Annotated in this window: 39 protein-coding genes and 2 pseudogenes (1 of these 41 only partly in view); 21 read left to right on the top strand and 20 right to left on the bottom strand. The window is 70.7% G+C overall.

The genetic code is table 11. The features are described from left to right. Positions 1-366: 366 nt before the first annotated feature. Entirely contained in the window at positions 367-732 is a 366-nt protein-coding gene (locus tag AB0D34_RS32075; RefSeq protein ID WP_362667853.1) for a hypothetical protein, read from the bottom strand. Positions 733-929: 197 nt separating this feature from the next. Between AB0D34_RS32075 and AB0D34_RS32070 the strand changes: the two genes are divergently transcribed. From AB0D34_RS32070 to rbsD, 5 genes are read left to right on the top strand one after another with little or no spacing between them, the layout of a single operon-like run. Beyond that, positions 930-1949 (top strand): LacI family DNA-binding transcriptional regulator, encoded by a 1020-nt coding sequence (locus AB0D34_RS32070; protein WP_362667850.1) that lies wholly within the window; start codon positions 930-932, stop codon positions 1947-1949. Then, the gene (locus AB0D34_RS32065; RefSeq protein WP_362667848.1) at positions 1946-3472 is read left to right on the top strand and encodes a sugar ABC transporter ATP-binding protein; all 1527 of its coding nucleotides are present in this window, start codon (positions 1946-1948) and stop codon (positions 3470-3472) included. Before AB0D34_RS32070 ends, AB0D34_RS32065 begins: the two co-directional genes overlap by 4 nt. Further along, positions 3462-5402: a substrate-binding domain-containing protein gene (locus tag AB0D34_RS32060; protein ID WP_362667845.1), complete on the top strand. Its 1941-nt coding sequence runs from the start codon at positions 3462-3464 to the stop codon at positions 5400-5402. The genes AB0D34_RS32065 and AB0D34_RS32060 overlap by 11 nt, the downstream gene beginning before the upstream one ends. Before the next feature lie 32 nt (positions 5403-5434). Then, on the top strand, positions 5435-6340 hold the full coding sequence (locus AB0D34_RS32055) for a ribokinase (RefSeq protein WP_362667842.1): 906 nt from the start codon (positions 5435-5437) through the stop codon (positions 6338-6340). Next, a complete protein-coding gene (gene rbsD, locus AB0D34_RS32050; protein WP_362667839.1) occupies positions 6337-6726 on the top strand; it encodes a D-ribose pyranase in 390 nt (129 codons plus the stop codon). The genes AB0D34_RS32055 and rbsD overlap by 4 nt, the downstream gene beginning before the upstream one ends. Before the next feature lie 20 nt (positions 6727-6746). Here the strand turns inward: rbsD and AB0D34_RS32045 are convergent, their stop codons facing one another. After that, positions 6747-6935 (bottom strand): hypothetical protein, encoded by a 189-nt coding sequence (locus tag AB0D34_RS32045; protein ID WP_362667836.1) that lies wholly within the window; start codon positions 6933-6935, stop codon positions 6747-6749. Between the two features lie 901 nt (positions 6936-7836). Here AB0D34_RS32045 and AB0D34_RS32040 point away from each other — a divergent pair. From AB0D34_RS32040 to AB0D34_RS32010, 7 genes are all read left to right on the top strand, one after another. Beyond that, positions 7837-8892 (top strand): LacI family DNA-binding transcriptional regulator, encoded by a 1056-nt coding sequence (locus AB0D34_RS32040; protein WP_362667834.1) that lies wholly within the window; start codon positions 7837-7839, stop codon positions 8890-8892. 163 nt (positions 8893-9055) lie between these two features. Continuing rightward, positions 9056-10300: an extracellular solute-binding protein gene (locus tag AB0D34_RS32035; protein WP_362667832.1), complete on the top strand. Its 1245-nt coding sequence runs from the start codon at positions 9056-9058 to the stop codon at positions 10298-10300. 20 nt (positions 10301-10320) lie between these two features. After that, entirely contained in the window at positions 10321-11304 is a 984-nt protein-coding gene (locus AB0D34_RS32030) for a sugar ABC transporter permease (protein ID WP_362667830.1), read from the top strand. Continuing rightward, a complete protein-coding gene (locus tag AB0D34_RS32025; protein ID WP_362667827.1) occupies positions 11301-12110 on the top strand; it encodes a carbohydrate ABC transporter permease in 810 nt (269 codons plus the stop codon). The genes AB0D34_RS32030 and AB0D34_RS32025 overlap by 4 nt, the downstream gene beginning before the upstream one ends. A 68-nt stretch (positions 12111-12178) precedes the next feature. After that, complete coding sequence (locus tag AB0D34_RS32020; RefSeq protein ID WP_362667825.1) at positions 12179-13939, top strand: glycogen debranching protein; 1761 nt, start codon at positions 12179-12181, stop codon at positions 13937-13939. Positions 13940-14024: 85 nt separating this feature from the next. After that, complete coding sequence (locus tag AB0D34_RS32015) at positions 14025-17216, top strand: RICIN domain-containing protein (protein ID WP_362667823.1); 3192 nt, start codon at positions 14025-14027, stop codon at positions 17214-17216. Positions 17217-17422: 206 nt separating this feature from the next. After that, positions 17423-18289 carry a DUF1963 domain-containing protein gene (locus AB0D34_RS32010; protein WP_362667820.1) on the top strand — a complete coding sequence of 289 codons (867 nt, stop codon included), beginning with the start codon at positions 17423-17425 and terminating at the stop codon, positions 18287-18289. Positions 18290-18340: 51 nt separating this feature from the next. Here the strand turns inward: AB0D34_RS32010 and AB0D34_RS32005 are convergent, their stop codons facing one another. The 3 genes from AB0D34_RS32005 to AB0D34_RS31995 are packed head-to-tail and all read right to left on the bottom strand — an operon-like array spanning position 18341 to position 21476. Further along, positions 18341-19171: a sugar phosphate isomerase/epimerase family protein gene (locus AB0D34_RS32005; protein ID WP_362667818.1), complete on the bottom strand. Its 831-nt coding sequence runs from the start codon at positions 19169-19171 to the stop codon at positions 18341-18343. Beyond that, positions 19168-20322, bottom strand: coding sequence for a dihydrodipicolinate synthase family protein (locus tag AB0D34_RS32000; RefSeq protein ID WP_362667816.1), 1155 nt, complete (start codon positions 20320-20322; stop codon positions 19168-19170). Before AB0D34_RS32000 ends, AB0D34_RS32005 begins: the two co-directional genes overlap by 4 nt. Continuing rightward, the gene (locus AB0D34_RS31995) at positions 20319-21476 is read right to left on the bottom strand and encodes a Gfo/Idh/MocA family oxidoreductase (RefSeq protein ID WP_362667813.1); all 1158 of its coding nucleotides are present in this window, start codon (positions 21474-21476) and stop codon (positions 20319-20321) included. The genes AB0D34_RS32000 and AB0D34_RS31995 overlap by 4 nt, the downstream gene beginning before the upstream one ends. Before the next feature lie 265 nt (positions 21477-21741). Here AB0D34_RS31995 and AB0D34_RS31990 point away from each other — a divergent pair, with 265 nt between their 5' ends. Further along, positions 21742-22788, top strand: coding sequence for a LacI family DNA-binding transcriptional regulator (locus AB0D34_RS31990; RefSeq protein ID WP_362667811.1), 1047 nt, complete (start codon positions 21742-21744; stop codon positions 22786-22788). Positions 22789-22896: 108 nt separating this feature from the next. On the opposite strand, the gene AB0D34_RS31985 is transcribed toward AB0D34_RS31990, so the two are convergent. After that, positions 22897-23484 carry a DinB family protein gene (locus AB0D34_RS31985; RefSeq protein WP_362667808.1) on the bottom strand — a complete coding sequence of 196 codons (588 nt, stop codon included), beginning with the start codon at positions 23482-23484 and terminating at the stop codon, positions 22897-22899. Between the two features lie 41 nt (positions 23485-23525). Continuing rightward, positions 23526-24197, bottom strand: coding sequence for a methyltransferase domain-containing protein (locus AB0D34_RS31980; RefSeq protein WP_362667805.1), 672 nt, complete (start codon positions 24195-24197; stop codon positions 23526-23528). Between the two features lie 93 nt (positions 24198-24290). On the opposite strand from AB0D34_RS31980, the gene AB0D34_RS31975 reads away from it, so the two are divergent. The 3 genes and pseudogenes from AB0D34_RS31975 to AB0D34_RS31965 all read left to right on the top strand — a co-directional run bounded on the left by AB0D34_RS31975 (position 24291) and on the right by AB0D34_RS31965 (position 26489). Beyond that, positions 24291-25088, top strand: a complete 798-nt coding sequence (locus AB0D34_RS31975) for a DUF4253 domain-containing protein (protein ID WP_362667803.1) — start codon at positions 24291-24293, stop codon at positions 25086-25088. Positions 25089-25149: 61 nt separating this feature from the next. Next, positions 25150-25479: pseudogene (locus AB0D34_RS31970) on the top strand (dihydrofolate reductase family protein); the annotation flags it as partial. A 77-nt stretch (positions 25480-25556) separates the two neighbouring features. Next, on the top strand, positions 25557-26489 hold the full coding sequence (locus AB0D34_RS31965) for a helix-turn-helix domain-containing GNAT family N-acetyltransferase (protein ID WP_362667801.1): 933 nt from the start codon (positions 25557-25559) through the stop codon (positions 26487-26489). Positions 26490-27476: 987 nt separating this feature from the next. Here the strand turns inward: AB0D34_RS31965 and AB0D34_RS31960 are convergent. From AB0D34_RS31960 to AB0D34_RS31910, 11 genes and pseudogenes are all read right to left on the bottom strand, one after another. Next, positions 27477-28460 carry a quinone oxidoreductase gene (locus tag AB0D34_RS31960; RefSeq protein WP_362667799.1) on the bottom strand — a complete coding sequence of 328 codons (984 nt, stop codon included), beginning with the start codon at positions 28458-28460 and terminating at the stop codon, positions 27477-27479. A gap of 49 nt (positions 28461-28509) precedes the next feature. Then, positions 28510-29931 (bottom strand): MFS transporter, encoded by a 1422-nt coding sequence (locus AB0D34_RS31955; protein ID WP_362667796.1) that lies wholly within the window; start codon positions 29929-29931, stop codon positions 28510-28512. Between the two features lie 92 nt (positions 29932-30023). Then, on the bottom strand, positions 30024-30617 hold the full coding sequence (locus AB0D34_RS31950) for a TetR/AcrR family transcriptional regulator (RefSeq protein ID WP_362667793.1): 594 nt from the start codon (positions 30615-30617) through the stop codon (positions 30024-30026). A gap of 83 nt (positions 30618-30700) precedes the next feature. Next, positions 30701-32239 (bottom strand): class I adenylate-forming enzyme family protein, encoded by a 1539-nt coding sequence (locus tag AB0D34_RS31945; protein WP_362667791.1) that lies wholly within the window; start codon positions 32237-32239, stop codon positions 30701-30703. A gap of 22 nt (positions 32240-32261) precedes the next feature. After that, complete coding sequence (locus tag AB0D34_RS31940; protein ID WP_362667788.1) at positions 32262-34259, bottom strand: FAD/NAD(P)-binding protein; 1998 nt, start codon at positions 34257-34259, stop codon at positions 32262-32264. After that, a complete protein-coding gene (locus tag AB0D34_RS31935; protein WP_362667786.1) occupies positions 34256-35194 on the bottom strand; it encodes a 2-oxoacid:ferredoxin oxidoreductase subunit beta in 939 nt (312 codons plus the stop codon). Before AB0D34_RS31935 ends, AB0D34_RS31940 begins: the two co-directional genes overlap by 4 nt. Continuing rightward, a pseudogene (locus tag AB0D34_RS31930) lies at positions 35184-37031 on the bottom strand (2-oxoacid:acceptor oxidoreductase subunit alpha); the annotation flags it as partial. The gene AB0D34_RS31935 and the pseudogene AB0D34_RS31930, both read right to left, overlap by 11 nt. A gap of 65 nt (positions 37032-37096) precedes the next feature. Continuing rightward, on the bottom strand, positions 37097-38542 hold the full coding sequence (locus AB0D34_RS31925; protein WP_362667784.1) for a methylaspartate mutase: 1446 nt from the start codon (positions 38540-38542) through the stop codon (positions 37097-37099). After that, the gene (locus AB0D34_RS31920; RefSeq protein WP_362667781.1) at positions 38539-39003 is read right to left on the bottom strand and encodes a cobalamin-dependent protein; all 465 of its coding nucleotides are present in this window, start codon (positions 39001-39003) and stop codon (positions 38539-38541) included. Before AB0D34_RS31920 ends, AB0D34_RS31925 begins: the two co-directional genes overlap by 4 nt. Before the next feature lie 29 nt (positions 39004-39032). Then, positions 39033-40262 (bottom strand): stearoyl-CoA 9-desaturase, encoded by a 1230-nt coding sequence (locus AB0D34_RS31915; RefSeq protein ID WP_362667778.1) that lies wholly within the window; start codon positions 40260-40262, stop codon positions 39033-39035. 106 nt (positions 40263-40368) lie between these two features. Beyond that, a complete protein-coding gene (locus AB0D34_RS31910; protein WP_362667777.1) occupies positions 40369-40668 on the bottom strand; it encodes a helix-turn-helix transcriptional regulator in 300 nt (99 codons plus the stop codon). 294 nt (positions 40669-40962) lie between these two features. Here AB0D34_RS31910 and AB0D34_RS31905 point away from each other — a divergent pair, with 294 nt between their 5' ends. From AB0D34_RS31905 to AB0D34_RS31895, 3 genes are all read left to right on the top strand, one after another. After that, entirely contained in the window at positions 40963-45000 is a 4038-nt protein-coding gene (locus AB0D34_RS31905; protein WP_362667775.1) for a beta-ketoacyl synthase N-terminal-like domain-containing protein, read from the top strand. A gap of 312 nt (positions 45001-45312) precedes the next feature. After that, entirely contained in the window at positions 45313-45951 is a 639-nt protein-coding gene (locus tag AB0D34_RS31900; protein WP_362667773.1) for a helix-turn-helix domain-containing protein, read from the top strand. 337 nt (positions 45952-46288) lie between these two features. Beyond that, a complete protein-coding gene (locus AB0D34_RS31895; protein WP_362667771.1) occupies positions 46289-47089 on the top strand; it encodes a sugar phosphate isomerase/epimerase family protein in 801 nt (266 codons plus the stop codon). Here AB0D34_RS31895 and AB0D34_RS31890 read toward each other — a convergent pair. Beyond that, positions 47073-47315, bottom strand: coding sequence for a hypothetical protein (locus tag AB0D34_RS31890; protein ID WP_362667769.1), 243 nt, complete (start codon positions 47313-47315; stop codon positions 47073-47075). The genes AB0D34_RS31895 and AB0D34_RS31890 overlap by 17 nt on opposite strands. Before the next feature lie 77 nt (positions 47316-47392). Here AB0D34_RS31890 and AB0D34_RS31885 point away from each other — a divergent pair, with 77 nt between their 5' ends. Continuing rightward, positions 47393-48802 carry a PLP-dependent aminotransferase family protein gene (locus tag AB0D34_RS31885; protein WP_362667767.1) on the top strand — a complete coding sequence of 470 codons (1410 nt, stop codon included), beginning with the start codon at positions 47393-47395 and terminating at the stop codon, positions 48800-48802. 75 nt (positions 48803-48877) lie between these two features. Next, a complete protein-coding gene (locus tag AB0D34_RS31880; protein WP_362667764.1) occupies positions 48878-50125 on the top strand; it encodes an MFS transporter in 1248 nt (415 codons plus the stop codon). On the opposite strand, the gene AB0D34_RS31875 is transcribed toward AB0D34_RS31880, so the two are convergent. Further along, positions 50100-50155, bottom strand: partial view of an alpha/beta hydrolase gene (locus AB0D34_RS31875; protein ID WP_362667761.1) — the 3' portion only. Its footprint extends 532 nt past the window's final position; the window shows 56 of its 588 coding nt (coding positions 533-588); its start codon lies off the right edge, out of view — the gene reads right to left on this strand; the stop codon is at positions 50100-50102. The genes AB0D34_RS31880 and AB0D34_RS31875 overlap by 26 nt on opposite strands.

The following is a 50155-nucleotide window of genomic DNA, read 5'->3' as shown; positions in this document are numbered from 1 at the left end:
GCGACCCGGGAGCCATGTCCCATGGCGTGGCCGACGCGCGGTTACCGGAACTCGTCGAGCAAGGTCGCTTACACCACGAAGAGGGACACGACCCGAGTCTCAGCAGCCCACGGTCTGGGCAAGTGCGTCGGCGTCGATGCGGGCGCAGTCCACGTACGGCCGTTCCCACGGGTACCGCTTCGGGCCCAGCGGTCCGTCCGCACGCCGAGGAGTTCGAGCAGCAGGGGGTGGGCTGTCGATGATCCACTCGCCGACCGCCAGGAGGTCGGGGTGACCTCGACTCCGCTCTGGCCATAGGCCACGACCTGCTCGCCCCGAGCCCGCCCCTCGGCTCCGTCCGTGTCGTGCGGCAGCTCGACGCACCCTTCAGCCGGCCTGTGACGTCACGTGGTCGATCACCTTCTTGAAGTCCTCGGTCGGGGAGAACTCCACGAGCTCGCAGTCCTCCAGGGCCACCGGGACGTGGCCGGGCGACCAGTAGTAGGCCTGACCTGCCTCGTACTGTTCCTCGCCGCTGCCCGTGAGCATCTTCAGCCGGCCCTTGAGCAGATAGCCCCAGTGCGGGCACTGGCAGGCGTCTCCGTCGAGGCCCTTGAGGGCCGGGCCCATGTCCGTGCCCTCCGGCAGGCTGATCCAGCCCACCGACATGCCGCCTCCGATGGGCTTCGTGCGCAGTTCCACGCCGTCGCCTTCGAGCGCAACGGGTATGTCGTTGCGAGCCGCCGCTGTCATGACTCCTCCGCTCCGGCCCGTCAGGGCCTTAGGAAACGACCCCCCGCTCCTTCCAGCCTGATCCACTCCCGCGCGGCCCGCGACATCACGATCGGGTATCGAGATCCGGCCAAGGGCTTGATTCCACCCCGTGTAATCGATTCCAATCCTCCTGCACGAAGTCGTGTAATCGATTCCACGAGGAGGTGGGAGCGGCGATGGCGAGCATCAAGGACGTCGCTGCCGAGGCGGGAGTGTCCGTCGCCACGGTGTCGCGGGTCCTGAACGACCATCCGTCGGTCAGCGCGGACGCACGCACGCGTGTGCTGGCCGCCGTCGAGGCGCTGGGCTACCGCCCGAACGCCGTCGCCCGATCCCTGCGCACCGACCAGACCCACACCCTCGGCCTGGTCATCAGCGACGTGATGAACCCCTACTTCACCGAGCTGGCCCGCTCCGTCGAGGAGGAGGCCCGCGCGCTGGGCTACAGCGTGATCATCGGCAACGCCGACGAGCGGCCCGACCTCCAGGACCACCACGTACGGAACCTCCTGGACCGCCGTATCGACGGGCTCCTGGTCTCCCCCACCGACGGCGGCTCCCCGCTGATGCTGGACGCCGTGCGCGCGGGGACGCCGATGGTCTTCGTGGACCGGTGGATCCCGGGTGTGGACGTGCCGGTGGTCCGGGCCGACGGGCGGGCCGCGGTGCGCGATCTCGTCGCGCATCTGCACGGGCTCGGGCATCGCAGGCTCGCCATCATCGCGGGCCCGGCGGCCACCACGACCGGCCAGGAGCGGGTGGATGCCTTCAGGGAGGCCCTTCAGGTGTACGGCCTCGATCTACCCGACGCCTACATCGGGCAGGGCGACTTCCAGGCCGAGAGCGGGCGGCGGGTCACCGAGGGCTTCCTCGACCTGCCCGAGCCGCCCGAGGTCGTCTTCGCGGCCGACAACCTGATGGCGCTCGGCGCCCTGGACGCCGTACGCGCGCGTGGCCTGCGCGTGCCCGACGACCTCGCGCTCGCCGCGTTCGACGACATCCCGTGGTTCGTGCACACCGATCCGCCGATCACCGCGATCGCCCAGCCCACGGGCGAGCTGGGGCGGGCCGCCGTACGCGCGCTCGTCGACCGCATCGAGGGGCGGCCACCCGAGACCGTCACCCTCTCCGCCCGTCTCGTCGTCCGCCGATCGTGCGGCGAGGACCCCACCCCTGTGCAAAGGAGCACGTCGTGAGCAACGAGGACGAGTTGCTGCGCATCGAGGGCATCCGCAAGACCTTCCCCGGCGTGGTCGCGCTCGACGGCGTCGACTTCGACCTGCGCCGGGGCGAGGTGCACGTGCTGCTCGGCGAGAACGGCGCCGGCAAGAGCACGCTGATCAAGATGCTGTCGGGCGCCTACCACCCCGACGAGGGCCGGGTTCTGGTGGACGGTGAGGAGGTGCACATCCGCGGGGCGCAGGACGCCGAGCGGCTGGGCATCGCCACCATCTACCAGGAGTTCAACCTCGTCCCCGACCTGACGGTCGCCGAGAACATCTTCCTGGGCCGCCAGCCGCGCCGCCTCGGGATGATCGACCGCAAGACCATGGAGGCCGACGCCGAGGTGCTGCTGAAGCGCGTCGGCGTCAATGTCTCGCCACGCGCGCGTGTGCGGGAACTCGGTATCGCCCGGCTCCAGATGGTCGAGATCGCCAAGGCGCTCAGCCTGAACGCCCGTGTCCTGATCATGGACGAGCCGACCGCCGTGCTCACCTCCGAGGAGGTCGACAAGCTCTTCGCGATCGTGCGCACCCTGCGCGAGGACGGCGTGGGCATCGTCTTCATCACGCACCACCTGGAGGAGATCGCGGCCCTGGGCGACCGGGTCACGGTCATCCGGGACGGGAAGTCCGTCGGACAGGTGCCCGCCGCCACGCCCGAGGACGAGCTCGTACGGCTGATGGTGGGGCGGTCGATCGAGCAGCAGTACCCGCGGGAGCGCGGCGACACCGGAGCGGCCCTGCTGAAGGTCGAAGGGCTCACCCGCGACGGCGTCTTCCACGACATCACCTTCGAGGTGCACGCCGGAGAGGTGGTCGGCATCGCCGGCCTTGTCGGAGCCGGCCGTACCGAGGTGGTGCGGGCCGTGTTCGGCGCGGACCCGTACGACAAGGGGGCCGTGAAGGTCGCCGGGGCCCCTCTCAAGGGGCATGACGTGGGCGCCGCCATGGCCGCCGGGATCGGGCTGATCCCCGAGGACCGCAAGGGCCAGGGACTGGTGCTCGACCAGTCGGTCGAGGAGAACCTCGGCCTGGTGACCATGCGGGCCGCCACGCGCGCGGGGCTCGTCGACCTCAAGGGGCAGCGGGAGGCGGCCGCGCGGATCGCCGAGCAGCTCGGCGTGCGGATGGCGGGCCTGCACCAGCACGTCCGCACGCTCTCCGGCGGCAACCAGCAGAAGGTCGTCATCGGCAAGTGGCTGCTCGCCGACACCAAGGTGCTGATCCTCGACGAGCCCACGCGCGGGATCGACGTCGGCGCCAAGGTCGAGATCTACCAGCTCGTCAACGAGCTGACCTCCCAAGGCGCCGCCGTCCTCATGATCTCCAGCGATCTGCCCGAGGTGCTCGGCATGAGCGACCGGGTGCTGGTGATGGCCCAGGGCCGGATCGCCGGCGAACTCGACGCCGACGAGGACACGCAGGACTCCGTGATGGCACTCGCCGTCAGCACGAACACCGTCAAGACCGAGAAGGAGGCCCCTCGTGGCCACTGACACGCTCAGGAGCGGGGCGGGCGCGGGTGGTCTGCGCCGTCTCCTGCTCGACAACGGCGCGCTCACCGCGCTGATCGTCCTCGTCGTCGCCATGTCGGCGCTGTCCGGCGACTTCCTCACCACCGACAACCTGCTCAACGTCGGTGTCCAGGCGGCCGTGACCGCCATCCTCGCCTTCGGTGTGACCTTCGTGATCGTCTCGGCGGGCATCGACCTGTCGGTCGGCTCGGTGGCGGCCCTGTCGGCCACCGTCCTCGCCTGGAGCGCGACCTCGCACGGCGTGCCGGTCTTCCTGGCCGTGATCCTGGCGGTCGTCACCGGCATAGCGGCCGGACTCGTCAACGGCTTCCTCATCGCGTACGGCAAACTCCCGCCGTTCATCGCCACGCTGGCGATGCTGTCGGTGGCCCGCGGTCTGTCGCTGGTGATCTCCGAGGGCTCCCCGATCGCCTTCCCCGACTCGGTCTCGCACCTCGGTGACACGCTCGGCGGCTGGCTGCCGGTGCCCGTGCTCGTCATGGTCGTCATGGGGCTCCTCGCGGCCTTCGTGCTGGGACGGACGTACATCGGCCGCTCCATGTACGCGATCGGCGGCAACGAGGAGGCGGCCCGCCTCTCCGGTCTGCGCGTGAAGAAGCAGAAGCTCGCCATCTACGCGCTCTCCGGCGTCTTCGCCGCCGTCGCGGGTGTCGTGCTGGCCTCCCGGCTGTCCTCCGCGCAGCCGCAGGCCGCCGACGGCTACGAGCTGGACGCGATCGCCGCCGTCGTCATCGGCGGTGCCTCGCTGGCCGGTGGCACCGGCAAGGCGTCCGGGACGCTGATCGGCGCGCTGATCCTGGCGGTGCTCAGGAACGGCCTCAACCTGCTGAACGTGTCCGCGTTCTGGCAGCAGGTCGTCATCGGTGTGGTCATCGCGCTGGCGGTGCTGCTGGACACCGTGCGCCGCAAGGCGGGGGCGACCCCGGTGACTTCGGGGTCCGCACCGGGCGGCAAGGGACGCCAGACGGCGACGTACGGTCTCGCGGCCGTCGTCACCGTGGCGATCGTCGGCGCGACCTCCTTCCTGCACGACGACACGTCCTCGACGGCCAACCCCAAGGTCGGCCTGTCGCTGTCGACCCTCAACAACCCCTTCTTCGTGCAGATCCGGGCGGGGGCCCAGGCCGAGGCGAAGAAGCTGGGCGTGGACCTGACCGTCACGGACGCCCAGAACGACGCCTCCCAGCAGGCCAACCAGCTGCAGAACTTCACCAGTTCGAGCCTCGGCGCGATCATCGTCAACCCGGTGGACTCGGACGCGGCGAGCAACTCCGTGAAGGCCGCCGACAAGGCGAAGATCCCGGTCATCGCGGTGGACCGGGGCGTCAACAAGGCCTCGGTGGACGCGCTGGTCGCCTCCGACAACGTCGCCGGCGGTGAGCTCGCCGCCAAGACCATCGGCGAGAAGCTCGGCGGCAAGGGCAAGATCGTGATCCTCCAGGGCCAGGCGGGCACGTCGGCCGCCCGGGAACGCGCGCAGGGTTTCGCCAACGGCCTCAAGGCGTACCCGGGCATCCAGGTCGTCGCGCAGCAACCCGCCGACTTCGACCGCACCAAGGGCCTCGACGTGATGTCGAACCTGCTCCAGGCCCACCCGGACGTCCAGGGTGTCATCGCCGCCAACGACGAGATGGCGCTCGGCGCGATCAAGGCGCTGGGTTCCAAGGCCGGCAAGTCGGTCTCGGTGGTCGGCTTCGACGGCACGCCGGACGGCCTGAACGCGGTGAAGAACGGCACGCTGTACGCGTCTGTGGCACAGCAGCCCTCCCAGTTGGGCAGGATCGCCGTGGACAACGCGCTGAAGGCCCTTGAGGGCAAGACGGTCGAGGAGACCATCAAGGTGCCGGTGAAGGTGGTCACGAAGGAGAACGTGGCCGGGTTCACCGGCTGACGGTCCAACTCACCCCACAGGGAGTCAACTTCATGTACGACTACGACCTGCTGGTCGTGGGATCCGCCAACGCCGACCTCGTGGTCGGCGTCGAGCGGCGGCCCGGTCCCGGCGAGACGGTGCTCGGCTCCGACCTGGCCGTCCATCCGGGCGGCAAGGGCGCCAACCAGGCGGTCGCGGCCGCCCGGCTGGGCGCGCGTACGGCGTTGCTGGCCCGCGTCGGTGACGACGGCCACGGCAGGCTGCTGCTCGACTCGCAGCGCACGGCCGGGGTCGACACGGTGGGCGTGCTGGTGGGCGGGGCGCCGACCGGGGTCGCGCTGATCACCGTGGACCCGTCGGGGGACAACAGCATCGTGGTGTCGCCGGGCGCGAACGGGCGGCTGACACCGGGGGACGTGCGGGCCGCGGCCAGCCTGTTCCACGCCTCCCGGGTGGTGTCGACCCAGCTGGAGATCCCGCTGGAGACGGTCGTGGAGGTCGTACGGAATCTTGCTCCCGGGAGCCGATTCGTGCTGAACCCCTCGCCGCCGCGGCCGTTGCCCACCGAGGTTCTGGCCGCCTGCGACCCGCTGATCGTCAACGAGCACGAGGCCAAGGTGATCCTCGGGGACGCGTGTGTGAGTGACGTGCCGGAGGACTGGGCGCGGCTGCTGCTCGCGAAGGGGCCGAGGTCGGTGGTCGTGACGCTGGGCGCGGAGGGATCGCTGGTGGCGTCCTCCCCCGGGGACGTGACCCGGGTGGCGTCGGTGAAGGTGGACGCGGTGGACACGACCGGGGCGGGTGACGCCTTCACGGCGGCGCTGGCGTTCCGGCTGGGGGCCGGCGCGTCCCTGGCGGAGGCGGCTTCGTACGCGTCCCGGGTCGGGGCGGTCGCGGTGACCCGGCAGGGTGCGCAGGACTCCTTCCCGACCGCGGAGGAGGTCGAGTCCCTGTGAAGAGGGCCGGGATACTGAACCGTCAGCTGTCCGGCGCGATCGCCGAGCTGGGCCACGGGGACGGGGTGCTTGTGTGTGACGCCGGCATGCCGATTCCCGACGGGCCGCGCGTGGTGGACCTGGCGTTCCGGGCCGGGGTGCCGTCGTTCGCGGAGGTCCTCGACGGGCTGCTCGCCGAGCTGGTCGTGGAGGGAGCGACGGCGGCGACGGAGGTACGGTCCTCGAACGCGGAGGCCTCGTCGCTGCTGGACGCCCGCTTCCCCGAGCTGGACCTGGTCTCCCACGACAAGCTCAAGGAGCTGTCGGCGGGCGCGCGGCTCGTCGTCCGCACGGGCGAGGCACGGCCGTATGCGAACGTGCTGCTCAGGTGCGGGGTGTTCTTCTAGGGCAGGCCGATCGCCGCTGTTCACGGCGCGGGGAAGACCATGCGCGGGTTGTGGCGCTTCTCCGCGCGGCGCAGCGCCGGGAGGGGGGTCGTGCGCAGTTCGCGGAACCTCGGCCGCCTGGTCGGTGAGCAAGCCCGTGCGCAGGCCAGCCGGACGGGTTCGCGGACGGCCGCCACCGGGCGCATGCCGTCGATGTGGACACGACCCAACTCCCTTTCCCTACCTGGGAGATCAAGAGGGTGGCACGGCCCTCACGGGTCTGGGTCACGGCCCCGGAGGTCTGTTCATCGCGGTCCTTGATGCCGTTGCCCGACCAGGCAGTCGTGCAGGTCCCGCAGGGCGTCGACCGTGCTGGATGCTTCGCGCGGGGAGGCGGGTTCGGAGAACCAGCGGCCCCGGAGCTCGGCGCGGTCCGGGGATCTCGGCGCTCGCTCCGGTGACGACGGCTGCCACCGCGGCTCCGACTGCCATCGTTGCCCTTCGTTGTCGCGCTGAGGCCTCCCTGCGTCCCGTGGCGTCCCGGCCGCTGGATCCGACTCCGATCCCTATGCGATCCGTCGCGTACGTACAGGGTCCGTCCGTGGCGTGCCGGATCAGCGATGCAGCCGCCGCCAGGTCCGAGCGCGACGGTCACTCGGTGGCAGCCTGCCGCCCGGAGGGGGGAGCTCCGGGCGGCAGATGCACACGGCGTAGGGGGCAAGGGGCCCCGCAACGCTCCGCAGAGGTGCGTCTCGAAGGCGGTCGTTCCCCCACGACAATTCATCGAACCGGTTCGATCACGCTAGCAGCAGGAAGCGGCCGGTAATACCCCCCGGCACGGATCTCCTCGGCCGCACGGCCGACCGTCAGGGCAGGGCCACGATGTCCACCGTCCACAGGTTCCGGCCTCCACCCCGTCGGTAAACGGGTTTGCACCCAGGCAAACCGGACAACGAACTCGGCACATCGACGTTTCCGGGCCGTTACGAGAATTTCGACAAGAGGCGTTGACACCCGCCCGGGTTACTCCTACCTTCACTTCACGCGAACCGGTTCGACGATCGGCATCTGGCTGATTTCGCACCCCAGAATCCTCGAACCGGTTCGACCCATGTCGGCAAGGGAGCCCCCGTGAACATCGGTGAGATCGCCAAGCAGGCCGGTGTCTCGCGGAGCACCGTGTCGTACGCCCTGAGCGGGAAGCGGCCCGTGTCCGAGGAGACCCGCGACAAGATCCAGCGGGTCATCGACGAGCTGGGCTACCAGCCCAACGCGAGTGCGCGGGCCCTGGCCAACGGCCGGACCAACACCATCGGTCTGGTCTTCCCGCCGGCCGGGAACCACTACACCGGCATGCAGCTGGACTTCATCGGCAGCGTCACCGAGGCCGCCGCGGCCTACGACTACGACGTGCTGCTCTCTCCCAGCGGTGTGGACAGCGACCGCTCGTTCCAGCGGCTGCTGGGCGAGCGGCGGGTCGACGGCGCGATCCTGATGGAGATCCGGCTGGAGGACGACCGCCTCGACCACCTCACCGCGGTGGATTTCCCCTCGGTCGCCATCGGACGCACCGCCCACCCGGAGGGCAGCTGGTGGGTGGGACTGGATCACACGGCGCTCGCGGCGGCCTGCGTCCATCACCTCGCGGACCTCGGCCACCGCCGAGTCGCCTTCGTCAACCGGCCCGAACAACTCCTGAGGGCGGGCTACGAGTCGGCCCACCGAGGTCTGGACGGCTTCACCAAGGCCGCGGCAGAACGCGGGCTCACCGTCCGGACGTACTGCTGCGGGGACGACGCCGCCTCGGGCCTCGCCTGTCTGGAGCGGATCCTGCACGACGACCCGGCCACCACGGCCCTGGTCACGCTGAACGAGGCCGCGCTCGGCGGTCTCTACCGCGGCCTGGCCCAGGCCGGTCGCCATGTGCCGCGCGACTTCTCCGTCACCGGGGTGGTGGCCGGCCGGTGGGCGGAGACGGTGACCCCGCAACTCACCGCTGCGGACGTGCCGGCGGAACAGATGGGCCGCCTCGCCGTCGACCTGTTGGTCAAGCGTCTCGACGACCCCGACGCACCGGCCCGGCACCACCTGCTCGCACCGCCGATCTCCTTGCGAGCGAGCACCGCACCTGCCGGCACCACGCCGGCCGACCCCGCTCCTGGCTTCGGCACCCCCATCCGCCCCTGACCATCGCCCGCGCCCACCACTTCACCCTCCGCACCCCATACCGGCCGGCTGAGCAACTCGCCGCCCGGGTTCGGCGAGCCCAGCGGCCCGCATTCACCCCTCCCAGGGCACACCTGTGCCGATCCCAGGGCACACCTGTGCCAGAACCCATGAGGAAGACACCATGAACCGATCTGCCAGACGGCGTCTGACCGCCGCAGTCCTGACCGTCGTCGCCGTCACCGCCGGCGCCACCGCCTGTTCGTCGAGTTCCGGCAGTTCCTCGGCGAAGGGCGCGGACAGCAAGACGTACACCGTCTGGGACCCGTACCCGCAGTTCGCCAAGGGCTCGGCCTGGACGAACCTGCTGGACAAGTGCGGCACCGAGGCGGGCGTGAAGATCAAGCGGACCGGCTTCGACACCAGCGACCTGACGAACAAGGCGCTGCTGGCGGCGCAGCAGGGCAACTCCGCGGACGTCCTCATCGTCGACAACCCGGTCGTCTCGACCCTGGCCGAGGCGGGCGTGCTGACCACGACCGACGACAACAAGCTGGACACCTCCAAGGTGGATCCCAACCTCCTCGCGGCCGGCCAGTCGGGCGGGAAGACCTACGGCACGCCGATCGGCGCGAACACCCTCGCCCTCTACTACAACAAGGCGGTCCTGAAGAAGGCCGGGGTGGACATCGCCTCGGTGAAGGACTGGACGTCGCTGACCGCGGCGCTGGAGAAGGTCAAGAAGGCGGGCAAGAAGGGCATCACCTTCTCCGCGATCGGCACCGAGGAGGGCAGCTTCCAGTTCCTGCCCTGGTACTGGGGCTCGGGCGCCCAGCTGACCGCACTCGACTCCGGCCAGGCGGTCTCCGCTCTGTCGCTGTGGAAGAACTGGCTGGACAAGGGCTACGCCCCGAACTCGGTGATCAACAACACCCAGACGACCAGCTGGCAGGAGTTCGCGAGCGGCGACTACGCCTTCGCGGAGAACGGCACCTGGCAGCTGGCCAACGCCAAGAAGGCGGGCTTCGAGTACGGCGTGCTCCCGATACCCGGCGCCTCGGGAGGCAGCGCGGCCGCCCCGACGGGCGGTGAGTTCGTCACCCTCCCGGTGCAGGACGACACCGGCCGCTACGCCACCTCGCAGAAGCTCGTGTCCTGCCTGACCAACAGCCAGAACCTGCTCGACACCGACACCACGCTGTCCTACGTGGCCCCCACCAGCGAGGTCCAGGACAAGCAGGTGGCCGCGAACGCCGAGCTGAAGCCGTGGGTCGACGCGGTGAAGGCCGCCAAGGGGCGCACCAGTGACGACCTGGGCACCAAGTACCCCAAGATCTCCGAGCAGTTGTGGAAGGCGGTCCAGTCCGCGCTGAGCGGGTCCCAGTCGCCGAAGGACGCGCTCACGGCCGCCCAGTCCTCCGTCAAGTAACCAGTGCCAGAGGCCCGTTGATGAACCGCACGACACGAGCGCCGGATGCGCTGCCGGTCCGCGCCGGGAACGGGGCGGCGACCGCCGCCCCGCCCCCGGCCCGCACCACGGCCCGGCGTCGTCCCGCCTCCCCGCAGTGGGCTGCCTGGGCCTTCCTCGCCCCGGTGACCCTCTACCTCGCCCTCTTCTACGCCTATCCGCTCTACCGCAACCTCGACCTGAGCCTGCGCAACTACACCGTGCGCTCCTTCGTCCAGGGCAACGCCCCCTTCGCGGGCCTGGCGAACTACCGGAGGGTCTTCGAGGACCCGACCTTCACCCCCGCCCTGGTCCACACCGTGGTGTTCACCGCAGTGTGCCTGCTCTTCCAGTACGCCATCGGGCTGGCCCTCGCGGTCTTCTTCCACCAGAACTTCCGGCTCTCGGCCACCCTGCGGGCCCTGTTCCTGGTGCCCTGGCTGCTGCCGCTGATCGTGTCCGCGTCCACCTGGTCCTGGATGCTCAACAGCGACTCCGGCATCGTCAACGCCCTCCTGCACGCGGTCGGCGTCGGCCCGGTGAACTGGCTGACCTCACCGTCCTGGTCACTGACCTCGGTGATCATCGCGAACATCTGGATCGGCGTCCCCTTCAACCTGGTCGTCCTCTACAGCGGCCTGCAGTCCATCCCGACCTCGCTGTACGAGGCGGCCGCCCTGGACGGCGCGAACGCCTGGCGGCGCTTTTGGAGCGTCACCTTCCCGCTGCTGCGCCCGGTCTCCGCGATCACCCTGCTCCTCGGCCTCGTCTACACCCTCAAGGTCTTCGACATCATCTGGATCATGACCAAGGGCGGTCCGGCGGACTCCTCCACCACCTTCGCCACCTGGTCCTACCAGCTCGGCTTCGGCAACCTGCTGCCCGCCTTCGGCCCCGGCGCCGCCGTCGGCAACCTGCTGGTGGTCGCCGCCCTCGTCTTCGGCCTGATCTACCTGAAGGTCCAGCGAAAGCAGGCGCTGTCATGAGCAAAGGTCTGAAGACCGCCCTGGGTCTGCTGCTGACCGGGATCATGCTCTTCCCGGTCTACTGGATGATCAACGTGTCCTTCACCCGCGACCAGGACATGCGCAAGTCCCCGCCCGATCTGTTCCCCGCCCACGGCACCCTGGAGGGCTACCGGGCTGTCCTGGACCAGCAGCTGCCCTACCTCGGCACCAGCCTCGTCATCGGCCTCGGCACCGTCGTGCTGACCGTGGCCCTGGCCGCCCCGGCCGGCTACGCGCTGGCCAAACTGCGCCCGCGCGGCGGAGGCGTGCTCAGCTTCCTCCTGCTGGTCGCCCAGATGATCCCCGGCATCATCATGGCGATGGGCTTCTACGCCATCTACCTCCAGCTCGGCCTGCTCCAGTCCGTCCCCGGCCTGATCGTCGCCGACTCCACCCTGGCCGTGCCGTTCGCCGTCCTCATCTTCACCGCGTTCATGTCCGGCATCCCCGGCGAACTGCTCCAGGCCGCGCAGATGGACGGGGCACGGGCCCTGCGCACCTTCTGGTCCATCGTCCTGCCGATGAGCCGCAACTCGATCGTCACCGTGTCCCTGTTCGCGTTCCTGTGGTCCTGGTCCGACTTCATCTTCGCCAGCACCCTCGCGGGCGGCGGCGCCCACGAGCCGATCACCCTCGGCATCTACCACTACATCGGCAACAACAACCAGCAGTGGAACGCCATCATGGCCACCGCCGTCGTGGCCTCCCTGCCCGCCACGGTCATCCTCGTCCTCGCCCAGCGCTACGTCGCCGCCGGCGTGACCGCCGGCGCCGTCAAGGACTGACGTCCGCGGCGCGGCCCTTCCCCTGAAGATCTCCGACGATCCCCGCTCAAGAAACGAGTACCGCCACCATGACCGCCGCCCCGTCCGGCCCGGCCTTCTCCGTCCACGACATACCCTTCAGCACCCACGGGTCCTGGTTCGGCATCTCCCCCGTGGTGGCGGAGAAGACGTACGCGGAGGACCTCCACCTCGTCTCGCACCAGAACGGCATGCACGCCGTCCTGAGCCTGGTCCCCCTCGACGCGGCGACGGGCGACCGTGCCGAGACCCGCGTCAAGGCCACACCGGGCCTGCTGACGTGGACCGGCGCGGCCGGACGGGTCGACCTCGCCTACGAGACGCCGGACACCGTACGACTGCGCGGTGCGGATCTGTCGCTGCGCGTTTCCGCCGCGGCACCGGCGCTGACCCCGTTCAGCGGCACCTACTTCTACCGCGACCCGGTTGACGGAGCCCACACCTTCACCTCCTACGAGACCGGACGCCGCTACCGGATCACCGTGCTGTCCGGCACGGTCGCCGAGGTGTCCGGCTCCGAGGCCCTGGGCGCCGGGGACCGCGGTCTCACGGTCGCCGGCGAGGCCGACGGATCGTGGGAGGTCGCGGTCGAGGAGCTCGACAGTGCGCGTCGGCCCTACCGCACCTCGGCGTCGTTCGGCGAGGTCATGGAGGCCGCGCGGCGATCGTTCGCCGAGTTCGCCGACACGGTCGCCCCCTGGCGCTCGGACGACACTCCGGCGGCCGAACTCGCCGCCTACGTGGTGTGGTCGGCGACCGTGCGCCCGGCCGGCCTGGTCACCCGGCCCGGCGTGCTGATGTCCAAGCACTGGATGGACAAGGTCTGGAGCTGGGACCACTGCTTCAACGCCCTCGCGCTGGCCCCGGGAGTACCCGGCCTGGCCTGGGACCAGTTCTCGCTGCCCTTCGACCACCAGGACGAGAGCGGAGCCCTGCCCGACTCGGTCACGCACTCCGAGGTCCTCTACAACTTCGTCAAACCGCCCATCCACGGCTGGGCCCTGGGTCACCTGCGCACCCGGCTCACCGAACCTCTCGACCCGGCCCAACTGGCTCAGGCGTACGACAGGTTGACCCGCTGGACGGACTTCTGGCTCACCGCACGGCGCGCACCCGGCGCCGCCCTGCCCCACTACCAGCACGGCAACGACAGCGGCTGGGACAACGCCACCACCTTCGATCCCGGACGCCTCGCCGTCACCGCCGACCTCACCGCGACGCTGATCCTCCAGCTCGACGAACTGGCCCGGCTGGCCGGCGAACTCGGCTTCGCGGACGACGCCCGGCGCCGCACCGAGACAGCCGACGCCCTCCAGGCCGCCCTGCTGGACGAGCTGTGGGACGGCGAACGCTTCCTGAGCCGCCCGGCCCACGGCGGAGCCCTCTCCCCGAGCTCCAGCCTGCTCGACCTGATGCCGATCGTGCTCGGCGACCGCCTGCCCGCCAAGATCCACGACCGGCTGGCCGACCAGATCGAAGCCCACCTCACCGCGTACGGCCTGGCGACCGAACACCCCGGCTCCCCCCACTACGAGTCCGACGGCTACTGGCGCGGCCCGATCTGGGCCCCCGCCACCGTCCTCATCGAGGACGGCCTGCGCCGCGCCGGGCACGACCGGCTCGCGGACGAGATCAGCGCCCGCTTCCGCGCCCTGTGCGAAATCTCCGGCTTCGCCGAGAACTTCGACGCGCTGACCGGCGAGGGACTCCGCGACCGCGCCTACACCTGGACCGCGAGCAGCTATCTGCTGCTGGCCCGCGACCACCGACAGCGCCGTGCCGAGGCCGCGGCCGACACCACTGTCGCCTGACCGACGAGCGACAACCCATCCACACGTCCGGCACGGGGGCCGGCGCAACAACAACCCAGCCGCATCCCTGAAGGGACGTAAGGACATGCCACGAATCGGGCAAAGGCGCTCGACCACCAGACGCATTCTCCACGGCATCACCAGGACGCTGCTCCCGCTGACCGTCATAGCGGGCGTCACCACCGCGATGGCAACGCCGGCCTCCGCCGCCACCCCCACCCTCACCGTCGATCTCGGCACCACCACCGGGGCCTTCCGCGGCGGCGCCTCCGGGGCGCTGTACGGCCTGTACGGACCGGACGTACCGACGAACAACCTCATCGAGGGGATGGGGCTGCAGACCACCAACACCAAGTACCAGGACGGTCAGCAGCACCCCGGCTCGGACGCCCTGGAGATCGCCAAGCCCTTCACCGACAGCGGCGGCGGGGACATCTTCATCTACATGACGGACGTCTACCGGGCCAACTACGAGCGCGCGAGCTACGCGGCCTACCAGGCGACCATGAAGACCCAGGTCGAGCAGGCGATGGCCAGCCCCTACGCGAGCCACATCGTCTTCGTCCCCTACAACGAGCCCGACCTGAACTGGTTCAGCGGCATGCGCACCAACTCCACGGCGCTGGCCAACTTCAACGCCGAGTGGCGCCAGACCTACAACTTCATCAAGGGCATCTGGCCCCAGGCGCGGCTCGCCGGACCCAACACCTCCAGCTACACCTCCTCCTCCCTCAGCGGCTTCCTCACCTACTGCAAGGCCAACAACTGCCTGCCCGACGTGGTGACCTGGCACACCCTGGGCAGCCCGGCGGACGTCCGCAGCACCGTCGACTCCTACCGCGCGGCGGAGACCGCCGCCGGCATCACCTCCCCCATCACCGTCAACCTCAACGAGTACGCCCACCGCTACCACCTGACCGACCCCGGTCAGATGGTCCAGTGGATCTCGGCGATCGAGGACGAGAAGATCGACGGGAACCTGCCGTACTGGAACATCAACGGCAACCTCGGTGACTCCGCCGCCGCCCAGAACACGCCCAACGCCCAGTGGTGGCTGTACAACTGGTACAGCTCCATGAGCGGCAACACCGTCAAGGTCACGAGCTCGGGCGCCAACGCCGCGTACACCCTCCAGGGCCTGGCGAGCCTGGACACGGCCAAGAAGCAGGCGCGTGTCATCCTCGCCGGTGGCGGCACCAGCGGCGCCTCCAACACCGTGATCAAGAACATCGACCCCGCCGTCTTCGGCAGCACCGTGCACGTCAGCGTGTTCCAGGACCGCTACAGCGGCTACATCGGCGCGGCGGCCACCCCGACCCGGCTCTCCGACGCCGACGTCGCCGTGGACTCCGACGGTTCGATCACGGTCCCCATCACCCTGGACCGCATGTCCGCCTACGAGGTGATCGTCTCCCCGGGTGGCACGGGCAGCAGCACCGCCTCCGACAGCACCTGGACGGGTACGTACGAGGCCGAGAACGCCACGCTCAGCGGCAGCGGCTACAACATCAACACCGAGGGCACCACCGGCAACGTCGGCAAGTTCGCCACCTCCGGCACCAAGGACGTCGGAGGCCTGCGCACCGGCTCGACCACGGTGATCTCCTTCCCCGTCAACGTTCCCACCACCGGCGACTACGACCTGTCGGTGTTCGGCAACAGCTACGCCAAGGACGCCGACGTCAAGGGCCCGACGAACGTGTACATGCGGGTCGACGGCGGCGCCTCGACCAGGATGGACATCCCGGTGGGCTTCCAGTGGGTGGTGTGGGGGCACAGCGACACCACCGTGCACCTCACCGCGGGCAGCCACGCCATCACCCTGGCCACCACCGGCGACAACGGCGCGGCGACCGACGGTGACGCGATCATCGACAAGATCGACCTGCGGTACAAGGACGCCTCCGTGCAGGGCACCACGCTCTACGAGGCCGAGCAGGCGAACCTCTCGGACAGCGGCACCGCCACCTACACCTCCCAGGGCCAGTCCGGCGCCGGCGCGGTGAACCTCACCTCCGGCAAGTCCGCGACCTTCTGGGTCTACTCGGCGCGGGACGGATACGCCGACCTGACGGCCCGCTACCGCAACACCGGCCAGGCCGGCCTCACCGTCAACGGCAAGGCCGCCGACGACCAGACCCTCTCCGGCGCGACGACCGGCGCCTGGTCCACCTCGACCAACCGGGTGTACCTCAACGGCGGCATCAACAAGGTCAAGGTGACCGGCACCAGCGGCACCCTGTCCCTGGACGACCTGGCCGTCACCCCGTTCAGCGCCACCGACGCCGTCACCACCGGGAACGTCGTCACCTACCAGGCCGAGAACGGCACCCTCACCGGCACCGCGGCCACCGACACCACCTACAGCCAGGCCAACGGCGGCGTCGTCACCGGCATCGGCAACGGAACCGCCAACTCCCTCACCCTCAACGTCAACGCGCCCACGGCCGGCACCTACGCCATGACCATGCGCTACGCCAACGCCGAGGAACTGCCCTCCAACCACTACAACCCGGACCTGTACGCCGAGCACGCGGACGTCAGCGTCAACGGCGGCAGCGCCACCCGCGTCAACTTCGCCAGCACCCTGCACTGGAACCAGTTCAACGACTACACCGTCCCGGTGACCCTCGCGAAGGGCGCCAACAGCGTCAAGTTCACCGCCTCGCAGCTCTACAACTACGACGGCACCACCATCGGTCTCGTCTACTCCGGCGGCGGCAGCGACATCGGGCAGCCCATGCGCTCCAGCTCCGCACCCCACCTCGACCAGGTCTCCTTCGCCCCCGCGAGCCTGCACATCGGCGCCTCGACCGGCTTCTCCTCCACGGCCGTCGCCCAGCACAGCCAGCTCTGCCTCGAAGACCCCGCCCAGTCCACCGCCAACGGCACCCAGTACCAGCAGAACACCTGCGGCACCGGCCAGGAGCAGATCTTCGACTTCCACCCCGTCGCCGGCACGACCGACACCTACACCGTCGTCAACCACTCCAGCGGCAAGTGCCTGGACGTCTCGGCCTTGTCGACGGCCGACGGCGCCGCCGTCCAGCAGTGGACCTGCCTCAACGGCACCAACCAGCGCTTCACCCTCAGGCCGGTGACCGCGCTCGGCAACAGCCACGACTACCAGCTGGTCGCCGTGCACAGCGGCAAGTGCGTCGACGTCAGCACCATCTCCACCGCGCCCGGAGCCCTCGTCCACCAGTGGACCTGCGACACCGGGAGCACGCTGACCACCAAGAAGAACCAGATCTGGCGCCTGCTCGGCAAGAGCTGACCAGCGGCGGATCCACCACGCACACACTTCGAAGGGGCCCGGTCTGACGACCGGACCCCTTCGGCTTTTCCCTCCCCGTCAGAACCCCCGCGATCCCCCCGGATCCCCCTCCAAGAGTCCTGATGCCAAGTACGACCGGCGAGGTGGGAGAAGGGTTGTACGGGTCCACGGATTTTTTTGTCAGTGCCCGGCCCTAGGTTTCCTCCATGACTCCTGACGAGATGCGAGAGAGATTAGGGCCCTTCCGTGACAAGGCGCTCGCGCGCGGGATACCCGCCGAGGACGTGGAGCGGTGGATGGACACCGCCAGGCCCTGCGCGACGCTGGCCGAGGACGGGGACGGGCCGGTGGTGGGGCGGTTCGGAGGGCCGTTGATGCTTCCGGTCGGGACACCGCACCCCTTCCACCCCTTCGTCGCGTCCATCGACCTCGCGGCCCTGCCCGCCGGTGCGACGGATCTTCCGCTGCCGCCCGACGGCCACCTGCTGCTGTTCGCCTATCCCGAGAACTTCGGCGACGGGGACAACATGGGGAGCGTGGTGTACGTCCCCGCGGGGACCGCCGTGGAGGAGCGGGACAAGGAGGGATGGGCCTGGTTCGAGCAGGACGACGAGTACCAGGAGGTCTTCGCGCAGTTCCCGCAGGAGCAGCTCCGGGCGACGGTCGACGTCTCGCTGCCGTACCACCACTGGGTCGAGACACCCGAGGCGCCTTACTCCGAGCCCCTCCCCGGGCATCCGCGCTCCGAGGAACTGGCCGCGGTGTGGCACGAGACCCACGGCGAGATCGTCTCTCCGGGGCGGCTCCAGCTCGGTGGGTACGCCGACGAGGAGGCCATCGACACGGACCCCGTCGGGCGGGCCGTGTCGTACGCGGTCAGTGAGGCGGAAGCGGGACGCTGGGGCGGGGGCGAGCCGGTGTCGGCCGACGTCGCGGACTGGGTGCTGCTCGCCGACTGGACTCCGTGGATCGACGGGCTGGAGGGCGCCACCGTCCACTGGGCCGTCCAGCGCGCGGACCTGGCCACGCGGCGCTTCGACCGCGCTTTCACGACGGTGTTCTGGAATCCGTAGGGGCTCACGGTCCCCACCCAGGGCCCGGCGGGGTGGGGACCGAACAGACCGTCACAGGGTGTGCGCCACGAACCGTTCCGCCGTCTCCGCGAGGACCTCACGGCCGTCCCGGGCCCACAGCGCGTCGTTGAACAGCTCGACCTCGATGGCGCCGGTGTAGCCGGCCGCCTCGACGTACCGCTGCCACTCGCGCATGTCGATCGAGCCGTCGCCGATCTGCCCGCGGCCGTTGAGGACGCCCTCGGGCAGCGGGGTCGTCCAGTCCGCGAGCTGGAAGGTGTGGATACGGCCGCCCGCGCCCGCCCGGGCGATCTGCGCGGGCGCGTTGTCGTCCCACCAGATGTGGTACGTGTCCACCGTGACGCCGACCTGCCGGGCGGGGAAGCGCTCCGCCAGGTCGAGGGCCTGGGTGAGCGTCGAGACCACACAGCGGTCGGAGGCGTACATGGGGTGCAGCGGCTCGATCGCCAGCTTCACGCCGTGCTCCTCGGCGTACGGGCCCAGGACCGCCAGGGCGTCCGCGATGCGTTCGCGGGCGCCGTGCAGGTCCTTCGAGCCGGCCGGGAGACCGCCGGAGACCAGCACCAGCGTGTCGGTGCCGAGGGTGGCCGCCTCGTCGACCGCGCGCCGGTTGTCGTCCAGCGCGGCGGCCCGCTCGTCCGGGTCGATCGCCGTGAAGAAGCCGCCACGGCACAGGGTGGTGACCGTCAGGCCCGCGTCGCGGACCAGCTTGGCCGTCGCCTCCAGGCCGTACGTCTGGACGGGCTCGCGCCACAGGCCGACGTTGATGACGCCCAACTGGCCGCAGGCTTCGACCAGTTCCGGCAGCGACAGCTGCTTGACCGTCATCTGGTTGATGGAGAAGCGGGACAGGTCGGTCACTGGGTCACCCCGTACAGGGACAGCAGGTTCTTCATGCGCTCCTCGGCCAGCTTCGGGTCCGGGAACAGGCCCAGGCCGTCGGCGAGTTCGTAGGCGCGCGCGAAGTGCGGGAGAGAGCGGGCCGACTGGAGGCCGCCGACCATGGTGAAGTGCGACTGGTGACCGGCCAGCCAGGCGAGGAAGACCACGCCCGTCTTGTAGAAGCGGGTGGGTGCCTGGAAGAGATGGCGGGACAGCTCGACGGTGGGGTCGAGGAGTTCGCGGAAGCCCTTGGCGTCACCGGTGTCCAGCACCCGGACCGCCTCGGCGGCCAGCGGGCCCAGCGGGTCGAAGATGCCGAGCAGGGCGTGGGAGAAGCCCTGGTCGTCGCCCGCGATCAGCTCGGGGTAGTTGAAGTCGTCGCCGGTGTAGCAGCGGACGCCCTGCGGGAGGCGGCGGCGGATGTCGATCTCGCGTTGCGCCTCCAGGAGCGAGACCTTGATGCCGTCGACCTTGTCGGGGTGGGCCGCGATGACCTGGAGGAAGGTGTCGGTCGCCGCGTCCAGGTCGGACGAGCCCCAGTAGCCCTCAAGCGCCGGGTCGAACATCGGGCCGAGCCAGTGCAGGACGACCGGCTCGGTGGCCTGGCGGAGCAGGTGGCCGTAGACCTCCAGATAGTCCTCGGGGCCCTTGGCGGCCGCCGCGAGGGCCCGGGAGGCCATCAGGATGGCCTGGGCGCCGGACTCCTCGACGAGCGCGAGCTGCTCCTCGTACGCGGCCCGGACCTCGTCCAGGGTCGCGGGGCCGGTGAGCTGGTCGGTGCCGACTCCGCAGGCGATGAGACCGCCGACCGACTTGGCCTCGGCGGCGCTGCGGCGGATGAGCTCGGCCGCGCCCGCCCAGTCCAGGCCCATCCCGCGCTGGGCGGTGTCCATCGCCTCGGCGACCCCGAGCCCGTGCGACCACAGGTGGCGGCGGAAGGCGAGGGTGGCGTCCCAGTCGACGGCGGCGGGCGAGTCGGGGGTCGTGTCGGCGAACGGGTCGGCGACGACGTGCGCCGCCGAGAAGACCGTACGGGAGGTGAAGGGGGTGCCGGGGGTGGCGGCGATGGGCTCCTTGCGGGGCTCGTACGCCTTGAATCCCCCGTCACCCGTGGGGAGTTGGATCGTCACAGCGAGATCTCCGGTACGTCGAGACGGCGGCCCTCCGCCGAGGACTTCAGGCCCAGTTCGGCGAGCTGGACACCGCGGGCGCCGGCGAGGAGGTCCCACTGGTAGGGGGCGTCGGCGTAGACGTGCTTGAGGAAGAGCTCCCACTGGGCCTTGAAGCCGTTGTCGAACTCGGCGTTGTCCGGGACCTCCTGCCACTGGTCACGGAAGGACTCGGTGGCCGGGATGTCAGGGTTCCAGACCGGCTTGGGGGTGGCGGAGCGGTGCTGGACGCGGCAGTTGCGCAGACCGGCGACCGCGGAGCCCTCGGTGCCGTCGACCTGGAACTCGACGAGTTCGTCGCGGTTGACGCGGACGGTCCAGGAGGAGTTGAACTGGGCGATCGCGCCGCCCTCCAGCTCGAAGATGCCGTACGCGGCGTCGTCGGCGGTGGCGTCGTAGGGCTTGTCGTTCTCGTCCCAGCGCTGGGGGATGTGGGTGGCGGTGAGGGCCTGGACGGACTTCACGCGGCCGAAGAGCTCGTGGAGCACGTACTCCCAGTGCGGGAACATGTCGACAACGATGCCACCGCCGTCCTCGGCCCGGTAGTTCCAGCTCGGACGCTGGGCCTGCTGCCAGTCGCCCTCGAAGACCCAGTAGCCGAACTCGCCGCGGATCGAGAGGATCCGGCCGAAGAAGCCACCGTCGATGAGGCGCTTCAGCTTGAGCAGACCCGGCAGGAAGAGCTTGTCCTGGACGACGCCGTGCTTGATGCCCTTCGCCTCGGCGAGGCGGGCCAGCTCCAGGGCGCCGTCGAGGCCGGTGGCGGTGGGCTTCTCGGTGTAGATGTGCTTGCCGGCGGCGATCGCCTTCTTGATGGACTCCTCGCGGGCGGAGGTCACCTGGGCGTCGAAGTAGATCTCGACGGTCGGGTCGGCGAGGACCGCGTCCACGTCGGTGGAGACGTTCGCCGGGTCCAGGCCGTGCTGCTCGGCGAGGGCCTTCAGCGCGTGCTCACGGCGGCCCACGAGGATCGGCTCGGGCCACAGCACGTTGCCGTCACCGAGGTCGAGGCCGCCCTGCTCACGGATGGCGAGGATCGAACGGACGAGGTGCTGGCGGTAGCCCATGCGCCCCGTCACACCGTTCATGGCGATACGCACCGTCTTGCGTGTCACGTCATTCCCTTCATAGGAGTCGTACGCGGTTGTGCGCGCCGCGCACGCTCCACTGATGAGCGTTACAGCAAGCGCTTTCTATGCAAGAAGAAGCTAGCCTCTGACCACCGGTCTGGACAAGACCGCGAACCGGGTGAGTTGTTCGAGGGGGCGAACAACCGGGGGTGGGGGGCTTAAGGTCGGCTCGGAACCGGGCCGTGGGGGCCCGCGTGTACGACGGAGTACGACTGAGATGCGCTGAGGCGCGCTACCGGAGGACGACGAGATGACGGTGACCCTGGCGGACGTGGCGGCCCGCGCCCAGGTCTCCCCCGCGACGGTGTCGCGCGTACTGAACGGGAACTACCCCGTGGCCGCGTCCACCCGTGAACGGGTGCTGCGGGCCGTGGACGAGCTGGACTACGTCCTGAACGGGCCGGCGAGCTCGCTCGCCGCCGCCACCTCGGATCTCGTCGGGATCCTCGTGAACGACATCGCCGACCCCTTCTTCGGGATCATGGCCGGCGCGATCCAGTCGGAGATCGGCGGGCCGGGCGGCCGCGCGGGCGGGGAGCGGCTCGGGGTCGTCTGCAACACCGGGGGTTCTCCGGAGCGGGAGCTGACGTATCTCACCCTGCTCCAGCGGCAGCGGGCGGCGGCGGTCGTCCTGACGGGCGGGGCGACGGAGGCCGCGCCGCACAAGGCCGCGATGTCGGCGAAGCTGCGGAAGCTGGCGGACGCGGGGACGCGGATCGTGCTGTGCGGGCGGCCTCCGGCGCCGGAGACGGGGGCGGTCGCGCTGACCTTCGACAACCGGGGCGGGGGCAAGGAGCTGACCGAGCACCTCATCGGGCTCGGGCACCGGCGCCTCGGGTACATCGCGGGTCCCGAGGAGCGGACGACGACCCGGCACCGGTTGGAGGGCCACCGGGCGGCACTGGAGGCGCACGGGATCACCGAGGATCCCCGGTGGACCGTGCACGGGCGGTACGACCGGCGGTCCGGGTACGAGGCCACGCTGGAGCTGCTGCGGCGGGATCCGTCGCTCACGGCTGTGGTGGCCGCGAACGACTCCGTCGCGCTGGGGGCGTGTGCGGCGCTGCGGGACTCCGGGCGGCGGATTCCGGATGACGTGTCCGTCGCCGGGTTCGACGACCTGCCGTTCAGCATCGACGCCGTGCCCGCGTTGACGACGGTGCGGTTGCCGCTGGCGGAGGCGGGGGCCCGGGCGGGGCGGATCGCGATGGGGCGGGAGGAGCCGCCGCCCGGGGGGATCGCCACGGTTCGGGGGGAGTTGATGGTTCGGGGGTCCTCTGGGGTGCCGCGGGCCTGAGGGGCCGGTCGTCACTTCTTCGTCGACGGGTGCGGGGCGGTGGGGGGCTGGTCGCGCAGTTCCCCGCGCCCCTGAGCAGGCCGGACTGGACGGCGACTTCCAGAGCCCTCATCGACTGCCCGCCTTTCTCGCGGCCTCCTCCACCCTGTTCCGGTACTGCTCCCACCAATCCCCGTCCCCCGGCGCCATGTTGTCCCCCTCCCCTCTCTGCCCCACCGACCCGTCCACGAGTTCGCGTACGACGTCGGCGTGGCCCACATGCCGATGCGTCTCGGCGATCATGTGGACGAGGATGCGGTGGAGGGTGAGTTCGGCGTGCGGGGGCCGGGGGACGCGGCCCACGGTGTCCAGGGGGAGGGTGTCGAGGGTCTCGTCGGCGTGGGCGCAGGCTCGGTGGTAGGCGTCGACTATCTGCTCGCGGCTCTCCTCGGGAGTCGCCCACAGGTCGGCGTTGGGTTCTGCGGCGCCGGTGATCCACAGCGGCTGGGCCCCGGGGAGCGGCCGGCCGAAGGTCTCGCCGAAGTAGATCGCCTCGGCACCGGCGAGGTGTTTGACCAGGCCCAGGAGGTTGGTGCCGGTCGGGGTCAGGGGGCGGCGGGCGTCGTACTCGCCGAGGCCGTCGAGTTTGCGGAGCAGGGAGTCACGGGCGTCCTGGAGGTAGAGGCGCAGGTCGGCGGCGTCAGCTGTTTCGGTCATCGGATCAGTCTGTCGGCGGCACGATCTTTGTCCACCGGTAATCAGCGGAGGGGCTTCACCGCCGCGAATCCGAACAGGTTGGGGATCCCGCCCGACCCGGTCTCCACGGTCCGCTCCAGCCGCAGGCCCGCTGTGAGCGTGGCGTTGAGCAGGTCGGTCAGTGGGACGTGCCAGGCGCCGACGCGGGCGCGCACTCCGGCGGGGTTCCATGAGTCGAGGGTGCGGGAGCGGTCGGCGTACCTCTCGTCGACCACGATCCTCGTCCCCTCGCTCCAGTCGGCGAACGCCCCGATGAAGCAGGGGTGGACGCCGAGGTGCACGAACCGGCCGCCCCGGGTCAGGACCCGGGCGATCTCCCTGAGCACGGCCGCGTAGTCGGGCACGTCCGTGCTCGCCAGCACGCACATCGCGGCAGGGACCGAGTCGTCGGCCAGCGGGAGGGCCGTGGCGTCGCCGACCGCGACCGGCAACCGGCCTACCGCGTGGCGGAGTTGGCCGTGCGAGAGGTCCACGCCGACCGGTGTCCAACCGAGTGCCGCCGCCGGGGCCGCGTGGGCGCCGGTGCCGCAGCAGACGTCCAGGCAGATCCCCTCCCCCGGCCCCAGCAGTTCCCCGAGCATCGTGTGCAGCCTGTCGATGAACTCGCCGCCGGAGGAGCGCGACATGTAGTCGTTGTACCAGTCCGCGTGAGCGTCGTACGTCGCTGTCGTCATCCTTCGAGGGTAGGAAGCGATCTCGGGGTGCGGACCGCCGTTCGCCGACAGCTCACGGCCTCCATGTCAGTGGGCTCCTCTATCGTCCCGGCCATGGTCTTTTCCCTGCCCGACGGGCTGCCTCCGGGGCGTTTCGAGCGACGGGGTCCGACGGAGGTCTGGCTCTCCGACGAACTGCCCGACCAAGTCGGGGAGTTGTGGGCGGATCTGCTGGGGAAGGCCGCCGTCACCGGGCTGTACCCGCACCTGTGTTGGCCGGAAGACCCTTCGCGGCCCACGGATCCGGCCGCCGCCGACGCCGTACGGCTCGACGAGGTCCTCGCGGTCGACTTCGCCGAGTACCGGCGCGAGCGGCTGCCGTTCTGGTCCGACCCGGCCTCCGCCGAGCTACCGGACGACGACATGCCGGAGGACATCGAGCCCTGGCCGCACGATCCGGGGCCGCCGTTCGAGAGCTGGCCGGGGCTCGCGCCCGCCGGTCCGGGTGGCGGCGGGGGCTCGAGCCCCGAGGAGGCGGCGGCCCGTACGGTCGCCGGTCTCCTGCGCACCGAGCCGTTCGCGGCGTCCTTCGTGCTCGCCCTCGTCCCGGCCCGCCGCTCCGCCGACGTCCCGGCGCTGATGGGCTGGTCCCACGGTGGACCGCAGCCGCTGCTGGGCGCCCTGTTGCGGAGCTGGGAGGGGCGGTTCGGGGCCCGGGTGGTGGCCGCGTACGGCGGTGAGCTGCATGTCTCGGTCGCGCGGCCGCCCCTTGATCCGGCGGACGCGGAGCGGCTCGCGCTGGAACATGTACTGTCCACCGCGGACAACATCGTGGACGATCCGCCGACGCCGTTCCCCGAGTACGCGCGTGAACTCGTCGGGCGGACCCAGTGGCGGTTTTGGTGGGACTGAGGCGGAAGACGCCGTACGCTCCCCCCGCCAATAAGTGCTCGGGCCGGCGTTCACGGAGGGGATGGCGGTGGCGTGGCCGGAGCGCGCCGGGGACCCTCCCCCGCAAGCGGGGGGACCCCAGCCGACCGGCTCAACTCCCTGAAGAAGCACGTCGTCACGGACACCCTCGACGACTCCGAGCTGACCTGGAACGACACCGAGCAGATCCCGCACGCTCATCAGCGAGGGGCTCGTCGACGAACTCCAGCTTCTCGTGATGCCGGTGGTCCTCGGCGGCGGCAAGTCGATCTTCCCGGAGGACGGGGCCAAGCGGCCCTTCGAGCTGGTGTCCACGGTCGCCGGGAAGACCGGCGTGCTGGTGTGCGTGTACCGGCCCGCTACCGAGGGCTAGCGGCGGTGGGCGCGGACGTCCTACGCTCGGTTCAGCGATATCTCTGACTGAGTCAAGCATCCGGGGGTCGACCGACCATGACCGTCCAGGACATCCGCGCCTTCAACCGCTTCTACACGAACGTCATCGGCGCCCTCGACTACAGCCGTCAGCTGTACGCCCCGTACACCCTCACCGAGTCCCGCGTCCTGTACGAGCTCGCGCACTCGCCGCGCACCGACGCGGCCGATCTGCGGACCGAACTCTCGTTGGACGCGGGGTACTTGAGCCGGATCCTGAACAAGTTCGAGCAGGAAGGGCTGATCGAGCGCACGCCCTCGCGGCGGGATCCGCGTCGGCGCCGGGTCACGCTCACCGCGCGCGGCCGGGAGACGGCCGCGCTGCTCGCCGAGCGCGCCGACGAATCGGTGGGCGCGCTCCTCGCGACCGTCCCCTCCGCCGACCGGCCCCGGCTCTCCGAGGCGATGCACACCGTCCGCACCCTGCTGTCCGACGGCCGCCCGCCGCGCCGCGAGGACGTCCTGCTGCGCGATCCCGGCCCCGGCGACCTCGGCTGGATCGTGGCCCGCAACGCGGCCCTCTACGCGGCCGAGTACGGCTTCAACGCCGACTACGAGGGGCTGGTCGCGCGGATCGTCGCCGACTTCGCGGAGGACCATGATCCGCATCTGGAGCGGGTGTGGATCGCCGAGCTGGACGGGCGGCCGGTGGGGTGCGTGATGTGCGTACGGGACGACGCGCCTGGCACGGCCCGGTTGCGGCTGCTTCTCGTCGAGCCGGAGGCGCGCGGACTCGGTATCGGGGACCGGCTGGTCTCGGCCGTCGTCGACTTCGCGCGCGGTGTCGGCTACCGGGATCTGGTCCTGTGGACCAACGACGTCCTCACCGCCGCCCGCCGCGTCTACCAGCGCCACGGATTCGTCCTGGCCGCCGAGAAGCCCCACCGCTCCTTCGGCCAGGACCTGAACGGCCAGGACTGGCGACTGGAGCTGACCGGGACGGGTGAGTGACGGGTCGGCCGGGAGGTTGGGTGGTGGGGTGGTGGGGTCGTGGGGTGGTCGGGCCGGTGGATGGGTGAGAGTTGGGCCAGTCGGCCGGCCAGGGGCTGAACTGGTCGGCCGGTGAGTGGCTCAGCCACTCGGTCGGTCAGTGGCTGACCCAGTCAGCCCGTGAGTGGCTGGAGCAGCCAGCCCGTGAGCCGCTGGAGCGGTCGACCAGCCAGCGGAACTGAACCAGTCGGCCGGTAAGTGGCTCATCGTTCCCCGGCAAGCGCGGTACACGCGAACTCGGCTCGAAGCGCATGGTCACACGCTCTTGCGTCACGCCGTGCACTGCCTCACGGTTCACCAGGCCGAGACCGAGTCGTGGCCGAGCCGAGCACCCCGCAGGGCCTCCTCCTGAACGCACTCGCTCGTATGAGGGTTCCGGGGACGTGAGCACCGCCTCCGCCTGGTCCTGTGCTCCGACCAAAGAGGCACCTGACCAGTACGAAGGCCGTGGAGGCCTGGGGCCGCATCCATCCTCGTCTGTCCACCCGCTCCGCACGGATCGGGTGGACCGGCGAACTCCCCCCAATCGAGAGCACGCCGTGGCCGCCTCGCTGGACCTGGGTCGAACGCAAGCGTCCCACCCAGGCGCTGGGGCGTCCGCTTCCGCGGTTCGGATGGCCGGCTCGACGGTCGGCGATCCGCCGGCCGTCGTCGTCCAGCGGAGAGCAGGTCAGTCGATCAGCACGTCGAGATCGCAGACGCTGCCGCGGCGCCCGCCTCCACCAGGGCGGAACAGGCGCTCGAGATCTTCGACTGTGACGGGCCGACAGTCGGTCGGGGGCGGGATGTGGCGTCGGCACAGGAGGTGGACGGAGTCCGGCGAGAGGTAGGCCACGATGCGCTTGAGGAAACCGTCCGGGGCGAGAGGACACCCATCGCTCCGCAACCGTCGAAAGGTTGCAAGGACAAGCTCGTTGAGCCGTCGCCTGCCACGAGGACGCTTTGAGGTCAGGGAAGGAGAAGCAGTTTGCCCGTGGTCGTGCGTGACTGCAGTGCCTCGTGGGCCCGGCTCGCCTCCTCGAAGGGGTAGCGGCCGGCGATGGCCGTGCTCAGGGTGCCGTCGCGAAGCCAGGCGAAGACGTCGCCCGCCCTGGCGGCGAGTTCCGCCGGGTCGGTCGCGTGGTGCACCAGCGTCGGGCGGGTGAGGTAGAGCGAGCCCCGGCTCGCCAGGGACTGGGGGTCCAGTGGGGGCACCGGGCCCGAGGCAGCGCCGAGAAGGACGAAGACGCCGCGCGGACGCAGGGCCGCCAGGCCGGCGTCGAACGTGTCCCTGCCCACGCCGTCGTAGACCACGTCGACACCGCGGCCGTCGGTCAACTCCCGCACCTGTGCCGCGCGTTCGGCACCGTTCTCGCTGTTCCAGGCCCCGATGACCACTTCGTGCGCGCCGGCGGCGCGGGTCACCGCCGCCTTCTCGGGCGTGGAGACGGCGGCGATGACCCGGACGCCCCGACCGGCGAGCAGGCGGACGAGGTGCTGCCCCAGACCGCCGGCCGCAGCATGGACAAGGGCGTACTCGCCCTTGTCCGCGTCGTAGGTGGACGTGGTGAGGTAGTGCGCGGTGAGCCCCTGGAGCATGATCGCGGCGGCGTCCTGGTCGCCGATGTCGTCGGGCACCGGTACGGCGGCGGAGGCGGGTACGAGCACCTGCTCGGCGTAGCTGCCGGGCACCTGGCACCAGGCGACGCGGTCGCCGGGCCGTACGCCCGCGACGTCGGCGCCGACGGCCAGGACGACTCCAGCGCCCTCGCTGCCGGGAACCAGCGGGGCCTTCAACGGGGTGGTGCCCTGGCGCTCGTAGACGTCCTTGAAGTTCACCCCGGCGGCGGTCAGCTCGACCAGGAGCTCGCCCCTGTCCGGGTTCCGCACGGGGCGTCGGCCGACCGTGAGGACCTCCGGTCCTCCGTGGCGTTCCGCGATGACTGCGCGCATGCGAGCTCCTGGTGTCGAGTGATGGCCGGGTCGGTGATCGGGGCGGGGATCAGGCAGTTGCCTCCCGCCGAGGAACGTAGCGCAGGCTGAGCACCACGATGGCCAGGAAGCACAGGGCGACCAGTCCGACGCTGACGCGCAGCCCCAACAGGGAGTCGCCCATGGCGATGAAGGAGCCCAGGAGGGCGACGCCCATGGCCATGCCCACCTGCCGGGCGGTGTTGAGGATGCCGGAGCCCAGCCCGGCGTAGGCGGGTTCGATGGACAGCAGGGCGGCGGCGTTCAGGCTGGGGGAGAACACGCCGCAGCCCAGGCCCGCCAGGGCGGTGCCGATCAGGAACAGCGGCCGCGTGGCGATGCCGTCGACGCCCAGCAGGAGCACGGCGCCGACGAAGGAGGCCAGGGCACCGGTCCACAGCAGCGTGCGTGGACCGCGGCCGACCATGCGCCGGTTGAGGACGATCGTGCCGAACACCCATGAGATGCCGAAGGGCAGGAAGTGCACGCCCGTCTCCAGGGCGTTCAGGCCCCAGTGCTGTTGCACGTAGATGGCGAGCATGAACTGCATGCCGTAGCCGCCGAACTGGAAGGCGAAGCCGTTGCTGACCGAGGCGGTGAAGGCGGCCCGGCGGAACACGACGAGCGGCAGCATCGGGTGCTCGGTGCGCTGTTCGACGGCGACGAAGGCGACGCCGGCCACGATGCCGAGGGTGAGCAGCCCGAGCGTGATCGGCGACGTCCAGCCCAGCGGGCCTCCCTCGATCAGGTAGGCGACGAGTGCCGAGAGGGCCACGATGGCGGTGAGCTGGCCGGGCAGATCGGGCCGGGCCTCGCGGCGCGGCGTCTCACGGGCGTGGCGCTGGGCGAGGTAGAGAGTGGCCAGGCCGACCGGGACGTTGATGAAGAAGATGGACCGCCAGCCCCACAGGTCGGTGAGGAATCCGCCGGCGATCGGCCCGGCCACGAGCGCCATGCCGCCCGTGGCTCCCCACACGGTGATGGCCTTGGCTCGTTCCGTCGGGTCGGCGTAGGTGCGGGCGATGATGGCCAGCGTGGTGGGCAGCAGACCACCCGCGGCCAGGCCTTGGAGGAAACGGGCGCCGATGAGGGTGCCGAGGGTGGGGCTCAGGGCGCACAGGAGCGAGGCCGCGGTGAAGGCGGCGAGCGCGGTGACGAATAGCCGGCGGGCGCCCCAGCGGTCGCTGATGCTCCCCGCGGTGAGCAGGACGCTGGCCAGCGGGATGGTGTAGATGTTCACCACCCACTGGAGCGCGGAGATGGAGCCGTGCACGTCCCTTTCGATGGCGGGGAGGGCGACGTTCAGGGCGCTGCCGTCCAGAAGGATCATGAAGAAGCCGAGGCAGACGGCGGCGAGCGCCAGCCTGCTGTGGTGCGTGGGCCGGTCGGCTGCCGGGTCGGGCGCGGATGACGGGAGGCCGGTGCTCGTTCCGGGGGCGGCGGAGGTCGTCATGGGGGGACTCTTCCTGTGGTCGGGGGGAGCAGTGGGGGGGCGTGATGCGGAAGGGCGCGGCGGTGCCGGGCGGGCCGGCCGCGCCGAGCGGATCAGTCCTCGGGAGAGCGGGACGGGGCGGGTGCGGCCCTCAGTGCCTCTACGGCCCTCAGGGCACCGGCGACGCAGTGGCGGAACACCTGCGGGTCCCGTCGCGCACGGGCCAGGACGTAGCCGCCCTGGACGGCGGCCACCAGGAGTGAGGCCGTCGTCCTGGAGTCGGTGTCCTGGCGCAGTTCGCCCCGCGCGACGCCTTCTTCGAGAACCTGGGCGATACGTTCCGTGAGCCAGGCGAAGAATTCGCCGCTGGGCGCCCGCAGCGTGTCGTCGACCACCACCTCGGGGTCCTGTACGAGTCGGCCGACGCGACAGCCGGCGAGCGGATCGCGTTCCGTCTCCAGGTAGGCGCGGATCCGCTCCACCGCGGACTGACCGGTGGACAGGGCCTCCTCCACCGTCTCGCGCAGTGTCCCGGCCGAGTGGTGCATGGCGGCGACGGCCAGATTCACCTTGCCGGAGAAGTGGTGGTACATGCTGCCTTGCCCGACCCCGGCCCGCTTCTGGATCATCGCCGGGCTCGTGCCCGTGTAGCCGCGCTCCCACAGGAGCTCGGCTGTCGCTTCCACGAGTGCGGTCCTGGTGGTCATGACACGACTGTACATACTAGTAGGTACAGAGCCAACGCTCTTTCCTCTCTCTTTGCGAAGGAGGCGGATCCCTCTGCGCTCGGCTACGCCGCCAGGCGTGTGGAGGCGTGGGCCATCAGCTCGCGCACCGAGACCTTGCCGGCGTTGTTGTACGGGATCCGCGTCACCTCCAGGACCGTCGCGGTGTCCGCGTAGCGCCGCAGCTTCTCCCGCACCGCCGTCAACGCATGCGCCCGCCCCACCGGCCCGAGGTCGGGGCGCAGCACGACCGCCGCGATCACCGCCCGCTCCGGCGCACCCATCCGCTCGGGATCGGCGGCGACGCAGGCGTCCCGCACCGCGGGACTGTTCTTGATGTCTCCCTCGGCGCGGACGAAGTCCACGCGCGCGGCCACCGTGTCGGAATCCCCGCCGGAACGCGCGGTGACGTACACCCGCCCGTCGCCGGCGACGTAACCGTAGTCGCTGGTGAGCACGTGGCTGCGGCCGTCCACCCGGACGGTGTCGAGCGGGCGGTGGACATATCCGTCCAGGGCGAAGGCGCTCTCGATCGCGAGCTGCCCCACCTGCCCGGCGGGCAGCGCGGCGGCCGTGACCGGGTCGACGGCCCGTACGGTCACCCCGGGCATGCAGCGTCCGGCGGAGTACGGGTCTGCCGCGAGGTCGGCCGGTCCAGCCATGGTGTTGATGCCGGTCTCGGTCGTCGCGTAGTAGAGGTGGAGCACGTCACCGAGGCGGTCGGCGGTCTGCCTGATCGCGCGGGGACTGAGGTGCCGGCCGCCGGTCAGCACGAACCGCAGGGCGGAGAGGTCCGCCCCAGCGTGCGAAGTCGTCGCCTTCTCCAGGACCGCCTCCAGGAAGGGCGGTACGAAGAATGCACCCGTCAGCCGTTCTCGCTCCATCACCTCGAGGGCGGCCTCCGAGTCGGCGGGCCCCAGACGGACGGAGCCGCCGAGGGCCAGTGCGGCGCTCACCCACACGTGCCCGGAGGCGAATGCCAGGGGTGACGTGATCAGAAAGGAGTCCGACGGGCCGAAGTCCAGCGCGTCGCGGAGGTAGGCGACCCGCTGGTTCTCGGTTCGCTTCCGCCGTACGAAGAGCTTGGGCACCCCGGTCGTCCCACTGGTGAACCCCAGTGCGAGGAACCGGGGTGTGTGCCACGTGCCGGGCGGGAAGTCCGCGTCCGCGACCGCCAGATAATGCGTCACCCGCGTGTCGAAGGCGGGGAAGTCCACCACGTCCAGCAGCAGGGCTTTGTCCGGCCAGCGCCGCCAGAAGTCCTTCGGCAGCGTGGGCAGGGAGCTGTCGACGACGATGAAGGTCGGGTTCACGGCCTCCAGCTGCGCGGCGATGGTCCCCTCGTCGCGCGCCGGGTCGATCCCGACCCAGGGCACGCCGAGCGAGGTGAGAGCGGCGGTCGCCACCACCACGCGCACACTGTTGCCCGCCAGGACGACGGCCCGGTTCTCGTCGGCCGGGTCCAGGCTCCGCGTGAGCCAGGAGCGCACGGAGCATGTCTGCGCCGCCAGTCGGCTCCAGGTGAGGGTGTCCCGGCCGTCGCCGACAGCCGTGGTGTCGGGGACGACGGCAGCGCGTTCGAGCAGGGTCTCGAGAGCGATCACGGTAGGGCCTCCTTGGGCGAGGTCAGCCGGCGAGGGGCAGGGGCAGGTCGGACGCGGTCGCGCGCTCGGCACGCGCGAGACGCGCCACGCCGAGCCGCAGGGAGGAGCGGGCTATGGAGTCGCCCTGCAGCAGCGTCCGTGAGTTGACGTGGGGCCGTGCGCCGATGGCGGTCACCCACTGCACGGACTCCACGGGCGGTCCGTAGGAGAAGCGCGCCGGATGCGGTCGGCCATCAGCGCGGACCACCTGGAAGGTGACGTCGGTGACGTCCAGACCACCGGTCTGGTAGCCCGGACCTGTCAGGTCCGGGATGACGTGCGGTCGGCAGCCCCCGGCGGCCGACAACGAGCTGAGCAGCGGATCGGTCGCCCGCCGTATGTCGGTCAGCGGCAGGTGCGCCTCGATCAGCGTGGCCGCCCGCACCGGCTCGCCCGGTACCTGCGGGGAGGCGGCCACGAAGGCGCGTTCGCGCTCATCCGCGACGACCCCCATCCGCGGTCCCAGAAGCTCGACGACACCCGCCTCGACCAGCGCGCGCAGCTGCTCGACGCGCCGCGCCGGCGGCCCGCTCGCCGCGTAGTTGTTCAGGCCGCTGAACCAACGATCGATGTGCTCGCGGTACGAGGTACCGCTGATGCCACGGTGCGAGATGACCTGGCGGACCTCGTCCCGAAGGTCGCGCATGACCGCGGCCGCCGCCTTCACGGCGCTGGCGTCCGGGCCCAGCCGGGAGTGGCGCAGGTCCTCGGCGAGCTGTCCGAGGACCCACCGCCGGAACGCGGCCTGGTCCTCGAACTCGTGCTGGTCGGCCGGCCGGTCCAGCGCCTGCCAGCTCCACCGCAGCGCCGGATCCGGCACCAGTTCCTCGATGAGCCCGCGCATCCGCGGGCTGTCCCATTCCAGAGCGGGGTACTCGGCCAGGAGCCGGGCGTACGCGTCTGCGGGACCGTCCTTGAGCAGGGCCCGGTAGTACACCCAGCCGACCTCCTTGGCCACCAGGGGGAACAGATCGCGCACGAAGTCGTTGCGGCCGGTGCCCGCGGCGGTGCGCAGCCGCGCGATCTCCTGTGCGTTCAGGAAGACCGGCTGATAGCGCGGCACGACCTCCTGGTGGATCTCGGCGCGCGCCCGGTACGGCATGCCGCGGCCCGAACCGGCGTACAGCACGGGTTCGTGCCCGCCGCGTCGGTACGTGAGCCAGCCGTCGCCGTCCCGCTCGAAGCGGCCGCCCCTGGCCTCGGTGAGCAGCACCATGTAGTCGTAGAAGTTGAGGCCGAGACCGCGCAGGATGACCGGCTCCCCCTCGCCGATCCCGTCGAGGTCGACCTCCGCCGGGCTGTTGGGCGGGACGTAGCGCAGGCCGTGGCGCGCCGCGAAGTCGGTCAGTTCCCGCTCGCGGTCGGTGCCGGACACGTCGTAGTGCCCCTGCGCGAGAACCACCGAATCGACCCGCAGCGGCAGGTCCTCGTCCTCCAGCCGCACCTCCTGCAGGCCGTCCGTGCCGTCGGTGACGGAAACGGCGCGCGTACGGTGCACCCGCACGGAGACGTACTCCGGTGCCCTGTCGACGATGTGCTGGAACGCCCAGCTCAGATACTCCCCTTGGAAGGCCCGGGAGGCGTACGACCACGGCTCCATCACGGCCGCCTCGGCCCTGGCCGCCTCGGTGACCCCCGTGACCTGACCGGCGGCGACCATGCGGGCCCACTGGTACTGGGTGGGCCCGGCAGTCAGTGGGCCCTCGCAGGTCACCGTCGGGTCGGTGAAGACGGTCACGTCACCGGCGACCGTGTTCATCAGCAGGTCGCGCGGCTGGTCCACCTTCCACACCCGCCCCGCGCCGACCTGGCAGGGGTCCACCACATGGACCTCGATGAAGCGGCCGTCGGCGAGCAGCGGAGCGTTGGCGCAGATCCGCTCGAGGGCCACGGTGCCGCGGGGCCCCGCGCCGACGACGCAGATCCTGATGGGGTCTGTGGATTCGAGAGACATGCCGAACTCCTTGTCGTGGTCGGTCATCCGGTGACGGTCCAGGTGTCGCCGCCGGCCAGCAGTGCGGTGGGGTCGCCCGGGCCGCGCTGCGCGACCGCCTGGGCGATCTGCTCGTTCATGAGCGCGTCGTAGACGGGCCGTTCGACGCTGCGCAGCACTCCGATGGGGGTGGGGTGCTGGAGTCGGGAGAGGGCGAAGGCTCGGGCCGGGTCTGGATCGTGGATGTCGTGGACGATCTCCTCGCCGTCCGGCGCGAGCCGGTAGGGCTTGCCGTGTTCCAGGCGGAGCAGGGCGGTGTCGCGGGTAGCGGGGTCCTTGAGGAGGTCGAAGGCGCCGTCGTTGAAGATGTTGCAGTTCTGGTAGATCTCGACCAGGGCGGTGCCGGGGTGGCCGGCGGCGGCCCGCAGCACTTCCGTGAGGTGCTTGCGGTCGGAGTCGACCGTGCGGGCGACGAAGCTCGCCTCGGCACCGATCGCCAGGGAGAGCGGGCGGAACGGTTCGTCGAGGGAGCCCATCGGCGTCGACTTGGTGATTTTGCCGACCTCGGAGGTGGGCGAGTACTGGCCCTTGGTCAGGCCGTAGATGCGGTTGTTGAACAGCAGGATCTTGAGGTTGACGTTGCGGCGCAGGGCGTGGATGAGGTGGTTGCCGCCGATGGACAGGGCGTCGCCGTCGCCCGTGACCACCCACACCGACAGATCGCGGCGGGAGGCGGCCAGGCCCGTGGCGATGGCGGGGGCGCGGCCGTGGATGGAGTGCATCCCGTAGGTGTTCAGGTAGTACGGGAAGCGGGAGGAGCAGCCGATGCCCGAGACGAAGACGATGTTCTCCCTCGCCAGGCCCAGCTCCGGCATGAAGCCCTGCACCGCGGCGAGGATGGCGTAGTCACCGCAGCCGGGGCACCAGCGCACTTCCTGATCGGACTTGAAGTCCCTTGCGTGGAGCTTGATTTCAGTGGTCACGGAGCTTCTCCTTCAGCGCCGCGGCGAGCTGCTCCGCCTTGAACGGCATGCCGTTGACCTGGTTGCAGCTGTGGGCGTCGACCAGGTACGTCGCCCGGATGAGGGTGGCGAGCTGCCCGAGGTTCATCTCGGGCACGACGACCCGCCGGTAGGAGGCGAGGACGTCACCGAGGTTGCGGGGAAAGGGGTTGAGGTGCCGCAGGTGCGCCTGCGCGATCGGCTCCCCGGCCCGGCGCAGCCGCCGTACCGCGGCCGTGATCGGCCCGTACGTCGATCCCCAGCCCAGCACCAGGGTGTTCGCCCCGTCCGGATCGTCGACGTCGAGGTCGGGGACGGTGATGCCGTCGATCTTGGCCTGACGGGTGCGGACCATGAAGTCGTGGTTGGCCGGGGCGTAGGAGATGTTGCCGGTGCCGTCCTCCTTCTCGATGCCGCCGATGCGGTGCTCCAGGCCGGGTGTGCCCGGGATGGCCCAGGGGCGGGCGAGCGTGTGCGGATCCCGCTTGTACGGCCAGAAGACCTCGGTGCCGTCATCGAGGGTGTGGTTGGGGCCCTGCGCGAACTGCACCGTCAGATCAGGCAGCTCCTCCAGGTCCGGGATGCGCCAGGGCTCGGAGCCGTTGGCCAGGTAGCCGTCGGAGAGGAGGAAGACCGGGGTGCGGTACGTCAGCGCGATCCGGGCCGCCTCCAGGACGGCGTCGAAGCAGTCGGCCGGGGTGCGGGGCGCGACCACCGGCACCGGGGCCTCGCCGTTGCGCCCGTACATCGCCTGAAGCAGGTCCGCCTGTTCGGTCTTGGTGGGCAGGCCGGTGGACGGCCCGCCGCGCTGGATGTCGACGATCAGCAGCGGCAGCTCCAAAGACACCGCCAGTCCGATGGTCTCGGACTTCAGCGCCACACCGGGCCCCGAGGTGGTGGTCACCGCCAGGGAACCGCCGAAGGCCGCCCCCAACGCCGCGCCGATGCCCGCGATCTCGTCCTCGGCCTGGAAGGTGCGCACACCGAAGTTCTTGCGCTTGGACAGTTCGTGCAGGATGTCACTGGCCGGGGTGATGGGGTACGAGCCCAGGAACAGCGGCAGATCCGCCTGTCGGCTCGCGGCGACAAGCCCGTACGACAGCGCCAGGTTGCCGGATATGTTGCGGTAGACGCCCGGCGGGAACGCCTTCGCCGCCGGAGCGACCTCGTAGGAGACGGCGAAGTCCTCGGTCGTCTCCCCGAAGTTCCAGCCCGCCCGGAAGGCGGCGATGTTGGCCCTGGCGATGGGCGGCTTCCGGGCGAACTTCGCGGTCAGGAACTTCTCCGTGCCCTCCGTGGGCCGGTGGTACATCCAGCTCAGCAGCCCCAGCGCGAACATGTTCTTGCTGCGCTCGGCCTCCTTGCGGGACAGGTCGAACTCCTTCAGCGCCTCCACCGTGAGCGTGGTCAGCGGCACCGGGTGGAGGTTGTAGCCGTCGAGGGACCCGTCCTCCAGCGGATTACTCTCGTAGCCGACCTTCTGCATCGCCCGTTTGGTGAACTCGTCCGTGTCGACGATGATCTCCGCACCGCGCGGCAGGTCGGCGATGTTGGCCTTCAGCGCGGCCGGGTTCATCGCCACCAGCACATTCGGCGCGTCACCCGGGGTGAGGATGTCGTGATCGGCAAAGTGCAGCTGGAAGGACGAGACACCGGGCAGGGTGCCGGCCGGTGCACGGATCTCGGCCGGGAAGTTCGGCAGCGTCGACAGGTCGTTGCCGAACGACGCGGTCTCCGAGGTGAAACGGTCCCCGGTGAGCTGCATACCGTCACCCGAGTCCCCCGCGAACCTGATGATCACCCGGTCGAGCCGGCGAACCGTTCTTCCGCTGAGGGCTGCCGGGAGTTCGGTCGGAGCGGTCGTGGTCGTGTCGGGAGCGATGGTCATGAGCCAGTCACCTCACGTCCGTCCGGCGCGTCGGCGTCGGGTGCGTGCTCGGATTCCCGGAACAGCTGCCGGAAGTAGTTGATGTCGCCGGTCAGGTCGGCCAGGAGAGTACGGAGGGAGGTGCCGTCGGCGCCTGCTGCACGCAGTTGTTCGCGGTTGCGGCGCAGGCTGCGTGCGGAGAGCGGCAGGTCGCCCGCCGAGAGGTAGCGGATGGCGCCCTCGGCATCGCGCCGGGGGATGACACGCGACCTCGCGTAGCGGCTGGCGCTGAACGGAATGTCGAGCGTTCCCTGTTCGAACGCCGAGACCACGGCCGCCACGGTGTCGCGCTGCTCCAGCACCGGCTCCACGAGCTCGCAGACCTCGGTGAGGATCCAGTCCAACTCGCGGCGGACCTTCTCCTCGTCGACGCCGATGAAGTCCAGCAGCGGGGAGTTGGCCCGGGCGGCCAGCCGCAGCCCCTCGACGTTGGCCCGGGCGTCGGGAATCCCGTACGCCTCCTGGTAGGTCTTGGTGATCAGCTTCGAGGCACCGCCGAGCCGCGCCGCCAGCGCTCCGTAGAAGATCAGGTCCTCGGCGTTGTCGCGGACGCGGGGGAAGACCCCCATGAACTCGTGCAGGACCGCGTGCACCTGGCTGTCCGCCGGAAGGTACCGGCGGGCCAGTTCGGGGACGGCCCTCAAGGCGGCGACGTCCTGGGCGAGATGTCCGCCCTGTGGGTAGGCGACCGAGACGCATCGGACGCCGGCGCGGGCGGCGAGCACCGCTTCGATGACGCTGACGGCCAGGCTGATGGACGGCGGGACCAGGACCGCGGTGAGGGTGCCGAACAGTTCCCGGTCCACGACCAGACCCAGGTCGGCGAGTTCACCGCAGCGCCGGTCCACCTCCTGCCAGGTGTGCAGCGAGTCGGTCAGGGAGACCGCCTTGGAGTACGGCAGGTTGTAGGAGATGCCGCCGCCTTCGAACGACGTGATGCCCGAGGCGACCGTGACGTCGAACAGGGCCCGGGCGTCCGGGGAGCCGTGCCGTATCTCCAGCGGCACGCTCACCGCCTCGTTCAGTTCCCGTCCCCGACGCCACCCGTGGGTGACCAGGGGGTAGCCGTTGAGGTCGGCCGGGCGCCGGTTCAGTGTGCGCAGGGCCTGCTCGAAACGGAGCAGCCGGGTGTGCGAGTCGATCGTGAGGGTGAGGATGTCGGGTGCCGCCTCGGACTCCAGCGCGCGTAACAGGGCCTTCATCTCCTGGTGGTCGCCCACACCGCAGCGGGGTTGGAGGGCCACCCGCCCGGTGTCACGGGCGTGGGCGAGGACGTCGGCGGCGATCGGCTTGCCCAGGGCCTCGACGTAGGCCACCGACTCCTCGATAGGCGGCAGTGACGTGTCGCCGGCCGGGCCTTCCCCGGTGCCACGGGCACCGAGGAAGGCTATGCCGCCGGTCATGACGCCACGCGCACGGCCTCGGCCGGCGCGGACCGGTCGGCGCGCAGCTGGTCGAGGACGGCGGGCAGGTGCGCGGGGTCGGTGAGGATGCGGTCGACACCGAGCTGGTGGAGCCGGGTGTGGGCCGAGGCGTCCTTGTGACTGCCGACGGATAGGTTGCCGCCGACGATGACAGGGACGTCCAGCCGGCCGTTCGCCCGGGCGGCCCTGAGCCCCCGCAGGTCCTCGTGGATGTGCCCGTTGAGGCTGCCGATGATGACCGCCTCGGCGTCCGGGTGTTCGTCCAAGGCGTCGGCGAATTCCTCGACGGGCGTGCAGGTACCGAGATTGACCACGTCGTAGCCGAAGCCGCGCAGCGCATGGGCGATCAGATGGTTGGCGACGGCGTGGCTGTCGCTCGCGGCGACACCCAGGATGACCTTGCGGGGTCCGGCGGCTGAGGGCAGGGACTGCTGGCGCATCTGGCGCTCCTTGGGGAAGGGGTGGGCTGTCAGTCGTCGAAGGCGGCGAAGAGTTCCCTCTTGCTGACCGCGTGCAGCCGCTTGACGTCGTATTCGTCGGCGTCGGCGGTGGCGAGCGAGTCGAAGACACAGGTGATGGCCGGAGCCAGACCCCATACCTCGCGATACTCGGGCCAGCCCTTGTGGCCGGCGGCGATGTCCCGCTGCCGGGCGAAGAGGTAGTCGTGCCACTCGCGGCTGGAGGGGTAGCGGTGGTGGTAGTCGTGCACGACCGTGTCGCCGGTCAGAACCAGGTAGCGGGCGGGTGCGTGGACGAACAGCATCCGCAGGGTCCAGCGGGTCCAGGCAAGTGTCCGGCGCAGTGGCCGCAGCGACCGGGAGGGCGTCGGCTCACCCATGAAGATGGCGTTGGTGAGGCTCGCGAAGTAGTCGCGCCCGCGCCGGACTTCGGTGCCCGCTACGGGGAACGTGTGCTTGACGCACAACCGCAGGGTGTTGCTCACCTGGAACAACGGCAGCAGCGGTACGACCCACACAGCGAGGAAGGCGGCCCAGGTGCCCGTCACGACGGTGCCGCCGACGGCCACGCCATAGAGCAGGACCGCAGTGACCTTCTCGGCACGGGACGACTTGCTCCAGAAGGAGCGGACGCGCGAGACGGCGAAGGCGAAGTGGAAGCGAGGGGAAAGCAGCTTGCCCAGCAGCCGCCGCCACATCTGGCGGGCCGTCATCGTCGGGCTCAGGCCGAGGCTGACGAGGAAGGCCTGCACGGTGGGGTCGCGCAGCGTCATGTGGTGGGCCGCGTGGTGGTCGCTGACGTGCTCCCTGCTGTACCGCTCGAAGTTCTGAATGATCAGCAGGCTGGAGGTCGCCCGTCCGATGACGGTGTCCAGCTTCCTGCGGCGGTACATGTTTCGGTGGGAGCACTGGTGATAGATCATCATCCGCAGGTTGCGCATGCCGTGCAGGGTGACCGCCCAGCCGGCGAGCAGCAGCATCAGGTACCAGCCGCCCAGCGCCCAGCCGAGTGCGCTGACGGCCACTCCCGTGGCGATAGCCGCGACCGCCGAGAGCAGGTGGAAGGTGGGCGTCCAGCCCATCGGGGCCTGCCCTTCCAGGGGCTTGCCGGTGAAGACGGTCAGTCGGCGCTGCAGGAACGACGGCAGCACGGCCATGGTCTCGCGTGGGTCGGCAGGCGGTGGGGTGGGCTGGGCCCCGTCTGCCGGGATGTGCCGGGGGCGTATGTCAGTGGTGGACACAGACGTCTCCTCCTCGGATGCGGTGATCGGGAACGACGCCGAACAGGTACGGCCGCAGCGGGCCGTGACCTCGGATGGATGCCCAGTAACGGGCGCTGAGCCATTCTTAGTCGGGACACCAGGCGTTGTGTATTGAACCTTTGTCCATGCGCGGCTGATGCGCGTCCATGAGCCAATAGGAATGCGCCACGAGTCCCGCCTGGAGCCGCGACTCGACTCCCAATTTGGCCATCACCTGGGCCACGTGCGCTTTCACCGTGCGTTCGGTCACCTCCATCCTGGACGCGATGGCACAGTTCGAATGACCCGCACCGAGCAGCAGAAATGCCTGCTTTTCCCGATCGGAAAGCAGAGGCACCCTGGTCAACTCGTCGGACCAGTTCGGAAGCTCGAGTTCGGTGGACATCGCACTCCCCCGGTCAACGATCTTCAGATGGCCGCGATCGGCTCGCGTCCGATCGATCGGCGCCTGGGGGGCAATGATAGATCCTGAAGCATGTTTGAACTCAAGTACATCAACGCAGTGATGTGCATCACATATTTGTGGATGATTTGCCACTTATGAGGTGTTCTGCGCGCCCCAAAGTATTCACCTTTCCAACCATCAGTAAAGGCTCTTCATGCATCGCAGATCAAAATTGGTCTGGGGTGTATATTTGAATGGCGATCTTGACGTGCAAGACACAGAAGGCGGACAGCCATGGCACAGTCGCATCCGGTCGGCCCCATTCCCGTGGCCATCGTGGGTATGGGATGCAGATTTCCGCAGGCCTCCGGCGTGCCGGAGTTATGGGCGAACCTCCTCGCGAATATCGACTCCATCACACCTGTCCCGAGTGATCGATTCGACATCGACCGCCATTACTCACCCACCCCCGAGGCCTACGGAAAAACGATTTCGCGGCATGGTGGTTTCCTCTCCGACCCCTTCGCTTTCGACGCGGGTTTCTTCGGGATTTCTCCGGTGGAAGCGGCCACCATGGACCCGCAGCAGCGCATCCTTCTCCACGTCGTCTGGGAGGCTCTCGAGGACGCGGGGATACGGCCGTCGACGCTGGCCGGCTCCCGTAGTGGTGTCTTCGTCGGACAGGCCACGGCCGAGTACTCCGAGACCCAACCGCCGACCGGCGGGCCGAGCGTGCGCGAGGCCGCGGGCAGTCGGCTGCGAGCCGTCACCGCGGGGCGCGTCTCCTACGCACTGGACCTGCACGGTCCCAGCGTCGTCCTGGACACCGCGTGCTCGTCGTCGCTCGTGGCGGTGCACCACGCACGACAGAGTCTGCTCAGCGGCGAGAGCGACCTGGCGGTGGCGGGCGGAGTGAACATCATCCTGTCTCCCCACGACGCCATCGCGTACTCGCACAGCGGCATGCTCTCGCCCGGCGGGCGGTGCAGGTTCGGGGACGCGTCAGGTGACGGCTTCGTGCGCAGCGAGGGCATAGGAGTGGTGATTCTCAAACGCCTCGCGGACGCCGAACGTGACGGCGACCCGGTGCGCGCCGTTCTCCTGGGCACCGCCGTCACCAACGACGGCAGGGGCAGCGGGCTTCTGCTGAAGCCCTCGGTCTCCGGCCAGACCCACATGATCGAGGAGGCCTGCCGAGCGGCCGGTGTCACTCCGGGCCAGATCGACTACGTGGAGGCCCACGGCACCGGGACACCGGTCGGAGACGGCGTCGAACTGAGCGCGCTGGCCGCCGCGAACGACGGGACACGTACGGTGCGGCGGCCGCTGCGGACCGGCTCGGTGAAGAGCAACATCGGTCACACGGAAGCCGCGGCGGGAATCGCCGGCCTCATCAAGGCAGTACTGATCGCCGAGCACGGCACCATTCCGGCCTCGTTGCACTGTGGTCAGCCCCATCCGCTGCTGGCCGAGGGAAAGGTGCCCGTCAGGGTCGTGACCGCCAACGAGCCACTGGACAAGGCCGGGCCCCAAGCCCTGGTGAGCGTCAGCTCGTTCGGGCTGTCCGGCACCAACGCACACGCGATCATCGGGGAGTTCACCGGTACCGCCGCACCTCCCGCGCATGCCCGGCATCACGGCGGCGCGGCAGCGGCCCGTGAGACGTCCCTGCCGCGGCGCCCGCCGCTGCTCGTACTCTCCGCCCGGTCCCGCGAGTCCCTGCGGCGCCTTGCCCAGGCGTACGCCGAGCACCTCGGCGGTGCGGGCCGCGAGTACGCGCTCGACGAGCTGTGCGCGGCGGCCGCTCTGCGTCGCGACCACCATCCGTTCCGTATGTGGGCAACGGGCGCCACGCATGAGCAGATGGCGGCCCATCTGCTGGCCCTGTCGCGAGGCGAGCAGATCCTCGAGGGCGGCACGGGAGAGGCGGGCTTCGGCCACGAGCGGCCCACCGTCCTCGTCTTCCCGGGCCAGGGATCGCAGTGGCAGGGCATGGCGCGCGGCCTGTTGGCCGCCTCGCCCGCCTTCCGCTCCGCCCTGACGGAATGCGACAGCCTGGTGCGCGCGGAACTGGACTGGTCGCCGCTCGACCTGCTCAACAGCGACCTCGAATTCCCCCACACGGTCGAGAAGGTGCAGCCCACGCTGTGGGCCGTCCAGGTCGCGCTGACCGAGGCCCTGCGCGACGCGGGAGTGCGGCCCGATGTGTGCGTCGGACACAGCATGGGCGAGGTCGCGGCCGCCCAGGCCTGCGGGGCGCTCACCCTGCGGGACGCGGCCTCCGTCATCTGCCGCCGTAGCCGGCTCATGGGCCGGGTGGCCGGCCGAGGCGGCATGCTGGTGGTGGGCCTGCCGTCCGACGAGGTCCAGCAGGCCGTCGCCGGACGCACCGGAGTCTGCGTCGCGGCCGAGAACGCACCGTCCATGACCGTACTGGCCGGACCCGTCCCGGAGCTGGAGCGGCTTGCCGAGGAGTGGGACGCCCACGGCGTCCTGTGCCGACCGGTGAACGTCGATGTGCCCTCGCACTCGCCCGTGATGGAGGAGGTGCGCGAGGACCTGCTGGCCGCGCTGGACTCGGTCCGGCCCCGGGCGGCCCTCCTCGGCATGATCTCGACCGCGCGCGGCGCCGATCTCCGCGGGCCGGAACTCGACGCGGGCTACTGGGCGGACAACCTCTGCCGACCGGTGCGTTTCACCGACGCCGTGCACGCCGCGGCCAAGGCGGCCGAAAGCGTCTTCGTCGAGGTGAGCCCCCACCCCGTCCTGACGGCGGCCATGCGGGAGACGCTCACCGTGCATGGAGCGAGCGGCACGGTCGTGGCGACTCTGCACCGCGGCCAGGACGAACCCGCCGCCCTGGCCCACTCGGTGGGGCAGATCTTCGTCAGCGGCGGGGCGGTGGACTGGACCCGCTGGTTCGGCCGCACGGTCGCCCGGCCGGTGCGGTTGCCGCACTACACCTGGGACACCACGCGGTACCCGCCCTCCACCTCGTCTTCCGGCGACCCGGACAACGACGCGTACGTCAGGACGTACCCGCTGGCCCGGTGGGGAGCGGACGCGTGGGGGGACGCCCTGTCCGTGCGCGGGGCCACGCCGGTCCCTCCCGTTGTCCACCTCACGGCCCTGTGGGAGGCGGCCGGGAGGACGGCCGTGCTGCGCGGCGTCCGGCTGGGCACACAGCCGCTGGACTCGGCGGAGGCGGGCACGCGCAGCCTCACCGTGCGGGTGGGCGCGGACCGCGGCGACGGGACGCGGCCGGTGTCAGTCGTGTCGTCGACCGCCGCCGGTACGACCGTCGTCCACGCGACGGGAACCGCGTGTGCGCAGCCGGCACGGGATGAGGCCGAGTGCAACGGGCCGGGGCTCAGGCCGGTGGACGCGGCGTTGTCCCGCTGCGGCGACTATGTGACGGGCCGTCGATTCGACGAACTGGCGCGCGGCCAGGGCGTCGAGATCGGCCCCGGCCTGCGCTCGGTGGAACAGCTGTGGCGCCGTGACGGAGAGGTCGTCGCGCGGCTGCGCCGACCGTCCCTTTCCGGCCCGGTCGCCTGGGAGGCGGCCCTGCTCCCGCTGCTCGCCGCCTGGCCGCAGGCCGGTGCCACCGACGTGGACGGTTGCACCCTTGTTCCTGAGGAGTTCGGCGAGGTGCGGATCGTGCAGGAGCTCCCCCCGGAGTTCTGGAGCGTCGGCACCGTCGTACCCGCCGGCCCCGACGGTGACCGGGCGGACGTCCAGGTGTACGCGCCGGACGGACGGATACTGGCCTCGTTCCAGGGGATTCGGATGCGGTGGTTGCCCGGGTGCGCGGCCGCGGCCCGTACGGGCCCCCTGCCGTCGGCCGTGTCGACGACCGCGCGGGTGGTGACGTCGTGGCTCACCCAGCAGTTCCTGCCCCCGGTGGTCTCCCGGGCCCTGGGAGCCCTGGAGCGAGCGGCGTCCCGTTCCGGGCCGACAGCGGAGAGACTGGTTGCCGAATCGTTCCCTGTCGAGCCTGTAGCGGGGCCCGAGGCCGGTCCAGCCGCGGGCGGGACCGGGTGCGAAACACCGCAGGCGGATCCGCCCGGGTCCGGCGCGGCGGCCGGACAGGACCCCGGCCAGGGCCCCGGGGAGGCGCTGCTGACCCGCGCCTCCGCCGTCCTCGGCATGCCGCCCGCGGACCTCGACACCCGGCGTCCCCTGCGCGACCTGGGCCTGGACTCGCTGATGGCGATGCAGTTGCGACGGCAGTTGCTCGGCGACCTCGGGATGGACATCACCCTCCAGCGGCTGCTGGGCGCCGAACCGGTCGACCGCCTCATGGCCGATGTCGCGGCCTCGGGTCGGTGACGGACGCGACCGGTGCGCAACGGTGCCCGACGGCGTTGCCCACGCGCGCCGTCGGGCACCGGTGTGTGCCGCGTAGGTGCCCGCAGCAGGCGTCCCGCACCATGAACTTGACCAGAAGTAAGACGTGAATGTAATCATGGACCATGATATAAGTTTCTCCCGGCTCGGTTGTCCGCCCGGGAATCGGGCCGGCTTCGCGGCATGCACAGGGAGCTCACCGCTGTGCGGACACAGTCGAACGGCATCCGCCGCCTCCGTCGTCCCGCGGTCAGCCCTCCGTCATGAGCCTGAGACCAAGCGTCGGAGGAACCCATGCACCCAGCAGCCCCGCCCCCTGCAGGAGCGCCCCAGCTCGGCCGTCGTGAGCGGAACAAGCTGAAGGTCAAGGAACGTCTGTACATTTCCGCGCTGGAGCTGTTCTCCGAGCGTGGATACGACCAGACGTCGATCGACGAGATCGCCGAACGCGCAGACGTGGCCCGAGGAACGTTCTTCAACCACTTCCAGCGCAAGGAGGACCTCATCAGCGCCTGGGGCGAGCAACGCAGGCAACGACTTGTCGCCATGCTGGAGGACTCGACGCCGCATCCCGAGGGCGCCGCCATGCGGCTGCGCCGATGTATGTCGATACTGGGGCAGATCAACGAGGACGAGCACCGGCAGGCCGCCGCGATGCTTCTCGCCTGGGTGAAGGCGGGCCGTCCCCTCAACGAGGAGCCCTACGTGGGCGCCCTGTTCGCCTCGATCGTCGAGGAGGGCAGGAGGAACGGCGAGCTGCGTGCCGACATCGGCCCCCAGCAGGTCGGGAACGTGCTACGGGACGTCTACCTCGGCACGCTCTACCGCTGGTTCCGCGAGGCACACGCCGAGCCGAACGGTCATCTCGAAAGGGAGTTGCAGGATGCCCTGGAACTCCTGCTCCGTGGCATTCTCGCCGCTCCCCCTGAGTGAACCGTCCTGGCTTTTCTGCCGCCTCGTTGTGAGGTAGCGGGATCACATTCCGCGGTCTGGGCCGCCCACACGGGGCCGGGGTAGAAGGCTGCGCTGTCCCAGCCGGCGAGCCAGTCGGTCGGTCAGTGGCTGACCCAGTCGCGGGTGAGGGCCCAGACAGTCGGGGGTGAGTGGCTCAGCCAATCGACCAGCCCGCGGCTGCCCCCGTCGTGTCGGCGAGCCGCTGCGCCAGTCGGCCGGCGCCAGCAGGCACCCCGCGGCCGTTCCGCTTTCACCGGCCGCCGCCACCCCCGCCCGGACTGGACCGCACCGACTCCACCGGGTGAGAGTAGGGCGCATGAAACTGGCGTTCTCCACCCTCGGTGTCCCCGGCCTCCCCCTCACCGACGTGCTGCGGCTCGCGACCACGTACGGGTATCACGGCGTAGAACTGCGCGCGCATCCTGAGGAGCCGGTGCATCCCGGTATCGGGCTCGCCGAACGGGCCGACGCGGTCGCCGAGTTCAAGGCGGCGGGCGTGGAGGTGCTCGGGCTCGCCGGGTACGCGCGCGTGGCCGCGCCCGGTGACGACGAGCCCGTGGTCGAGGAGATCCACCGGCTCCTGGACCTCGCCCGCGACCTCGGCGCCCGATACGTCCGCGTCTTCCCCGGCGCCGCCTCCGACCAGTCCCGCGAGGACGCCGACGCCACGGCCGCCCGGCGACTCGGTACGGCCGCGGAGTACGCCGGCGACCTCGACGTACGCATCCTCCTCGAAACCCATGACTCGCACCGCACGGGTGCCGACGCGATCCGGATCCTCGGGCCGGTCGGCCACCGCCAGGTCGGTTCCCTCTGGGACGTCATGCACACCTGGCTCGGCGGCGAGCAGCCCTCCGAGACCTACGCGGCCCTCGCCCCGCACCTCGGATACGTCCAGGTCAAGGACATCGCCTCGGCCGAGGACACCACCCCGGTCGCGCTCGGCGCCGGTGTCCTGCCGCTCGCGGAGTGCGTGGAGGTCCTGTCCCGGCACGGCTGGGACGGCTGGCTGTGCTGGGAGTACGAGAAGCGGTGGTACGAGGCGGCCGCACCGCTGGAGGAACTGCTGGGGGCGGGGCGCGAGCACCTGGCCCGGCTCCTCAACGACTCGGCGTAAGCGGCTTAAGCGGCTTAAGCGGCGGCGGAAGCGGCTCAAGGGCGCGCCCGCCGCCCCTGCCCGGACGGAACCGCAGCCACTGCCACACCGGCGGTCCCGCCCGGGTCTCGTCGGCGACCACCGGTGCGTCCGGCAGCGCGGACAGGACACCGGCCTTCGCCTGCCAGTCGCTGAACACGCCCTGGAACAGCGGGTGGGCGGTCTGCGAACTCCTCGGTATGGCCATCACTTCCTCCTCCGTGTGTCTCTCTGAGCTCACTGTCGAAGTTAGTGAGAAACGGTCCGCTGCTACCGTCCAATGGCATGCCGGTATCACAGACCAATCTGGCGGGCGATCTCCTGATCGACCTGGGCCGCCCGGGCGACGGCCCCCTGCACGAACGGGTGAAGCGGGCGCTGCGCTCGGCGATCCGCAGCGGACGGGTCGAGGTCGGCACCGCCCTGCCGCCCAGCCGGCAGCTCGCCGGTGACCTCGGCTGCTCCCGCTGGGCGGTGACGGAGGCGTACGGCCAGCTCGTCGCCGAGGGATATCTGGAGGCCCGCAGCGGTTCCGCGACCCGGGTGCGCTGGTCCGGCGACCCGGACGGCGACCCCGGGCGCCCCGTGGCCCGCGGGGCGCCCGAGGCCCGTTTCGATCTCGCGCCGGGCCTGCCGGACCTGCGGGCCTTCCCGCGCCGCCGGTGGGCGGACGCCGTGCGCGCCCAGGTGACGAACACGGCGTTCACGGAGTTCGGGTATCCGCCGCCCGGTGGTCATCCGCGGCTGAGAGGACTGCTCGCCGAGTACCTGGGCCGTTCCCGCGGTGTCTCGACGACCGCTCAGAACGTGACGGTGTGTCTGAGCGTGACCGACGGGGTGCGGCGCGTCTGCCGTGCCCTGCGCGCGCAGGGCATCACCGCCGTCGGCTGTGAGGAACCCGGCTGGACACGGCTGCGTGAGGTGGTCCGCGCCGCCGGCCTGGAGCCGGTGCCGGTCCGCACGGACGACGGCGGCCTGTGCGTCGACGACCTCGCCGGACACACCGGCCTGCGGGCGGTGCTGGCCGCTCCGGCGCACCAGTTCCCGCTGGGCAGCGTGCTGGTGCCCGAGCGGCGGGCCGCGCTGCTCGACTGGGCCCGCCGGGTGGACGGCGTCGTACTGGAGGACGACTACGACGCGGAGTTCCGCTACGACCGCCGCCCGGTCGCGGCCCTGCAGGGCATGGACCCGTCCCGGGTGATCCTGCTGAAGTCGCTGAGCAAGACCCTGTCCCCGGCGCTCGGCATCGGCTGGCTGGTGGCGCCCGGGCGCTGGACCGACACCCTGCGACGGATCGACCAGGCGGCCACCCAGCCGCCGGTCCTCGACCAGCTCGCGTTCGCCGCGCTGCTGGAGTCGGGCGGTTACGACCGCCATCTGCGGGCCTGCCGGCAGCGTTACCGCGACCGCCGCGACCGGCTCGTGCGGGCCCTCGCCGAGCAGTTGCCCGGCGCCCCGGTGTCCGGCGTCGCTGCCGGGCTCCACCTCATCCTGCGGCTGCCGCCCGCCGTGGACACCGCGGCCGTGGTCAGGGCGGCGGCCGCCCGGTCGCTGGCCGTCGCCGACCTGGCCGCCTATCACGCCACCGACGACCACACCGACCACGGCCTGGTCCTCGGCTACGGCAATCTCGCCGACGGCACGGTGGAGGAGGCGGTACGTCACCTCCGTACGGCGATCGAGGCGAGCCGGTAATTCGGTGGCCGGGCCGGACCCGGCCGGATACCGTCCCGGGGTGCATCAGCCCGCCCCGCCCCCGGTCCCCGTGTCATGAGCCTCGGCCGTACGTTCCTCGATGTACGGCCGCTGCGCACCTCCCCGGTCTTCCGGCGGCTGCTGTTGGGGCGCACGGTGTCCACGCTCGGCACCTTCATGACCATGGTGACCGTCATGTACCAGGTGTGGGACATGACCCACAGCACGGTGTGGAGCGGCGCGGTCGGTATCGCGCAGGCGGTGCCGATGGTCGGGGTCAGTCTGTTCGCGGGTGCCTGGGTCGACCGGGCCGACCGGCGCCGGGTGTACCTCACGGGCACCGTCGGCTCGGCGGTCTGTTCCCTGCTGCTGGCCGTGCAGGGCTTCGCCGGGCACGCGCCGGTGCTGGTCGTCCTGCTGCTGGTCGCGGCACAGACGTCGTTCGCCGCGCTCGGCGGACCCGCCGCGGGCGTGTTCGTGCCGCGGCTGCTGCCCAGGGACCAGGTGCCCGCGGGGCTCGCCCTCCAGCAGGTCACCGGGCAGGCGATGATGCTGGTCGGCCCGGCCGTCGCCGGGCTCGTGCTCGGCTGGTGGGGCATCGGCGTCTGCTATCTGGTGGACACCCTGAGCTTCGCGATGTCCTTCTACGGCGCCTACGGGCTGCCCGCGCTGCCGCCCGAGGGCGAGAAGTCCCGGCCGGGGGTCCACGGAGTCCTCGACGGGCTGCGTTTCCTGACCGGCCACCGGGTGGTGCGCGGCGCGCTGCTGACCGACCTGGCCGCCACTGTCCTGTCGATGCCGGTGAGCCTGTTCCCCCTGGTCAACGAGGAGCGCTTCGGCGGGGACCCGCGCGCGCTCGGCCTGTTCCTGTCCGCGCTCGCGGTGGGCGGGGTCCTCGCGACGGTCTTCTCGGGGCCGGTCACCCGTCTGGCCCGCCCCGGCCCGGTGATGCTGTGCGCGTCGGCGACCTGGGGTGCGGCCCTGGCCCTGTTCGGTCTGACGACCAGCGCCTGGGCCGGGCTCGGCTTCCTGGCCGCGGCCGGGGCGGCGGACGCCCTCGCCGTCCTCTCCCGCACCACCCTCGTCCAGACCCGCACCCCCGACGCCCTGCTCGGCCGCGTCACGGCCGCCGAGACGATCGTCGGCCAGGCGGGCCCGCACCTCGGCAACCTGCGCGGCGGTCTGGTCGCGGGCTGGAGCTCGGGGGTGACGGCCCTGGTGACGGGCGGTCTGCTGTGTGTGGTGGCGGTGGGGTATGTGGGGGCGCGGACACCGGAGTTGCGGGCGGCCGCCGCTGCTAAGGACGTGGCGGACGAGGCGTGAACCTCGCGTTCGGGTCCAGACACCACTCCA

It is taken from the genome of Streptomyces sp. NPDC048420 (assembly GCF_040651535.1).
Lineage (GTDB): Bacteria > Actinomycetota > Actinomycetes > Streptomycetales > Streptomycetaceae > Streptomyces.
This window is presented reverse-complemented; position numbering and strand designations above follow the sequence as displayed.

Excerpts from the sequence above, each read along its gene's own strand:
- AB0D34_RS32075 (WP_362667853.1), bottom strand. The coding sequence starts at position 732 with ATGACAGCGGCGGCTCGCAACGACATACCCGTTGCGCTCGAAGGCGAC.
- AB0D34_RS32070 (WP_362667850.1), top strand. The coding sequence starts at position 930 with ATGGCGAGCATCAAGGACGTCGCTGCCGAGGCGGGAGTGTCCGTCGCC.
- AB0D34_RS32055 (WP_362667842.1), top strand. The coding sequence starts at position 5,435 with ATGTACGACTACGACCTGCTGGTCGTGGGATCCGCCAACGCCGACCTC.
- AB0D34_RS32035 (WP_362667832.1), top strand. The coding sequence starts at position 9,056 with ATGAACCGATCTGCCAGACGGCGTCTGACCGCCGCAGTCCTGACCGTC.
- AB0D34_RS32030 (WP_362667830.1), top strand. The coding sequence starts at position 10,321 with ATGAACCGCACGACACGAGCGCCGGATGCGCTGCCGGTCCGCGCCGGG.
- AB0D34_RS32025 (WP_362667827.1), top strand. The coding sequence starts at position 11,301 with ATGAGCAAAGGTCTGAAGACCGCCCTGGGTCTGCTGCTGACCGGGATC.
- AB0D34_RS32020 (WP_362667825.1), top strand. The coding sequence starts at position 12,179 with ATGACCGCCGCCCCGTCCGGCCCGGCCTTCTCCGTCCACGACATACCC.
- AB0D34_RS32015 (WP_362667823.1), top strand. The coding sequence starts at position 14,025 with ATGCCACGAATCGGGCAAAGGCGCTCGACCACCAGACGCATTCTCCAC.
- AB0D34_RS32010 (WP_362667820.1), top strand. The coding sequence starts at position 17,423 with ATGACTCCTGACGAGATGCGAGAGAGATTAGGGCCCTTCCGTGACAAG.
- AB0D34_RS31990 (WP_362667811.1), top strand. The coding sequence starts at position 21,742 with ATGACGGTGACCCTGGCGGACGTGGCGGCCCGCGCCCAGGTCTCCCCC.
- AB0D34_RS31985 (WP_362667808.1), bottom strand. The coding sequence starts at position 23,484 with ATGACCGAAACAGCTGACGCCGCCGACCTGCGCCTCTACCTCCAGGAC.
- AB0D34_RS31980 (WP_362667805.1), bottom strand. The coding sequence starts at position 24,197 with ATGACGACAGCGACGTACGACGCTCACGCGGACTGGTACAACGACTAC.
- AB0D34_RS31975 (WP_362667803.1), top strand. The coding sequence starts at position 24,291 with ATGGTCTTTTCCCTGCCCGACGGGCTGCCTCCGGGGCGTTTCGAGCGA.
- AB0D34_RS31965 (WP_362667801.1), top strand. The coding sequence starts at position 25,557 with ATGACCGTCCAGGACATCCGCGCCTTCAACCGCTTCTACACGAACGTC.
- AB0D34_RS31960 (WP_362667799.1), bottom strand. The coding sequence starts at position 28,460 with ATGCGCGCAGTCATCGCGGAACGCCACGGAGGACCGGAGGTCCTCACG.
- AB0D34_RS31955 (WP_362667796.1), bottom strand. The coding sequence starts at position 29,931 with ATGACGACCTCCGCCGCCCCCGGAACGAGCACCGGCCTCCCGTCATCC.
- AB0D34_RS31950 (WP_362667793.1), bottom strand. The coding sequence starts at position 30,617 with ATGACCACCAGGACCGCACTCGTGGAAGCGACAGCCGAGCTCCTGTGG.
- AB0D34_RS31940 (WP_362667788.1), bottom strand. The coding sequence starts at position 34,259 with ATGACCGACCACGACAAGGAGTTCGGCATGTCTCTCGAATCCACAGAC.
- AB0D34_RS31925 (WP_362667784.1), bottom strand. The coding sequence starts at position 38,542 with ATGACCGGCGGCATAGCCTTCCTCGGTGCCCGTGGCACCGGGGAAGGC.
- AB0D34_RS31920 (WP_362667781.1), bottom strand. The coding sequence starts at position 39,003 with ATGCGCCAGCAGTCCCTGCCCTCAGCCGCCGGACCCCGCAAGGTCATC.
- AB0D34_RS31910 (WP_362667777.1), bottom strand. The coding sequence starts at position 40,668 with ATGTCCACCGAACTCGAGCTTCCGAACTGGTCCGACGAGTTGACCAGG.
- AB0D34_RS31905 (WP_362667775.1), top strand. The coding sequence starts at position 40,963 with ATGGCACAGTCGCATCCGGTCGGCCCCATTCCCGTGGCCATCGTGGGT.
- AB0D34_RS31900 (WP_362667773.1), top strand. The coding sequence starts at position 45,313 with ATGCACCCAGCAGCCCCGCCCCCTGCAGGAGCGCCCCAGCTCGGCCGT.
- AB0D34_RS31895 (WP_362667771.1), top strand. The coding sequence starts at position 46,289 with ATGAAACTGGCGTTCTCCACCCTCGGTGTCCCCGGCCTCCCCCTCACC.
- AB0D34_RS31890 (WP_362667769.1), bottom strand. The coding sequence starts at position 47,315 with ATGGCCATACCGAGGAGTTCGCAGACCGCCCACCCGCTGTTCCAGGGC.
- AB0D34_RS31885 (WP_362667767.1), top strand. The coding sequence starts at position 47,393 with ATGCCGGTATCACAGACCAATCTGGCGGGCGATCTCCTGATCGACCTG.
- AB0D34_RS31880 (WP_362667764.1), top strand. The coding sequence starts at position 48,878 with ATGAGCCTCGGCCGTACGTTCCTCGATGTACGGCCGCTGCGCACCTCC.